This window comes from Belliella calami, assembly GCF_022549695.1.
GTDB lineage: Bacteria > Bacteroidota > Bacteroidia > Cytophagales > Cyclobacteriaceae > Belliella > Belliella calami.
The window spans coordinates 1-57,671 of the sequence record NZ_JAKZGS010000020.1 but is presented as its reverse complement, the minus strand read 5'-3'; the positions used below and the strand labels follow the sequence as shown (position 1 = coordinate 57,671).

Below are 57,671 nucleotides of genomic sequence, written 5' to 3'. Positions count from 1 at the left end.
ATCCAAAAGAAATAAAGTCCTTCTATATGAGGCTCAATGAAGATGGAAAAACTGTAGCAGCGATGGACATCCTTTTCCCTGGAATAGGTGAGATCGTAGGAGGATCACAGCGAGAAGAGAGATTGGAAAACCTTACTGCAAGAATGGAAGAAATGAATATCCCTCAAGAAGAAATGTGGTGGTATCTAGACACAAGAAGATTCGGTGCTACACCACATGCTGGATTCGGGTTGGGTTTTGAAAGACTTGTGCAATTTGTAACTGGTATGGGAAATATCAGAGATGTGATTGCCTTCCCAAGAACACCTGGTAATGCAGAGTTTTAAAAAGTAAAAACATTTCAGTTTTCTTTAATTGGAAATGGCATGAAAAAAGAAAAAAATCGGTTGACTTTCAGACGTCAACCGATTTTTTTTTTTTTTAAATTTAATAATTGCATTCAATCATTTTTCAAATAGATAAACACCCCAGGAATACTAAACATCCACAACTTTTATCCTTCTAATCAAAGGAATACAAAGCAAGCTAAACACAATTGCTATATACCCTACTACATTAAAGTTGATCAATTCTCCGTTTGCTGTTTCTGCCAAAATCAATCCTGCAACAAAAGAAGCCATACCTGCTGCAATTTGCTGAACTGCAGAATTGAAACTAAGGAAGCTACCTCTATTTTCCGGTAAAGCAGTGCCTGTGATCAATGCTGATGCAGGTACCATCCTACCGTTAGATGTCACAAAAAACATAGTTGAAATCAATAAGACATAAGGGATTGGTGTAGCTCCCAAATGAGTAATGACAGCTATAGGAATCACATTTAATGTCATGAATATGGTGAAAATCTTGACCTTTCCATACTTATCTGTCAACTTACCTACCCAAGGTGATGTAAAGATCGTAAATGCACCCCCTGCCATGTAGATATAAGTGAGCTCCATATCGGTGAAGCCTACGTTTGCTACCATATAAGGACTCAGAAAAGGTATGATCATAAATTGCCCTAGCATCATCATGATGGTCAATGAAATGGCTCGCATTTGGTTTCCATTACTTGTTACTCTTCTGATTACTTGTATTGGGGTAGGTTTATTACTTTTTGTCACAATGTGATCTGTCAGTGACGGTATAAATTTATAAATCATCCAAAAAATCCCTCCTGATAAAACAGCTAAGAATATAAATGGTGCATGCCAATTAGAAATACTGGCAATGAACAAACCAAAAGGAACTCCAAAAACAGAAGCTACCGAAAAAGCCGCCATCACCAAGCCCATAGCCCTCCCCCTCCTGCTGTCAGGTATGACATCTCCGATAATTGATAATATCAAAGCAGAGGTCAACCCTCCAAATAATCCTGAAATTATTCTTGCTGTCAATAAAACGATATAGTTTGGAGATAATGCACAGGCAATAGTTCCCAAAAAGAAACCTAAAAAAACCCACATCATGATCGTTCTTCTATCATATTTATCCAGTACGAAAGCTCCCAAAAAACTACTCGCGCCAGCTGCAAAAGTATAGGAAGAGACCAATAGCCCAAATTCTCTTGGTGAGATTTCAAAAATCCTCATCAATTGGGGACCAAGTGGCATCAAAATCATGAAATCCACAATATGTGTAAAATTGATCGCAGCTAGCGTCCAAAGTAAAAGTTTTTCCTTATTCATTCCTGTAAGATATTTAAGTCAAACCCTCTTGGTTAGAAATAAGTTCTTTGAATGTCTTGGAAAAACCTAAAGGCGCTAGACAATAAAGTGATAAAAAAAGAAGGATACAGAAAAGAAACATTTATTCAATTCCCAATTCGATGAATGTATTAGGGATCTTTTCGATTATATCAGATGCTATCATCCCCCTTCTTTTGCTTTGAGAGGCCAACTCTCCTGCCAAACCATGATGAAAAACACCACATATAGCCGCGTTTTCAGGAGAATAACCTTGACCCAGAAACGAAGTAATCATACCAGTCAGCACATCCCCCGAACCGGCAGTTGCCATATATTGGTTGCCTGTGGAGTTAAACAGCTTTCTGCCATCTGGCAATGCTATCAAAGTATGCGCTCCTTTCAATATCACAACAACATTATATTCTATTGCAAAAGAAGTGGCTTTTTCTATTCTTTCTGCGTGATTTGAAACTTTACCAACCAACCTTTCAAACTCCTTGAGATGGGGTGTAAGTATGGAGTTCTTAGGTACTTTTTTTAACAAAAAAGGATTAGCTGCCAACAGATTTATAGCATCGGCATCAATAACCATTGGTTTATTGAAACGAACCATGATTGAAAGGAAATAATCTGGGTCAATAGCTGTCCCCCAACCTGGCCCTATCCCTATGGCATCCATATTACCTAGATCTGTGTTTGACTTGACTTGAAAAAGCATGATTTCATTGTAAGGGATTTGGACACTGGAATTCTCCTCAAACTCTGGAGCACATGAAACCAAACCCGAACCACTTCTGAGTGCTGCATATGAGGATAGAAACAAGGCTCCAATCTTACCAGGAGCTCCTCCTATAAAAAGAACTCTACCAAAATCACCCTTGTGGCTAAATCTGTGAAAATATCTATGCCTGCTAAAAATATCCTCCTTTCGGATATAGAAAGTATTGCTACTGAACTTTTGCAGAAATTGATCCTCAATTCCAATATCAACAACATGAAGTTTTCCTGTGAACTGAATATGCTCGGGAAACAATAAGCTAAGTTTAGGAAATTGAAATGTAACTGTATGTTCCGCATGAAATACTTGTCCGGTCGTAACTGAATCAGATGGCAAACCTGATGGTAAGTCAATCGCAATACGAGTAGCAATAGCATTATTCAATTCGCCTATCAAATCACTAATAGCCCCTTCTAAAACTCTGCTTAGACCAACTCCAAATATAGCGTCGATTACAATGCTCCCATGATCAATTTGCCTATTCCAGTTTTCGAAATTAGTTGCAATAAAATTCTTTGGCAGCTTTTTAAAATTTGCTTGAAAATCCTTAGAACATCCTTTTCCATTCATCAGGTATAAAACATTAATTGGATAACCCATTTTACTTAACAATCTAGCGATAGCAAGACCGTCTCCACCGTTATTCCCAGGACCACAAAATATATAGATCTTAATAGTTCTATCTTTGAAAATACCATAAAACCATTCTACGAATGCAGAAGCGGCTTCCTCCATTAGGTCTATTGACAGAATACCTTTGGACAAGATGAATTCTTGATCGAGCTCTTTAATACTTTCACCGTTGATTATTGGCAGCATGTCATACATTGACTGGTTTTTCAAAATCACTTTTGGGTATTTTTAATAAAAATAGGAAACCTAACCCAACAAAGAAAAACAACCCCAATGCTAAGGAGCTATTTCTCATATTTCCTGTAAGTTGCTCGATAAACCCATACGAGAATGTCCCAAATACGATTGCTATTTTCTCTGTCACATCAAAAAAACTAAAGTAAGAAGCATGATCTGTTGTTTCTTTAGGAATCAATTTGGAATAAGTAGATCTTGAAAGAGACTGAATCCCTCCCATTACCATTCCTACTACAAATGCTAAAGCGAAGAATTGATATTCTGTATTGACGAAGTAAGCGCCAATACAAATAAATACCCAGATAAAAACCATAATTACAAGAGAACGCTTGTTGCCGTAGATTTTAGAAATATAGGCAAATAAATAACTGCCCCCTATAGCTACAATTTGAATGATAAGAATTGTAATTATCAACTTATCACCAGGCAACCCCAATTCTTTATCCCCAAAAGTTGCAGCCAAATACATGACTGTTTGAACTCCCATACTGTAAAAGAGAAAGGCAGTAAGAAATCTTGTCATTACTTTGGAAGATTTCACTTTGAGATAAACTTCACTTATTTCTTTATACCCTCTTAGGAGCAATTCTTTATCAACTTGCTTCTTATAGGGATTATTCGGCAAATGCTTGAAGGTGATTTGCGAAAAACCAGCCCACCATACACCTGTAATCAAAAAAGACCATCTTGCAGCTTGCCCGCCATCAGAAAGACCAAATAGTTCAGGAACTTCAATCATCACTAAATTCAAGATTAATAAAATAACACTTCCTATATAGCCTAAGGAGAAACCTTTTGCACTTAAAAAATCAAATTCATCCTCAGTGGCTATCTCAGGCAAAAAAGCATTATAAAACACAATACTACCTGCATATCCTATACTTGCCATCATGGCACAGATGATCCCATATTCCAAATTATCTCCATCAAAAAAGAACAAGCCAACACAAGAAATAGAACCAAGATAAGCAAAGAACTTCATGAAAAAGAGCTTTTTTCCCCCTGAGTCAGCAATACCAGAGAGAAGCGGCGAAATCAAGGCAATTACTAAATAAGAAAATGAAATAGAATATGAATAAAGAACAGTATTGACAATCTCAAATCCAAAAAAGTCAACCAAATCTCCCCTGTCTTCAGATTTGGTAACACTATTGAAATATACCGGAAAAATGGTAGATGTGATGACCAAACTGTAGACTGAATTGGCCCAGTCATACATCGCCCAAGCAGATTGAATTTTCTTTTTACTCATAAGTAAAGCTTAAATTTTATCAAAGCTATTAGAATATCTTGATTGAATTTAAAAATTTTTGATTTTTCAACAGCCAACTAACAACAGAAAACTAAACCACTTTTGTTAGAGAGACTTCTTATGGCTCGTGGCAAAGTATAGGGGTGTTTTTTAATAAATCAACTCTAAAATGGAAAAAGCCACTCCTTTCAGAGTGGCTTAATTTAAAATGTTCGAAAACAGGGAGTAAATTAATCCAATTTACCTACTGATGCATAAAGTACCCTTCTTGCATCGACCTCTCTTAATTCAAATTGAATATCAGAGATAGGTCCCATTTTCACTTCTCTGTCAGCTTTCAAAGAGATTGTTAACATCTCTCTTTCAGATTCTGATCTTTTATCTTTTTCTTGGTTTACCCAAAGAGCAATATCAGAAGTATTGATCAAAGCATCATTTGCTTGAATTCTTGGCTCAACACCATACATTGCTGTATTTTTAGGTTTACCAACATACAAATAAGATATCAGTGTCTTTTTTTCCAACTTTTGAAGCTGTGTAGCTTCAGGGATTTTTTGATCCACCAACATCGTATTTTCCCTCAAAACTGTAGTAGTCATGAAGAAAAACAAAAGCATGAAGATAATGTCAGGTAGAGCAGAAGTTGGAATATTCACTTCCACTTTAGTCTTTTTCTTAAATTTTGACATATTAATTACCTCCTGTTTTATCTGGTTCTGCAATTGAGATTGCCATTGGCAAATCTGCTTTACCTCTATCAATCAACTCTTTCTCTGCGGCGTTTTTACCTGATAGTGCTCTGTATTGCTCTGCAGTAATACCAACCCTCTCTGCATAAATCTCGAAATATGCTTTTTTCACTTGATCCAAAACCTGAAGGTAAACATCATAAGATGTACCACGGTTAGTCTTGATAGAAACTACCGCTCCACCAGTAAGTGGATGATCAGAGGATTTAGGATCTCTATTAGCTTGAGATTTCAGCGATTCAGGAAGACTGTTATACAGTGCTATTGCATCTGCATTTGGATCACCAAAGTTCAATATAAAGGCTTTGACGTCATCTGATAAGCTTTCAGTATTGTCTAAATACTCACCTTCCACCAACAATTGGTCATTTGCATTGACCAAGATGTTGAAAATATTTCTCTCGTTAAGAGGTATTTCCGGTGGTGGCACATTCGGGTCTTGCTTTGGAGGCAAGATATTGAGAATACCTTTATCCGAAGCAATAGTAGTAGTTACAAGCCAGAAGATTAAGAGCAAGAAGGCTATATCAGCCATCGACCCTGCATTTACCTCCTGCGCCATTCTGCCTCTTTTGCTAGCCATTACCTGATTGCTTTATTAAGTTCAGTGAATACAATACCTAGCAGTGCTAAAATTGCCAAGACGTAAGTTGTCACTAGCATTCCCCCAACGAATTTTGCTAATGTAGGAGTCATATAAAATGGGTCACCTAAATACTTTGGGGCTACTTCACTGTCAGAAGTACTAAATGCTATTAGGAAAATCACACCTAATGCAACTACACCAGCTGCAGTTTTTGCAAGACTTTTTGGATTATCGAGGGATTTGATCAATGGCATTAGGACAGCCACAATCACACCAACGATAATCAATAAGTAAGATACGTATAAGAAAATATCTATAGAATCCATATTGAATTATTGCTAAAGTTATAAATAATTAATAGTTGAAACTATAATCAACCAGTAATTACTTAGTCAATTTATGCTTCACTAGGATATCTACCAATGTGATAGAAGCATCCTCCATGTCGTTTACCAAAGAATCGATCTTTGCAACACAGTAGTTATAGAACAATTGAAGGATAATCGCAACGATCAAACCAGCAACTGTAGTCAAGAGCGCCACTTTGATACCACCTGCTACCAATGAAGGAGAAATATCACCTGCTGCTTGGATAGCATCGAATGCCTCAATCATACCGATTACAGTACCCATGAAACCAAGCATTGGAGCTAGAGAGATGAAAAGCGAGATCCAAACTAGACCTTTTTCCAATCTACCCATTTCTACGGAACCATAAGCGATGATTGATTTCTCAACCATTTCGATACCTTCTGAGTATCTCATCAATCCTTGTGTAAAGATAGAGGCTACTGGACCTTTGGTGCTCTTAGTTACATCTTTTGCAGCTTCGATTCCACCTTGTTCCAAAGCTTCCTCAACTTTCGCAAGTAACTTCTTAGTGTTTGTTGTCGAAAGGTTCAATGTTACGATTCTTTCCAAAGAAACTGCAAGACCTAAGATCAAACAAATAAGTACTGGAGACATAAAAGTAGTACCACCTTCAATGAATTTATCCTTGATTACTTGGTGGAAACTTTTGTCTTCTTCGATGATTTCATCATCAACAATCGCAGGAGCAGTATCTGCTTCAACTGCTTCAACAATTTCTGTTGTGTCATTTTCTGCAGAATCTTGATCTGCGTCTTGAGCTTTCGAGATAACCGGAGATAAAAGGATTCCGGATAGCATGAATAAAGCGATTAACTTTTTCATAATGTAGATTTTAATAGACTTTAAATAAAGGTTAAACGGTTTCTAAATTAATATTGAATTTTAAAGTTATCATTTTTTCAATTCAAATTGCAAAGGATTGCTTCATATTTTTTTGAGAAAATAATATCAGTAGGCATTTTCAGAATCGTTTTGCAAGCTAAAATATCCAATATGAAGTAATTAGGGAATTTATGTAAATGGGTTAAAACTAAATTAAATGGGAAATTATTGGTATTGATGTTATGATCTATACTTATAACTAGTACTCAAGCATACTCATTATATATACGTCAAATGTTTTACAATAACTTTTTTGCCCTTGATTTAATTTTTCTAGACTCCTAATTTTTCAAATATTCTTCGAGTATTCAGTTTATTTCAAATGTAAGTTTGAACAAAACGAATAACTAAAGTTATAAAAATAAAATTTTATTTTATCATCTTTGCTGATTTTTTTTCTACAACTCCAAAATTCCAAGCGCATATTTAAACATTACTTCTTGAAAATATAGGGTATATTTCGCTTGGGCAAAATCCGATTGAGCAGTCACCAGCTGTTGATTGGCTTGAGCCAAATCCACAAAATTACTTATTCCAAGCCTAAATCTTTCCGAAATTGCTGTTTGGGCTTCCTCTGCTGCATTCAATTGGACTTGAGTTGACTCTTGTCGTTGAATCGCTGCTTTGTAATTTTCATACGCCAACTTGACTTCTTGTGAAATTCTTCTCTCCAACGCCACCTTATCTAGTTGCTGATTGTGGAATTCCATTCTAGACCTAGCTACCATCGCTCTATTTGTGAAATTGTTGAAAACAGGAATCGTGAGGCTCAATCCAAAAGACCTTTGTGGAAATATGGTAAAGAACTGATTGCTAAATGTCCTAGGATCCAAAGTAGTATAGAAAGTATTGTAATTGAAAAAGGCGTCGAGCCTCGGAAGGTAACTCGCTTTGGCAGCTGCCAACATATTTCTATTTGCCAACTCCAGTGATTTTATTTGCCTGAAGTCATTCCTTTGATCTACTGCTAATGTTCTTAACTCGTCCAAAGGGTTTTTCAACAATGCGCTTTCCTGCAATTCTAGCTCTATAGGTTCCACTTTTGGGATTGTGTTATTAGGAAGCTGTAGCGTTTCTGCCAATTCCCACAAATCAGTCTCCCACTTTATCTTTGCTTCCAAAGCTACTGTCTCCAACCTTGCTACTTCGGATTTCTGGTTGTAAAAATCCGCCAATGTCCTCAAACCAACTTCCACATAACCTTCTATCTGCTCCAATTGCTTTGTTTGGTTTGCCAAGTTTTCATTAGCAATTTTATACAATTGTTCATCAAGCAAAACTTGAAGATATTGTCCTCCTATAATAAATATCAGATCTTGCTTTGCATGGGCTATACCAAACTCTCCAGCTTTTTCAAAATTCTTTGCACCTTTGGTAGTATTGACTCTTTGGAAACTGTTGAACACAGTCATGTTTGAATTTACCCTTCCTGAGATGATGTCATTGACTTCATTGGTCACGATCAATTCTCCCTCAGCTTGCTGAAACTGTTGACCAATCTGTCTGTACGTATCATTCGATAGATTCAAGTTTGGTAAGTGACTCAGCTGTGCGTTTAACCGCTCCATGCGAAGGACGTCTTGTTGGTTTTGAAGTTTTTTGAATTCGAGATTTTGCTGAATCCCAAACGCAACAGCTTCTTCAAAAGTGACTGGAATTGTATCCTGAGCTTGTACCACCTGCTGGCAAAAAACTGCCATCAGTAAAATTGTCACGTGCTTTCTCATTTTATAACTGAATATTTTGAAATATTTTCCCATCCGACATTTCTATCAATCGATTGCCGTAGTTTGCATTTTCCCTGGCGTGTGTAGCTTGGATAATGGTAGTTCCTGATTCATTTAATTCCTTAAACACTTCCATTATTTCTTTAGCTTGGACAGAATGGAGATTTCCAGTTGGCTCATCGGCAAGCAAGATTCTTGGCCTGCCTGCTATTGCCCTAGCAATTCCCACCAACTGCTGCTGACCTCCTGAAAGTTGTTCAGGAAAAAGGTCTTTTTTGGCTACCATGTTGAACCTATCCAAAAGCTCGGCGATGATGCTTTTTCGTTCCGATGAATTTGTATTTCTATATAGCAATGGCGTTTCGATGTTTTCATAAACAGTGAGCTCATCTATCAAGTGATATGCTTGAAAAATATATCCAAATTCAGATTTGTGAAGTTTTGATCTATTTTTCTCTTTCATATCATGGACAGCTTTTTCTTCAAAGAAGTATTCTCCTTCATAATCCTGATCCAGAAGCCCTATTATATTGAGCAATGTTGACTTTCCTACTCCCGATGGCCCCATCAGTGTGATAAAATCCCCTTCATGGATTTCCATATCTACTCCTTTGAGTATAAAACTTCTTTGGTACTTAGAAGAAATGCTTTTTTCTATGTTTTTCAGTGTAATCATTCTTATTTTCTTTATTAAATCAAACTAGTGGGCTATTCACTTTTCAGAACTTTGGCGGGATTAGACTGGGCTACACCTAATGAGTGAAAGCCAACCACCAACAATGCCATAATCATGACACCAAGGCCTACAACTGCAAAGAGAAAGTATGGCATCGATATTCTGTAGGCATAATCTTCAAGCCAAAGTTTACTAATGTAATATGCTGGATATATGGCCAAGACAAAAGAAATCGAAACTAGCCAAACGTATTGCCTTGAAATCAATCCGACGATTTGTAAAACACCTGCACCAAGAACTTTTCTTATGTTCATTTCTTTTGTCCTCTGTGCAATGGTAAATGATGAAAGTCCAAAAAGCCCCAAAATTGATATTAAAATGGCAATGGCTGCAGCAAAAAATAAGACGCCGTTGATTTTTCGGTCATTCTCGTAAAAAGACTCCACAACTTCATCCAGGAAACTGAAATTTGCTGTCTCAAATGGATAAGTTTCGGCATATATATCCTCCAATCTTTGCTTCATGTAAGCCAAATTTTGACCATTTGAGACTTTCGCAGTCAGCATATGAAAGTAATCAGGTCTATAAATCAATACTATAGGCATGATTTCTTCTTTGAGACTCCTTGCGTTGAAATTGTCCACTACACCTACAATCGTCCTGAGTTCATTTCCCAAACGTAGTGTAGAACCTATCATATCCTCCACTTCCGAGAAACCAAGGGTTTTGACAAAATTCAGATTGACAACAATTTCATCTTCTTGATTATTGGTGTTTCTTCCCGCCAACAATGAAATCTGATGCGTGCCAACGAAAGCGGAGTCAACATTCATCACATGCACATTCAGAGCGTTTTCTATTGTATCCTTCAAATAAAAGGCGTCTGAAGTCCAAATACTATTGGAAGTCACCAAAACGCCGCTCATGCTGACTCCCTTCACGAAACTCTCTTGTCTTATTCTATCTGATAATTGCTCACGGACAACCCTATCTCCCATAAATGGCAAATCTGTAAATAAGACCGCATTTTTTTCAAATCCTAATGGCGTACTGCTGATGTATTTGAGTTGTGTCGATATAACGGCTACCATAATTATAAATGCTATCGAAACCGCAAACTGAAAGATTGTGAGGTTTTTTCTTAGAAATACACCTATAGAAAATCCATTGACATAGTTAACCTCTCCTTTTAGCGCCCTTTGTGGGTGGTAACTTGATTGTATCAAAGCTGGATAAATACCAGACAAAATTGTCAATAGGAGTGCTATTGAAAAAATGAACACACAATTTTTCACTTCCAAAATGCTAAAAGTAAATTCGGACAGAAAGTAGTCTTTAAAAAAATGATGTATTTGATCTGCTATCAATAATGAAAAAAGAGATGCAACAAAGACGATCAAAAACGTTTCACTTAGAAATTGTAACATCAATTGAGCTCTATCACTACCCAGGGATTTCCTTATCCCAACTTCTTTGGCCCTACTGATGGCGTGAGCTGTTTCCAAATTGATAAAATTCAAACAGGCCAAGGCCAGAATGATCAATCCTACAAATGTCAATCCCCGAAGTAGCGGTTTGGATATGGTGCTGTCATCATAGTTTTCGCTAAAATGCATCTCGGCAATTGGTTCTCCTATGAAAGTAGTGTTGTTACCTTCTTCCCCAAGGTATTTTTTTGAGATTCCCAAAAGAGCTTCATCCAATTCATTTTTAAGGACGCCTTCATTTACTTTGACAAAGAGCTGACTGGAGCTATTTAGATTATTCCAACTATGGAGCCCATACCAATCTTCAGACTCCATTTTTTGGATTGTTTTGAAAGAAATGAAATCTGTGAAAATGAAGTCTGAGTTTTCTTTAAAGTCAGCCACTACACCACGGATTTGTGCATATATGGAATCAGAGTCTACCCAAAGAACTTCCTTTCCAATCACATCACCAGCAGACAATCCAGGGAAATAATGCAGTAAGCTAGACTCAGAAATTACTGCAACATTCGGCTCTGAAAGTGCTGATGTAGGGTTTCCTGCAAGCCATTTTCTTGGGAAAATTTCAAAAAAACCGTCATCAGCAAAGGCAACTCCTCTCTTTCTTCCGATGACTTTATTTTGTTCTGGTATCGAAACCATCGTTTCGTAAAGATGGTATAGCCTCGCTTTTGATTCAATCAATGAAAGCTCCTCGTCAAGCACCTCTCCCAAGGGGCCGTTGGTACCTGATGACTGAAAGAATTCTCCTGGCTGCCACTCAGAGTAGGTGTTTAACCTATAGATTCTGTCTTCGTCTGGATGAAATCTATCAAAGCTATATGCAGATAAAAGCTGATTGAAAATCAAAAGGCAAATAGCGATGCCCAATGATAAGCCAAAGACATGGACAAATGTACGCAACTTGTTCCTTTTGATATTTCTGAACGCAATCAGTAGATAATTGTATAGCATATTATTCAGATTTTAAGGAAACGGAAGGATTGGCCCAAGCGGCCTGAATGGACTTATAACCAACTGTAAGGAATGCTATCCCCGCTACGAGTAAGAGAGAAAAAAGATAAAACTGCCACGAAAGTTGAATTTTAGAAGCATAGTCTTCCAGCCATTTTTCCATAAGGTATCCTGCGAGCGGAGCTGCCAAGGCAAATGCTATCAGCAGCAAAACCACATACTCTTTGGAAAACATTGTCAAGACTTGGGCTGAACTCGCACCAAGGACTTTTCGAACCCCAATCTCTTTGGTTTTCATGGCTGCCATATAAGATACCAGTCCATACAATCCTATACATCCTACAACCACAGCAATACATGAAAATATAATGAAGAGTGTGCTCATCCTTTGTTCAGACTCATAGAAATTTGCAATTTTTTCATCCAAAAAACTATACTCGAATGGGTATTCCGGATAAAGGTTGACAAAGATTTCTCCTGCTTTTTCCATTACCAAATTGGCATTCGCTTCACTAACTTTGACACCCACCGTCCTGAAATGATGGTGGTTTTGGAAAATAAATGTCGGTTCTATCTCAGACTTGAGCGATTGGGAATAGAAATCCTTAACAACACCAGCTACTGGAGCTTCAATCCCTCCAATATTGACATAGACTCCTAGCAGGTCTTCTGGATTCTCAAATCCTGCCTTCTTTGCAAAAGATTCTGTAGCAAGATACCGGGTGATTGTATCTTCTTTGATAAGGTTTTCTCCATAAAGCAATTCTAGCCCGTAAGTATCGAGGTAATATTCATCAGCAGGTTTGATATGGACTGTATATTCTTCATTACTTTCCACCATAATTGCATTGGTAGAAGAACTGGATCCGGAGGCTGGCTCAGTAAATGAAACTGAAACCATATCCACATTGGGAAGATTTCGCAATCTTTCTGCTAACCTTCGAGATTTATCCAAATCGCGCTCGGGTAATGTGAATGTTGCTACCGCATCCTTTTGGAAACCAATATCTGCAGAACGTAAGTGATTCATCTGCATTACCAATACCAATGTGCCAATAATAAAAAACTGGGTTATCATAAACTGGAAAACCACTAATCCTTTTCTCAACACATAAGTTTTTGATTGCTTGGATTGATTTTGTTCCCTAATCGCTCCTATCGGATTCAGTTTACTGATAATCAATGATGGATAGGCACCAGATATCAAGCTGATGATCAACCAAATTGAAAAAACAGTCAAAAGACCTATAGGAGAAAAGATAATAGAAAAATCTGCTTCCGTGCCAAGAAAATCATTCATATATGGCATTGCCAAGCTGCTGATGACAAAGGCTATGAAAACGGCAAAAAGACAAATAATACCCGTTTCGCTCAAAAACTGTCCTGCAATATTACTTCTATTTCCACCAAAAACTTTGCGGAGTCCGACTTCTTTGGATCGTTTGCCAGATAATGCTGTACTGAGATTTATAAAATTGATACTTGCTGTGAGCAAAAGAAAAATAGCCACACCTATCATGATTTTATTGGTATGGGAAGAGACCTGATAGCGAAAATTACTATATCTTTCATCAAAATGGATCTCAGTCAGAGGTTGCAAAAGATGCGTGCGATTCTCTCTATTATTATCCCCCAAATATTTTTCGACAAATGCAGCTAAACCTGAGTTGATCGATTCTTTCACACGATCTTCTTTGATTACCAAATAAAACTGATCATCGCTATGAATGCTATTCCAACCTCCCGACTCCCGACTTTTCTTTAGGTTTTCATAAGAAAGAAAAACCTCGAAGGGAAAATCGGTATTTTTAGGAAAATCTTCCATCACAGCTGTGACAGCATACAAATCTCCTTTTTGAAACTGGAAAGTTTTGCCAATGACGTCAGTGCTTCCAAAAAGTTTTTCCGCATACTTCTTTGAAATCACTGCCTGATTTGGTTTTTCAAGAATATTCACAGACTGTCCACCTTCAACTTCCCTATCAAAAACTTCAAAAAAAGCATCTGTAGTATAAGCGAGCCCAGATTCCATAAAGTACTTTGCCTGACCTGCTTCTTGTACTGTAATCAAGCCATTGTGACCACCCGAAATAAGTACAGAAGATTCTATGCCTGAAAAATCATTTTGAAATGCTTCTGGCAAAACAGCTGGAACTCCTGGTGTGTGGTACTCTCTTGAACCTTCGAAGGTATTCGTAACTAGTCTATATATATTGTCAGCATTCTTATGATACTTATCAAAACTATTGATATGCCAAACCAAGGCAAAAACCAACATACAAGAACTGATTCCAAGACTCAATCCGAAAATATTGATAGAAGCATAGAGTTTCCTTTTGGTTAGATTCCTCCATGCGATTATTATATTATTGTAAATCATGATGTATAAATAAAGGTTTGAGCATACAATTTAAATTCCTTTTGACAGTATTGGTTTTTCAATACCAATGCCAAAGAAAACCTCCTCAAAACAGCCAAAACAAAGGATTTGAATATCTTTTAGGATTTGAATGCGAACATCTTTGTCCGTGTGCGGGCGAAAACAGAAACCAAAGGAAATGGGAGGTTTAGAATTGAAATAACTTGACACTTTATCTATTGATTGAAGAAGTTCAACCCCTTCGGGGTTGATGACCCAACCCATCCTCTTTATTCCCCGCATTTCATACGGGGCTATTGAAGGTTTAACCCCATTCGGGGTTGATTTCATCTTTGCTTTTTCCTAATTCTTCCTTCTTATTTCCTCCTTCCCCATTACTCGCTCTTCAAGCTTCTTACTGGGTTGATCTGTGCTGCTTTCAATGCCTGGAGGCTCACTGTCAGGAATGCTATAACTAATATACCGACAGCTGCCAAAGGAATAAACCACCATTCAAAGTCAACTCGATATGCATATGCCTCCAACCAATCTTGCATCAACCAATATGCTATGCCCGAACCAAACAAAATCGAAATGGAAACTATCATGATAAATTCCCTATTGATAACATTCAAAATGGATAAGGTTGAAGCTCCGAGAACCTTTCTAATACCAATTTCTTTGGTCTTTTGCTCTGCTACGTGAGCCGATAGGCCAAATAGACCCAGACATGAAATCAATATGGTCAGAATACTGAAATACTTTGCTAGCTCTTTTGTCCTCAAATCCTCTTGGTACATTTGGGAATAATTCTCATCCATAAAACTGAACTGGAAGGGGAAATCAGGCTCAAAACTCTCAGAAAGATACTTGATTTCTGAAATTACCGATTTGACATCATCACTTGCTATTTTGAAATAGGCAATAAAACTATTATCTGGATCCAAACGAAGGATTACGGGTTCCATCCCCAAGTGCAGACTTTGAAAGTGAAAATCCTCCACTACACCCAAAATCTGAACATCTGTCCCCCACTTAATACTTACAGGATCTGGATCATCTTGAGCAATCATTTCATAAGCGCGTCTATTAAGAATCACCTTATTGATCGAATCAGAAACCCTATCAGGAGAAAAGTCTTCGCCTTTTATCATTTTCATCCCCATGGCTTCAACAAAACCATAATCAATACTCATTATCTCAAAAAGCGCACTGAAATCCGGATCCTTTCCCTCCCATGATATACCACCTGTGTTTGAGTTTCGACCCATTAAGGAATGGTTTGACCTGGTGACTGCCAATACTCCCGGAATCTCTTCAACTTGTCTTTTATAAACCTCAAAGTTCTCATACATGCTTCCTTCCAAAAAAACACTGACCAACTGATCCTTTTCATAGCCCAAGTTCTTGTTCATAGCAAAATTGATTTGCTTGTAAACCACTATCGTGGCAATGATCAACATGGTAGCGAGTATAAATTGAAACAATACCAGTCCTTTCCTCGCAATTACTACACCTTTTCCAGATTTGGTGAAATTTCTAAAAACCATAACAACTTTGGTCGCAGATAGGTAAAAAGCTGGATAACTCCCCGCTACCAAACCTGTAAACAACAAAATCATGATAAATTGCACCCATGAAACCCAATCACCATAAGGAACACTTAGCGTTTTCCCAGTAAGGTTATTGAATATAGGCAGGCTCAATTCTACAAAAATAAGGGAGACAAAACCTGCAATAAAGGTAACCAACATGGACTCCGTCAAAAACTGAAGCACCAACTCATTTTTTTCGGCTCCGACTACTTTTCTTACCCCAACTTCTTTTGCCCTTTTTTGTGATTTGGCTGTAGAAAGATTCATGAAATTGATACAGGCTATCAATAATACAAACAAGCCGATCAAAGCAAACAACTTTACATATTCAATCCTGCCTCCCTGCTGTATTCCATCTTTGAACTTCCCATGTAGGTATAGGTCTCTTTGGGGATAGGCAAACAGCTTTATGTTGCTTCCCTCATTTTTCTTGACGATGAGGTCTTCTATGCTTGCTGAAAAAGCTTCCCAATCTACATTTTTGTTTAACCGAACTATTGTACTAGGACCATTATTACCCCAATGGCTAAGCCATTCATTATATGGCTTATCCAACATGACCTGAAAAGGAATGATAAACTCAAATGAAGCACTACTTTCATAGGATTTTATGTCTATCACTGCTACAACAATGTATGAAGATTCTTCGCCTGTTTCTTTGATCACAAGGGACTCGCCTACCACATTTACCTGACCAAAAAGTTTGATAGCCGATTCCTTTGTCAGGACTATATGGTTTTTTTCAGTCATTGCCTTGTCTCTATCCCCATGTAAAAATTCATATTGCATGATGTGGAGATAATCTGGTTCTGCATAAAAACCATTAAGATTGAAACGGTTTTCATTAGCTATAAATAGCAAGTCTTCATTCCAAGAATAACAAGCTGCACGCTCAACTTCCGGAAATTCTGCTTTCAATGCAGGAGCCAAAATACCTGGAGTGGAACTTGTCGTAAAAAATTCCGAGCCATATCGCTGATGCTCCATGATCCTATAAACCTGATCAATTTCAGGGAAAGAGGCATTCATATTCAATTCACTCTTCACCCATAGCGAAATGGTGATCGTAGCCCAAAGCCCAAGAGCAAGTCCAAACAAATTGATAAAAAAAGTCAATTTGTGTTTGGTAAGGCCACGAAGTGCAATTTTTAGATAGTTGCTATACATACTGTTATTATTGAAATTCTTTTTCTTTTTCTGAATTCACTTTATACTATTTTCTAGATTTCGCTTGAATGTTGAATAGGCTCAATTGTATCCTGCTTGTCTTATCCCCTAATCAGTCTTCAGTGTCTTTGCTGGATTTAAGCGGAATACTTTTACTGTCCGATAAACTATGGTCATAAGGGCGATGACAGCTACCAAGAAAATAGACAAAACATAGATAAAAAAGGAGACATTAGTCTTGTAAGCAAATCCTTCCAACCACATACTTGAAAACCATAGCCCAAAGCCAACGGACATAACCGCAGATACAGCTAAGAGGACAAAGAAATCTGAAGAGAGTACTTTCAACACATCTAGAGAATCTGCCCCCAATACTTTTCTGACACTAATTTCCTTAGTTCTTTTCATGGCTACGTAGGAAACCAATCCAAACAACCCCATACATGCAATGAAAATCGCTATGCCTGAAAAAAGCTGAAAAATACGAGATATATTTTGTTCACTTTGGTACAACTTGCCATATTCATCATCCAAAAACCGATAATTAAATGGTCTGTCTGGGTAAGTCCCCTTCCAAACTTTTTCCATTTTAGCCAGGCTTTCTTTCGGATCTCCGGCAGGAAGTTTGGCAAGAATCCAATTGGCCTCAGAAGGCTCGATAAATATGGCTAATGGTCCCACATGATGGTGTAGTGAATTAAAGTAGAAATTCTGCACCACACCTTTCACATTTGATATTGTACCGTTGTAGTTCACTTTTCGACCTATGCTTTCTTCTATTGTCCAACCTAGTTCTTTGATAGCAGCCTCATTGAAAATCACATTCATCTCGTCCTCACTTTCACTTGCCATACTCAGATGGATATCTTGATCTGAAAAATCGGTTCCTGCAAGCAGGTTTAGATTCAAAGTCTTCAGGATGTCATGATCTGCGGCAAAGCCTGTGATCATAAAATCCTTGTCATTGTCTCCACCTGGAGAAACAGAATATCCTGCTTGAATAAAGATAGGAAGGGAATTACTCAAGCTGATAGATGGAACAGATCCCGTTCTTTCCATTTCACTTTTGAGAGCTGGGATTTGATTTCTCATATTGTAATGAAAATTTAAAGCGATTACTTGTTCCCTGTCATACCCCAAGTTTACAGTCTGCATATAATCCAACTGATTCTTGACAATAAAAGTAGCCAACAAGAGACTTATGGATACAAAAAACTGGAATACGACTAGGCTTCTTCTAAGCCAAGCACCTCCAATAGCACCACTTATTTTTTTTCCCAAAGCCTGAAGAGGTTCCATTCCTGATAGAATCAATGCTGGATAAAAACCAGAAAACAGCCCTATCAACATCATTAACCCCAAAAGCATTAGAAACCCCAAAGGACTAAAAAGTAGATCAATTTGAATGGGTATACCAGAAAAATCTTCCAAATTCCCTTTCAAAATATATAGAATTACAAGACTGAAAACTAAGCCCACAAATGATAAAATCATGGATTCAGAAAGAAATTGTCCAAACAGCTGTGGCCTGTCAGCACCCAACACTTTTCTAAGTCCTACCTCTTTATTTCTTTCGGTGGCTTCAGCCGTGGCTAAATTAACATAATTGATAATCCCTATCAAGATCAGCAGGAAGCCAACTGTCCCAAATATGTATAAGTTTTTGATATCTATAGCCGGCTTGATGTGTTTCAGCTGACTGAATCCCAAGTGGATGGAAGTCAAGGGCTGAAAAATGACACTTACCTCAAACCCATAAGTTCTCATTTCTTCTCCAAAATACTTTTCCACCATCTGATCCAACTTCCCCGCAAATACCTTTTGGTCTGTTTCAGGTTTTAGTTTGGCATAAGAATAATAATTGGCGGGACTCCATTGTGGGTCTTTCCCATGTCTTGTGGTGATAAATGAAGCCAAAAAATCAAAATCAATATGACTATTGCTAGGGAAATTTTCCACAATTCCTGTAACCTGAAAATCTTTCCCATCTATTTTGATAATCTCTCCCACAGCCTCAAAAGGTTTTTGGAAATACCTTTGCGCCGTAGATTCTGTCAATACGATCTGATTTGGTTCAGACAATAATTTACCATCTGCTCCTGCTAAAAGTTTCAAATCAAATATTTCAAAGAAATTTTCATCTACATAAGCAAATTTATTTTCCTCCTGATTGCCCTCACCTGAGTCTACCAATACAGAGGCAAAAATACTGTAATCCATTATCAAGGTACCCACCTCTACCTCCTCCATTTCCTCCATCAATGTAGGGACAAGGGCCGAAGGGGTCATACTTGTAACCTGTTCTTCTCCAGCCATGGAAAATCGCTGTGAAAATCTGATCACCCGGTCAGCATCTCCATACATCCTATCGTAAGTGGCTTCATGATAAATAAAAAGTGCTATGGCCAGAAAACTAACTATGGCCACAGTAAGACCTAAAACATTGATTCCAGTATAAAGCCTCCGCTTTTTCAAGTTCCTAAAGGAGACGATAAAGTAGTTTTTCCACATGGCAAATTGATTTTTTAATTATGATGAAGAATGAAATGTAGTTGATTCTAAGTAGGTCTCCTTTTCCTTGAAATTACCAGTAATTGGCTAGCCACTTACTTGTAGTTCTTTTAAACCTCCGAGGTTTTTGTAAACCTCAAAGGTTGTCCTAAACCTATATATGAAACTGTTCTCTGATATTTTCCGTCACTACTTTTCCATCAAATAAATTGATGATTCTGTGTGCATAATTGGCGTCATGGGGGGAGTGGGTTACCATCACGATCGTAGTGCCTTCATTATTGAGTTCTTCCAAAAGCCGCATTACTTCTTCACCATTGGCAGAATCAAGATTTCCTGTTGGTTCATCTGCCAGTATCACTTCCGGTTTTGCAACAATTGCCCTTGCGATAGCTACACGCTGCTGCTGACCTCCTGACAATTGCTGTGGAAAATGATCCTTACGATGCATGATATTCATTCTTGTGAGCACTTCTTCTACCTTTTTCTTTCTTTCATCAGAAGGGATTTTCAAGTACAAAAGTGGAAGTTCGACGTTTTCATAGCAGGTCAATTCATCGATAAGGTTGAAGCTTTGGAATACAAAGCCGATATTTCCTTTTCGCAATTGAGACCTTTTTCTTTCTGAAAACCCAGCGACTTCTTTTTCCAAAAAATAATACTCACCGCTATCGGGATTGTCAAGCAGCCCAATGATATTCAACAAGGTGGATTTACCACAGCCCGACGGCCCCATGATTGCTACAAATTCACCCTTTTTTATTTTGATATTGATGTCTTCCAAAGCTGTGGTTTCCACTTCTTCGGTAGCGTAAAGTTTCTTTAGGTTGTTGGTTTTGATGATGTCTTCCATGTGTCTGTATAATTAGATTTTAGATTTCGTTGATGTTATATCTTGGATTTATAGATTGATTTAATCTGATTTTTTTTCTTTCAAGTTGTAGCGTACTGAATTTACTTGACACTTTTTTTGATATTTCTTTATTCTCTTCAGCTATTCAATTGCCCCGTCAGGGCAAAAGTGAATCAGACATTTACCATTGCATTGGGTTTCAACCCAATGTTAGTGTCAGTTGCACTTTCAGTGCAAATTTTTAATTTAATTCTTTTTGTCATTAGGTCATTACCCGATACTTTTATCAAATGCCTCCCGTACCGATAACTATCGGCACGGGACAGGCTTTAAAGGGCATATTCTCATTTTTTTATCACTGTCGTCTCACATCTTGTGTCTCAAATCTCATATCTTATTTCTCATGTCTCATCCGCAGCGGCGGACAAGTCTTCTTACACCTCAGTTCTTACTTCAAATTCAAAACTTCATTGTTCCCAAAGTTTTCATACCCACTGATGATGACTTTGTCACCAGCATTCAGACCTTCTATGACCTCATAATACTCAGGGTTTTTTCTACCCAGTCTGATGTTTCGTTTTTCAGCTTTCCCACTTAGTTGATCGACTACAAATACCCAATTCCCTCCTGTATCCTTATAGAAACTGCCTGTTGGTAGAAGCACCGCATCTTCGCTTTCTCCCAATTCCAACCTAATCCTAACTGTCTGCCCACGACGAATGCCTGTTGGTACTTGATCCGAAAAGATCATATCAACTTCAAATCTTCCGGCTGTCACTGTTGGATAAACTTTGGAAATCTCAACTGTGTAAGGGCTATTTGCCAAATTAAAGGTCCCTTTCAAGCCAGTAAAAATCCTTGATAAGTAAAGTTCATCGATTTGAACCCTTACTTTGAACTTGTCCATGATATCAATCTGTCCAAATCGCTGACCCGGATTGATCGCCTGCCCAATTTCTATCTGTTCGGTCGAAAGTTGACCAGCAATAGGGGCTCTTACAGCGAGATTGTCCAAAATATGGCCTACACCAAAGAGAGATTGGTTCATGCGTGATTCGGAATCTTGAAGTTGCCTTTTTTGGCTTACCCTAGAAATGGAATCATTGCGATACGCTTCATATGTCAATTTCCTTCTTTTTACATTGTATTCATATTGCTCACGAACCTCTTCAAACTCCCGATCAGAAACCAATTTCTTTTCATGCAATTCTTTGAATCTTTGGTATTGAGGCTTGAGCAAGCTGATTTGATAATCAATTTCCGCCAATTGGCCTTGTTGACTAAGATCATTTTGATCTAGCTGAAGTCTAACTTGGCGGAGGTTGTTGATCTGAAAGTACAAACCAGATTCCCTTTCCATTACTTCAAGTTGAAGTTTTGAATTGGAAAGTAAAAGTATCGTATCTCCTACATCTACTATCGCTCCTGATTCTTTGATGATCTGTTGGATATTTCCTCCTTCCAATGCATCGAGAAAGAAAACTTCCCCAGGCTCAATTGATCCACTTACAGGAATATAGTCAGTAAACTCGCCAGTTTTGACCGTGGCTATAGTAATCCTTTCCATGTTTACATTCATTGTGGATCTATTGTCCGCCAAGACAAGTTGATACAATATAAAACCTCCTATCACCAATCCTCCCAATAAGGAAATGATCAATTTTGGAGTCCAAGTTTTTTTCTCAATTTTTCTGTCCATTTCAGAATATTTCAATTTCTATGTGCCAACCACTTTTCCAATAACATGCCACTAAAAAACCCTGCTGTGAGCTTCATTTTGGACATTCATCATATTTCCATTTGGTGAAATACGAACAATTTCGTCCGTCAGCGAACAAAATCATTGTAGTTTAACAAATCAGAATTTGTAATTTAGTTTAATTGAAAAATTTAAAAAATAGGTTTATCCATTGATAGCGCTAGATTTTGGAATATTATTTACAGATTTATGAAATCGGTATAAGTTTTGGCTTATTGCTTTGCAAAATTTGAGTAACCTCAAATATGCATTTGGAAAAATGAAAGGCTTTATTTGAAATTCTACAGTATAAAAAACCATGAAAGAACAAAAATCCGGGAAAATCCTCATCATTGATGATAATGAAGATCTTTTGAAAGCTGCAAAGATCTATCTCAAAAGGCATTTTGGCCAAGTGGATGTTGAGACAAACCCTGGACTGATTCCAATCTTGATGGTAAACGAACAATATGACATCATCATGCTGGACATGAATTTCACCAAGGATGTGAGCAGTGGACAGGAAGGATTTTATTGGCTTGATAGGATTTTGGAAATTGATTCTTCTGCTGTAGTGGTATTGATCACGGCCTATGGGGATATCAATACTGCTGTCAAGGCGATCAAAGAAGGAGCTACGGATTTTGTCCTGAAACCTTGGGAGAATGAAAAACTTCTGGGGACGCTGAATTCAGCGCTCAAACTCCGAGAATCAAAGCTGGAAGTCACTCAATTAAAATCCCAGCAACAGCAACTTTTGCAAGACATTGACAGCAAGTTCAAAGACATCATTGGGCAGAGTGCGAGCATGATCAAGGTTTTTGAAACGATAGAGAGAGTTGCCAAAACCGATGCGAATGTATTGATCCTAGGAGAAAATGGCACTGGAAAAGAATTGATCTCAAGAGCAATCCACAGAAACTCCAAAAGACACAGGGCTCCATTTGTAGGCGTAGATTTAGGTGCGATAACCACAACTTTGTTTGAAAGTGAGCTTTTTGGTCACAAAAAAGGAGCATTTACAGATGCCAAAGATGATAGAACTGGCAGATTTGAGCAGGCAAATTCAGGCACTTTATTTTTGGATGAAATAGGAAATCTCCCGTTGGCATTACAATCAAAGTTACTTGCTGCTTTGCAGAACAGAGAAATCACTAGAGTTGGAGCTAATAAACCTGTATCAGTTGACATCAGGCTGATATCAGCTACCAATATGCCAATCCATCAGATGATCCATGAGAATTCATTTCGCCAAGATCTACTCTATCGAATAAATACCATAGAAATCACACTCCCACCATTGCGTGAAAGGTTGGAAGACATTCCCATCTTGGCAAATCATTTTATAGAAACCTACTCCAAAAAATATCAAAAAGACATTCGAAAATTAGGTGATGGCCTTATCAAAAGGATGCAAAAATATCATTGGCCTGGCAATATCCGTGAGCTGCAGCATAGCATAGAGCGGGCAGTTATCATGACTTCCCATAGCATTTTGCAACAAGAGGATCTCTTTGTACACAAGCAACTTTCTCCAGAGAAACAAGAAGATCTTGTCTCTTTGGAGCATTTGAATATAGAAGATGTAGAAAAAATATTGATTCGAAAAGCATTGCAAAAGCATAACGGGCATATCACAAGGGCTGCTGAGGAACTTGGGCTTACTAGGTCATCATTGTATAGAAGACTAGAAAGGTATGGGCTTTAAATCTTTCAATATAGGCATCATCCTAAGAGTTACCTTGATCATCATCGTAGCCCTCATTGGCAATTGGATTTACCTGAAATATGACTCCTTGGTTCATGGACTGTTCTTCTTGCTTTTAGTAACTATCCTGACTTGGAATCTTATCAGTTATTGCAATAAAACCAATCGAAAAATAAGCCGGTTCTTGGAATCTATTCGGTACTCAGACTTTTCCTCCACCTTCACAAAAGATGATTCTCTGGGAAAATCTTTTAGAGAGCTGAACCTTTCATTCAATGAAGTTATCTCTGCATTCAAAAAAACTCGGGCAGAAAAAGAAGAGCAAATGCTTTTTCTCCGAATCATGATTCAGCAGATAAATACAGGAATCATTTCTTTTGATACAAATGGGAAAATCGGAATCATCAATGGCGCTGCCAAACAGCTCCTTCAGATCCCACAGTTTAAGGATATCAATGATTTGGGGAAATTATCCAATGACCTCTTGCAGGTTATCAAAAAACTAAACCCAGGTGATACTTTTTCCTTCAAGGTCAATACAGACCTCCACTTGAATTTCCAATCGACCGTATTTATAGTAGATGGGGAAAAATGGACCCTGATCTCTTTCCAAAATATCAACACAGAATTGCAAAAAAAGGAATTGGAAGCCTGGCAAAACCTCACCTCTGTATTGAGACATGAAATCATGAACTCCATCACACCTATAGCAAGCTTGGCGAGTTCGTTAGGCACTATACTACGTGAGGACTCGATGCCTATGGCTGATGAACAATTTGCAATCAACTACGAAAGTTTTACCGATCTAAAAGAAGGCTTACATACAATTTCAAATCGTAGCAAAGGACTTGTTGATTTTGTCAATGCTTACAGGGATTTCACAAATATCCCTCCTCCAGATTTAAAAGTAGTGTCAGTAAAAACACTTTTCGAAAACATCAGAATCCTTTTCAAAGAGGAATTTACTCAAGAGAACCTTTACATCCAATACAAGGTAAGTCCTGAAGAATTGGAAATCTTGGCTGACCAAGATCTAATCCAAATGATATTGATCAACCTTATCAAAAATGCACGAGAAGCTATGTCGGAATCCAACGAAAAGGAAATACACCTGAAAGCTGGTTTGGACAGCAACTATAGAACTTACATTCAAGTTACTGATTTTGGAGAGGGCATAGTCCCAGAGGCATTGAGCAGGATATTTGTCCCATTCTACACTACCAAAAAAACAGGATCTGGAATAGGGCTGGCAATTTCAAGACAGATCATGAACCTCCACAAAGGAAGTCTGGAAGTCTCTTCAAAAGTAGGAGAGAAAACAACATTTACTTTACTTTTCAGCTAAGTAAGCACCTTCACAAAAAGCCAAACTATTTCAAATTGTGTCAAATTTTCATTGGATAAACAGTAAATTTAAAGAATTTTTTATCACCATATTTTTTATTCACAACTATAATTCATTATTGAAAATTAAAGTTATTTTTGAAGTTGTTTTACAACAAATCATGATTATTAGCTATAACTCTAGAAAGTGAATTTTCACAAAAAATCATGCGGGGAATCGTTGACTTTCATATGCAAATACTGACTGCCGACGGGGAAGCCCTTGATTTCTATCCCAAACTAGGTTTTGAAAGAGGATGAAAGACAGAGCCAATGTGGATTTATTACGGAACCGAGCATTGATTTTATTGACAGAAACCATGAGAAAAATATTACTCTTTATATTCTTACTCTTTTATTTTCCTGGATACGCACAAAAAATCAACGTAGGTATTCGAACAGGAGTTAGCTTTAGCAATTTCCATGATCATTATTCCCCAGGCATAAAACAAACCCCCATAATTGAAATGAATCAGTCCCCACCCGATTCACCTGGACAAGGAGGGACATCATCTTTTAGACATTATTATGAAACCGATTTAGTCAAAGATCTAAGGCTCGGATTGTTTTCCTATCTTTTTTTGGAATATGAAATCACCCAAAGGCTTTCGGCGGAAATTGGATTTGGCTATACTCAACGAGGGATTGATATAGAATATGGCTTTACTGCTTCTGATGTAGATTCAGATAACAATACTGTGAATTTATCTTACACCTTCAATCGAGAGCTTCGATTGGATTATATTTCGATACCGCTTACCCTGCAATACAAACTAGACAATAGGGATCGCTTCTATCTCATTGGAGGCGTATACACTTCCATGGCCGTTGATCTTTTTATCAAAGAATCAATGGTAACCATCGACAGGCAATTCTTCGATCCTTCCGGTAATAATATAAGGATTCAGAGAAGTTGGCACAGAATGTCTATTTCACATATCAACAAATTTGACGGAGGATTTATTGCAGGCTTTGGAATGAACCTTCCTATCTCCCAAAAGTTGAGCGTAGGTTTCGATATCAGAACAGCAATTGGAGCCATGAATGTCCCAAGGAAATATGAAGAGCACGGATTCCAAAGTTTCAGTGAGTCTGCAAAAAACATTGGATTAGAAACAGGATTGAGAATACGATATAACATTTACGATGGTTTCCGAAATGGATCAGCCCATTGCCCTTATTGGTGATTTTAGTTTTTGCTGAAATTCCTTAAACAAAGGTATAACTGGGTATTTTTTTCCCGCCACAACAGTTTTAGGCTCTCCTCTGATAGCATATTTATAAATATTGTACGAATTAATTTCAGTTTATAAACAATTCTCTAAATAATATTACAAAAACTTGTTATTGGACGCATTTTTGTGGCTTTATCTGTAAATGAAATTTTTATTTAACTAAACAGATATAATTATGGCACAGTGTTTTGCATTAATGGGATGGAGTTTACCGGTAATAGAAAGTATGCAAAAGCTCAACAAACCTTATGTTGTCGTTTCTTTTCCAGATTTTGAAGGATATGCCAAAGAGCATGATATCCCTTTTGTAAGCTATCAATTTGACGAATGGAGTGACACATCAAATTCTCTTGATTTATATGAAAAATTAAAACCTTTCAATGCCGATGTGGCAGTTCCTCTTTTTGAAGAAACAGTGGAATGGGCTGGAGCGCTCAATTCCATTTATAGAGGTGATCCTCGTGTCCTAAATCGAGCATTTTTATTCCGAAATAAGGCAATGATGAAAAGAAAAGCCTTGATAGGTGGATTGCGCGTTGGTCTATTCGAAGAGGTTTATAATAAGGAAGGCGTCAAAAATTTTATGAAAAGATTGAACCAAGCAAACCTTCAAATAGATGGAGAGCAAGATAGTTGGGTTCATATCAAACCTTTTGCCTCGGCAGGAACTGTGGGGCACAGGCTCTTGAGATCAATGCAAGATATTGAAGACAAATGTCAAGAAAGTGATTTCCCGTGTTTGGCAGAAAGTCATTTACCTGGTACAGAGTTTTCGTGTGAGGCATTTATCCATGGTGGAAAAATCCGATTCCTCAATATTACAGAATATGTCAAACTGGGTTATTCTAACTTCATTCCAGAAGGACATCACTTGCATTCCAAACGTGATAAAATCATGAAAGAAATGCAAAAATTGGTTGATCTCTTTGGAATAGAATATGGAATGATTCACCCAGAGTGGTTCCTGACTGAAAACGATGAATTGAGCTTCGGAGAAGTCGCTTGCAGAATCCCAGGCGGTCATATATTGGAGTTGTGTGGAAAAGCTTACGATTTCGATGCTTTAGGAGCTTTTGTTCTCTGCCACGATCCAAATTTATCAGAAGAAGAATTGAAAGAAATCCTTCCTCCTTTGGATGCAAGACCGAATCAATTTTACGGAAATGTGATGATCTATCCTCACAAAAACGTGATCAATAAGCTTGAGATTCCTGAGGAACTGAAAGAAGAATCATACTTCCTAGACCACAACCTAATCCCTCCTTACACCAACCAAAAGATCAATAGCCGAGAAGGTTTTGGGAATCATTTTGGCACGGTAAATTTCAAGGGTGAAGATCCAGACAGAATGACAGAACTTCTCCTACATTATGAAAATGTCGATTTTTATCATTAATTAAAATGATTTGATCAAACCAAAAGTACAACCTCCCATTTTGGAAAGGTTGTACTTTTACATTTTACCAGTACAAAAAAACGAAAAACACACATTAAATAATTCAGCTTTTTTATGCATAATCAAGTGCTTACAGACAACACATATCAGAAATTCGAAGAACTTTTCCAGGAGTTCAGTCAGGCGACAGCACTTACCAGACCTGAAAAAGCCCAAAAATTAATGGGGCAGATTGATTTGCAAATTGACAGTTCAGAAGGACTCGATTTTATATTCCAAAACATTGGAGGCTTATCTGAAGCAGGTATTTTTGATGGCTCACCATGGGCTGATCCTTCCAAACTAGTAGCTAGCTTAGTAAATGGAACGCTTAAAAGTTCGCACCCAAATTCGACCATAGAGATCTTAAGTGAATTACGTCTATTGGCAATTGCCAATGGAAAAATGAAAATAAAAGGATTCAGTGCCAAAGATGCCGAAAACTTCATTCAAGAGGTGATTGTAGCAAATTTAGAATTTGTCTTCAATGAACCCCTAGAAGAAACTCGGTTGGTAATGAGTGAACATGAATTGAAGAAAGTCCACACACTTTTCAAATTCATTTCCAAAGAAACCAAGCTTGATAATGTCAAAGAAAAACTCGTCGAGGAGCTGAGTTTGATATGCGAACAAAGGCCAGTAGTAACAGAAAAACAGCGAAAAATCATCGCTTTGGTGAAAGAGAAAATCGAATTAGACCCGACAATTGATCTGGATTCAAAGCTTTTGAAGTTCCAAAGGTGTATTTATAGACCAACCGTCAAAACGATAGACAAGAATTTCAAAGAATATAAGACTTCGCTTAAGGATTTTTCCAAAGAGCAATTGGAAGCTGAGTCTATTGAGATGAGTAAATCGATGTTGAGTTTTGGTTTGGTAAGCCAATACCATCCAGTGTTAGTGAAATTTCTTATTGAAAAAGGGCACAAAGATTTGATTCCAGACTGTTTGGGGCTTAGTGAAGCTGGCACGGCTAGGTGGAAAGAATACGAGGAGTTCATTTCCAAATTGATTCTAAAAACTATCCATCCGTACAATGCACAGTGTATTTATGGACTTGCCAAAATGCTAGAATCCGGAATTTTCTCAAGAGAAGCTGTTCGATCTGGATTGGCAAACATGCTTACTATCAACATCCATCCTGAAGTAGAGGAAAGGATATTGAAATCGACCAAAACACCGCATGAAAAGATCAGTGCTTTGCAATATTTGATGGGGGCATTGTTTCGTGTTTTGGGTCAACCACTCGGGGTAGGTCAAGGCAACAATCCAACCTGCCAAAGCGCACGTGGGATCAGCATGTGGAGCCAGCATGCTCCCGCCAAACTGATCAACATGGTACAGACAGCAGCAACATATAATGACCTCACATTTAGATTTGAGGCACAGGAAATCAAAGCCTCAGCAGTAGGAATGGGCTTAGTACAAAACCTTGATCACAACCTAGATGCAGTATCAGTGACTTTGGTTCCGATGCTGGACAAAATCTACAATGAAATGATGCTAAGAGCATCAGGTAGAGCAGAGGACCCTCACAAATGGGTCAATCCTGCCCTTTATGGGCAATGGATCCAGATCGGTTTTGCATCGGCTTATGATTATTTGTACAATGCCATCGTAGATTTTGATGGGTTCATCAGGGTATTTTACGCCATGTGCCACCCCAAATACAATGGTGGACACAGGTTGATTTATCCCAATCCAGTGGGGATTTTCATAACAAGCTCAAAGGGCGACATGTTGGGATTTCATGCTATCTCGTTGCTTCGGGTGGACAAGGATCCAAAGGGTGTATATAGAGCTTACTTCCTCAATCCCAACAATGAAGGAAGGCAAGACTGGGGGCAAAACGTCAAACCATCTGTCTATGGAAATGGTGAGATCTATGGCGAATCATCTTTGCCGCTGAATGAATTTGCAGCTCGAATTTATGCCTTTCATTACAACAACTTGGAGGCAATAGACAAAATGGAGAACGTCCCGGATGAAGAAATCCAGAATATTAGAAAATTGGCTGAGGAGAGTTGGGGACGTTCATATACTTGGTTAGAAACAAAAAAATCATGGTAAGACATTCTTCTAGGATTGAACTAAAACAATCTGCATACAAAAACAACATTAACTTTATCAGAAAAAAAATAGGTGAAAATGTAATCGTATCATCAGTAGTCAAAGCAAATGCTTATGGTCATGGCATCAGGACTTTTGTACCAATGGCAGAAAAATGTGGGATAGATCATTTTTCTGTCGCTTCAAGCTTTGAGGCAGAAGAAGTCTTAAGTGTCTGTTCGCCAAAAAGCCGGATAATGATCATGGGCATTATTTACGAAGAAGATATTCCTTGGGCAATAGAACATAACATTGAGTTTTTTGTCTATAACTACGAACGTCTACCTCAGGCTCTCGAAGCCGCAAAAAAAACTGGAAAAAGAGCAAAGGTTCATATCGAAGTAGAAACAGGGGCAAATAGAACAGGCTTGCCTCAGAAGGATTTCATCAAAGTGCTTAATTTTCTCAAGAAAAACACTGAGCATATTACCTTTGAAGGACTTTGCACACATTTCGGTGGGGCGGAATCCATTTCAAATCAATTTAAAATTGATATGCAACTCAAGCGCTACAAGGCGTTCCTGAAGCAATGTCGCGAAAAGAAGGTAGAACCAAACATCAGGCATATTGCCTGCTCTGCAGCAGCTTTGGCTATGAAAGACACCGTGTATGACATGGTTCGGATCGGTGTTGCGCAATATGGATTTTGGCCTAGTCCCGATATCTATTATGCACATTTGCATGAAACCAACAAAAAGGCAGATGCTTCACTTAAACGAATCTTCTCTTGGAAAACGGACATTATGGATATCAGGGATGTGGAACAGGGCGAGTTTATTGGTTATGGAACATCATTTCAAGCAACGCACAAAATGACCATTGCAGTCATGCCTTTAGGCTATTCAAATGGCTATCCTAGAGCATTGTCTAATCGAGGCCAAGTATTGATTCATGGAAAAAAGGCACCGATCGTTGGATTGATCAATATGAATTTGTTTATGGTTGACATCACACACATCAAGGAAGCCAAACTTGGTGATGAGGTGGTACTCATAGGAAGGCAAAATAATAATGTAATCAATGTATCAAGCTTCACCAATAGCACTCAGCTCCTGAACAATGAAATGCTGAGCAGACTACCAGCGGCTATACCAAGGACGGTGGTAAAATGATGATAAGGAAAAGTAAAGTTTTGAAGAACTTTTTGAAAAGAATGGTTCTATTAGTGACTTGATCATGCGTCAATAATATTTTCATAGAAAAACTTAAGCATTATTTCAATAACATTTCACCATTGTCGGAGCAGACTTGGACTGATATTTTGCCACTTTTTGAAAAATAACAAACAAAATAAAACCAAAAAGCCCTAACCTTTTCATTCCTTAAATAGAAATGAAACAAGGTAGGGCTTTTAAAATATTGGGGATTCAAACTAACTCTTCTTAAATCGGTATTTCAATTTACAATCTATTCCCACTCTATCGTTGCAGGTGGCTTAGATGAGATATCGTAAACTACTCTATTCACCCCTTTGACTCTATTGATGATTTCATTGGACATTTTTCCCAAGAATTCATAAGGCAAATGAATCCAATCTGCAGTCATACCATCTACTGAACCTACGGCTCTAAGCGCTACCACTTTTTCATAGGTTCTTTCATCTCCCATTACTCCGACAGATTGGATTGGTAGAAGGATTGCTCCTGCTTGCCATACCTGATCGTAGAGTCCATGGTCTTTGAGGCCTTGGATGAATATATAATCCACTTCTTGTAGTGTCTTTACTTTTTCGGCTGTAATATCTCCCAAAATCCTGATCGCAAGTCCTGGCCCAGGGAAAGGATGCCTACCTACGATCGTTTCTGGAATTTCCAAAGCTCTCCCCACTTCTCTCACTTCATCTTTGAAAAGTGTATTCAATGGCTCCACTACAGATAATTTCATGAAATCAGGAAGTCCACCCACGTTGTGGTGAGACTTGATGGTCGCGGAAGGACCTTTGACAGAAATGGATTCAATCACATCAGGGTAAATTGTCCCTTGACCAAGCCATTTCACTCCGTCAATCTTGTTTGCCTCAAGATCGAATACTTCGATAAAAGCATTCCCTATTGCTTTTCTCTTTGCCTCAGGGTCAGATATCAATGATAGAGCTTCATAAAAACGCTGCTTTGCGTCAACACCTATTACGTTTAGCCCCATGTCTTTGTAAGAATGAAGCACTTCTTCGAATTCATTTTTTCTCAAAAGTCCATTATCAACAAATACACAGTAAAGGTTGGCACCAATAGCCCTATGGATCAAAGTAGCTGCTACAGAAGAATCTACCCCTCCTGAAAGCCCCATGACTACCTTATCATCTCCTAACTTATTTCTAAGCTCTTCTACAGTCGCATCGATAAATACATCTGATGTCCAATCTTGGGAACATCCACAAATCTGAACCACAAAATTTCTAAGGAGATTTTTTCCTTCTGATGAATGGGTCACTTCCGGATGGAACTGAATCCCGTAAGTCTCTTCATTTTGGATCTTGAATGCTGCAACTCTTACTGAAGAGGTACTTGCTATCACATCAAAACCTTCTGGCAATTCCTTGATCGTATCACCATGAGACATCCATACGGTAGATCCATGACTCATTTCTTTGAGCAAATCATAATGGGTATCCAAATGACTCAAATTTGCACGTCCATATTCTCTAATCTCAGAGGGAAGTACTTCGCCGCCATACTTGTGAGCGAGAAGTTGTGAACCATAGCAAACCCCCAAAAGTGGAAGCTTACCTCTTAGGCTATCCAAGTCAAGGTCTGGGGAGCCTTCGTCTCTAACTGAGCAAGGGCTTCCAGACAAAATAACACCTTTGATGTCACTTGTTATTTCTGGAATCTTGTTGTAAGGGTGAATTTCACAATATACATTGAGTTCTCTAACTCTTCGGGCGATGAGCTGTGTGTACTGAGAACCAAAATCTAGGATCAAAATCTGTTCTGCCATGCGCAAAGGTAATCAGCACCTGACAATTGATGAAATTAAACGCGAAAATTTTCGGAAGAATATTTGGCTTTGTATTTCGACTACCTAAAACCACAACTGGAAAAATTGACTAAAAAGACCCAACACTATAATTAATCTTCACTAGCGTCCAACCTATCTCCTTCAAATAATGTCTCAAGTTCTACTGAATGAATCCTAAGCTCTTCTTGCAAATATTTTCCAAAAACAGCTGTACTCCCGTGAGTTAAATAAACTTTCTCTGCTTCTGTAGCTTGAATGGCAGTAATCAACCCTTCCCAATCAGCATGATCCGACAATACAAACCCTGCGTCTGCCGCACTTCTTCTTCTTGCCCCACGAATATTCATCCACCCCGAACAAATTCCTGTTCGGTAAGGTGAGAACTTTTTCATCCATGGTGTACCCATCGCAGAAGGAGGTGCAATAATCAAAGAACCTTTAAACCTATTTTTGGGAGTATCTTGAGTGACTTTTTCGATATCTACTACTTTGACTCCATTGGCAATCAATGCTTGATTAGTATTCCATACAGCTCCATGTGCAAAAACTTCACCTATAGACAGGTCAAGATTATTGATTATTCGTTGCGCTTTTCCAAGTGAATAGGCAAACAAAACAGTATTTCGGCCCTGATCAGCATTTGATTTCCACCAAGTATTTATTTTTTGAAAAATAAGGTCTTGTGACTCCCATTTATATATCGGCAAGCCAAAAGTGCATTCTGACACAAATTCATGGCATTTCACAGGTTCAAAAGCAGCAGACAATCCATCGTCCTCCACTTTGTAATCTCCACTTACTACGACTATTTTTCCTTTGTAAGCCAATTTTATCTGGGATGAACCTGGAATATGACCGGCAGGATGCAGTGAAATATCCACACCATTGATCGAAATAGGATCATTGTATCCAACTGTATGAATGTTAATATCTTGACCTAACCTTAGCTTCATCACTTCTTCGGAGTGGTGGTGCGCAAGGTAATGCTTCATCCCCCATCGCGAATGATCGGCATGTGCATGTGTAATTACCGCCTTGTCAACAGGCTTCCAAGGATCAATAAAAATATCAGCTTGAGGACAATAAAGTCCAGAGGGAGTCAATTCCAATAAAGACATACGGTTTTAACTTCAAAAATCAATCAAAACCTCCAAATCCTTCCCGGGCTTTGGATAGCTCAATTTAGCCAATCTCTTTCCAACATAATATTCATCCAACCCAGAGACAGTAACTGTTCCCAATTTCTCCAAATCCAAAGACCCATCGGTTCTAAGTCCTTCGGTTTCCACATGAACTTCCTCAATAGATGCTATGACTAGCACAGTTCCATTTACCTGTAAGGTTTGCGTCTCCACCAACTTACAAGCCAACTGAACTGGACTGTCCTCCACAAAAGGTGCAAAAAAATCATTCTTATAAGCTTCTTTTAATCCTGTCGCTACAAACTCCGATTCCTTATAGCTCGCTGCTGTCTGATGAGCTTGTTGGTAAAAAGATTCATGTACATGATTGAGCGTGAAAAATTGAGTTTCGATAATATTCTCAAGCGTATGCCTTTCTACTGTATGTGGGCGAAATAAAACCCCAACCAAAGGAGGACTCGCTCCGATATGGAAAACTTGGGAAAATGGAGAAAGGTTGGTAATCCCTGCTGTATTTTTTGTACCTATTAGATTTAAACTTTTGTAACCTGACAAAGAATTTACAAAATCTCTTCTAAAGGCACTCTCGGAATTAAGTAACTCCTCTTTGGTAAAATGTTTCATCATTCGGCAATCGCTTCTTCTATTGAATTGCAATACTTTATATCCAATTTTTCAATAACATTATTTGGATTATTTTTTAGGATTTGCTCTTTGGCGATCATCACCATTTTTTCAAACCATTTCTCTGGCGGCAATATTTTCCTGTGTTGATTAACTCCAAATTCAAGCATTTCATTTTTCCAATGTAAAAAATACCATTCCATACTTGGCTGGTGAAAAGCCCTCAAAGATCTCTTATCGAAAATAAATTTCTCGTATCCACCTTGTTTGATAATTTCAGATATTTTCAAGAAAATATTTTTGAAATTATCTATGGGAACGTAGTCTGAAAGTAGTTGACATACAACAACTTTTTTTTCGCGGCTTGCGAAAACTTTGGCATCTCTTTCTTCAAAATCCAAGTCAAAATTACTAAGTTCTGTGATATTGATAGTAGCGTTCATTTTATTAAAGGTTAATTTGGTGGGTTAGTGAAATGACCTTTTTTTCAATGTCGGTGCATTCGTCACCTCTACTTTGAAGGTATCTAAGTTTTCTTCCAAACGTATAGCATATTCCAAAGTTGTCTTCATCAGCTCTTGTTGTGCGGAGATTTGTTCCTTCAACCTCTCCAATTCAACATTCATTTCAGACAACTTATGCTCATATTCCTTCTGAAGCCTTTCCTTCTCGAGTCTGGCCTTTTTCAATTCTTCCTTGAAAATCAAAAATGATTCCGGTGGAGTCTTCATAATCGTTGTACTTATTACTCTGGGAACATACCCTACTTTACTACTTTATCTTTGTATGTTTTGTTTAAAAAAAAACAAATTTATATACCTTTCACAGAAGAAATCCCTCCATCCAAGTGTAAAATCTGACCCGTCATCCAAGATGCATCTTCCGAAAGCAAATATAGTGTAGCTGAAGCAATATCACTAGGCTGACCATATCTGCCTAGTGGATGTCTTTTCTTTGAGGCTTCTTTTTTGTCATCATTTCCCAAAAGTTGTTTTGCCAAAGGGGTGTCTGTCAGAGATGGAGCCACAGCATTTACCCTGATCCTATTTGGAGCCCATTCTGCTGCCAAGGACTTGATCAACCCCTCTACAGCACCTTTAGCACTTGCAATAGACGCATGAAATCCCAATCCTATACCTACGGCAACTGTGCTGTAAAGAACTACAGATGCTGAATCTGATTTCTTCAACCCTTTCAAACAAGATTGAAGAACTTTGACTGCACCAAGTACATTGATTTCATAATCATTTCTAAAATCCTCCAAAGAAAATCTGTGAAAGGGCTTCAAATTGATAGACCCAGGACAATATACCAATCCATCAATTACATCTGGAAGTCCTAAAATATCTGTAAATTCTTTGGTGACATCAAGTTCATTTTCCCCTTCTGCACTTCGAGAATAGCTAAAAACATTTGCCCCGATTTTCTCTAGTTTTTCTACTAAGCTTTTCCCTATTCCTGAATTGCCTCCGATGACTACAATATTCTTGTTTTCCATAATTTGTTGTTTTATAATTAAGCAATTATGGTAAAAAATGTTTAAAATTTTAGATTATAAAAAAAAGCCAAAAATTTTCGTTTTGGCTTTTTTTCGCTGGTTTAGTTTGTACTATTTTATAAAGAAATGTATTTCATAAATTCATTTCTTGAACTTTCTTCTTTTTCGAATTTTCCACTGTAGAATGAAGTCACAGTTGAACTATTTACATCCTTTATTCCTCTTGAAGATACACACATGTGGTGAGCATCTATTACTACAGCAACATCATCGGTTCCCAGTATCTCTTTCAATTCATTTCCGATTTGCATCGTAAGTCTTTCTTGAACTTGGGGTCTTTTGGCGAAATATTGTACAATCCTATTGATCTTGGATAAGCCTATCACTGTCCCATTTGATATGTAAGCGACATGAGCTTTCCCATATATTGGAACAAAATGATGCTCACAGTTCGAAAAGAATGTAATATCCTTTTCAACAAGCATTTCATTGTACTTATATTTATTCTCAAAAAGCTTCGCTTCTGGTTTATTTTTGGGATCAAGACCACTGAATATCTCCTGAATGTACATTTTGGCTACTCTACGGGGAGTACCTTTTAAGCTGTCATCAGTAAGATCTAAACCTAGCACATGCATGATCTCCCTGAAGTGCTTTTCGATGAGCTCAATTTTCAGCTCATCATCCATTTCAAATGCATCTTCTCTCAGTGGCGTGTCAAATGAAGTCCCTACATGTTCATCTCCAATTTCGTCAATATCCCGACTGATATTAATTCCCATCGTATTCAACAAAGTTTCTTTCTGTTTCATATAGTCGAATAATTAATTCGTGTTTTTTATCAATTTTAGTTCTTAGAATATTCCAAATAACCACAGCAATGTTTTCCGCAGTTGGGTTAAGGTTTTGAAATTCATCTGTATCTAAATTTAAATTTTTATGATCAAATTTATTTAAAACGTGCTCCTTGATAAGGTCAGATAGTATTTTCATATCATAAACATAACCCGTCTCTGGATCTACAGGACCAAACAACTTTACAATCAATTCATAATTATGCCCATGATAGTTTATATTATTACACTTGCCAAAAATTTCTTGATTTTTCTCTTCGGACCAATTCGAATTGTGCAATCTGTGCGCACAATTGAAGTGCTCTTTTCTATATACTGCTATTTTCATTACGTTATAAACCTGCTGATTTGATTTTTTGTTTAATTAAAACAATTATTCTTTAAACAAAAATACTAATACTCTGAATTCCAGATAAATAATTATGCATATCCGCATTCACACTTGTATCCACATTTAATCAGGTTCACCACTTGAATTCGTCATGCTGTCGACAGTCTTCTGATATTTCCTGATTAGCATATGCATTGATGTGTTGTGCCATTGCTGATAATCACTTAGACAATTATCCTTTTCAAATCAAAGCTTTTTTGTTTTTATTAAATTTTTCGTAAATATCCTTCTCAACATTTATCAAGTCGAAAACAGTTCCATTGATACTAATTCGATGATTGAAATGTTTGATTTGCCATCTTGCTTGTACTGCACGCCCTCTATCAAGCTAAAGTCTCTAAAGGAAAGAGAATTTCATTATTCCACAATTCTCAGAAATCGATTTCTGTTAGTGTTTATCAAGCTTTGCAATTCGATATATTCTAATAGAAAAAAGCTTGATTAGGTTTTTCTAACCTGAGATAGCGCTTTTAGGATCTCTGAGTCTCTGTCATAAATATCCCTTCTATAATATTCCTGCCCTTTGGAATCAGCCCAATAAGTCAAGTAAAAAATTACAACGGGAATTTTCCTATCTAATGTGACAACTCGTTCCTTCTTTTGTTTCATTGCCTCATCGATCTTTGCTTCGGTCCATTGAGAATCAAAAGACAAGAGTAGCTTTGCCAATTCGGCAGGGTTCTGAATCCTGATGCACCCATGACTCAAAGCTCTGTCTTCCCTTGAAAACAAACTGCGGCTAGGAGTGTCATGGATATAAACACTGTATTGGTTAGGAAACATGAATTTTACAAGACCCAAAGAATTTTGCGCTCCTGGTTCTTGTCTAATCATGTAAGGGAATTTCCTTGGATTGGTTTTTTGCCAATCTATAGTTCCTGGATCTATCAAAACCCCTGAGTTGTTTATTACAACCATGTTTTTACTGGCCAGGTAATTGGGATTTTTCTTGATAGCAGGGATAATTTCATTTCTCGTAATAGAATTTGGAACCGTCCAAGTGGGACTGAATACGAGATAGGACATCTCTGCATCAAACTGCGGAGTAGCATGATAGCTTTTGCCCACTATCACTTTTGAACTGAGCAAAGTGTCTCTTTTGGAAATAAAGTCCAGTTGAAAATTAGCTGTATTCACCAAAATAAGCTCCTGCTCCTTAATATCTGCCGAAAGCCATCTCAATCTTTCCATGTTCACTTTTGCAGTGGCTATCAAATCGCTGGGGCTTTGGTTTAATGCATAAACAGTCCCTTGTCCAATGACTCCATCTGTTTCCAAACCATGCCTTGCTTGCAACTTTTTGATCCCCAACTCCATGATACTATCGTAGGTTTTGTCATCTTTGACAAAATCTTTACTTATAAATTCCCAAAACATCAACCTAGACCTAATTTCATTTATCTGATTATCAGAATCTCCAACCTTGATTGATTTATCAATTTTAAGCTTTTTCCAGCTCCCGATGTATTTCGAATTATATCTCTTTTCGTGACCATACATATATCTAAGTCCATCCCTCATCCTTTTGTAAATAGTAAATGTGGGATAAAGTTCTTCAAAGCTTTTCCTGATACTTCCTTTGGCTAAAGCCGTCACCAATCTCTCTCCAGCTTGAAGCTCAGTAGCTGAGCGCTGTATGTTCCAAACCGATTTTAGATTAGCGGGATTAACTTTACCAAGGTATAAATGTGAAGAAATAATCAAATATGCATCACTCAACAAAACATCAAGTGCGGCAAAATCATTAGGTAAAAATACACCTTTTGACTTTCTAGAATTTTCATATCTCCCAAAAAGCTCATTGATAGCCGACAAGTGATAATCGGCAGGATTGAGTCCATCAAATTGGATTTGCTGTATTTCGTAGCGCATTTCATAGGCTATTTCAGGCAAAACTTTCCCATCTGACCATGCCGGCTCAAAAACCCTATCACTGTAAAAACTTTTGATCGTCACAGCGCTGAACAATTCCTGCCCTATCACCTTTTGATCCGAATCAGGACTGTCTTTTTCAATAAGGCTTCTGATCAAGTTAGAAATTTCTCCCTGATTATTCTGTGCAGTAAGATTGCCATATTGAAATCCAAGAAGGATTATGAATAGAAATTTAAGTAGCGTTTTCTTCATAGTAACAAAATCCAAAATAAAAAGGGACTTACCTAAATTGGAGTCCCTTTTGCATTAAATACGCATCTATTTCACTGAGAAGTCTTGGTATTTTCTTCCTAGCTCCCATGATTCTTTCAACATCCCTAAGAATGATTCCATTTTATCCAATGGTATCAAATTAGGACCATCACTCAACGCTTTTGAGGGGTCAGGGTGCGTTTCTATAAAGAAACCATCAACACCAGTGGCTGCTGCTGCCCTTGCCAAAAAAGGCGCAAATTCTCTTTGGCCACCACTTGTACCTCCTTGTCCCCCTGGCTGCTGAACACTATGTGTAATATCAAAAACAACAGGTGCAAATTGCCGCATAATCGGGAGTCCTCTCATATCCACCACCAAATTATGATAACCTAATGAAAATCCTCTTTCAGTCAGACAAACATTATCATTTCCTGTTGATCTCACTTTGGTCACTGCATATTGCATATCTTCTGGAGCCATAAACTGCCCCCTTTTGATTTTTACTGCTTTTCCTGTTTTTCCTGCAGCTAAAAGCAAATCTGTTTGTCGGCAAAGAAATGCAGGTATTTGAAGTACGTCGACTACTGTCGCCACTTCTGCCGCTTGGTAACTTTCATGAATGTCTGTCACCAATGGGACATTCAACTGCTTCCCAACCCTCTGCAATACTTCAAGAGACTGATCCATTCCGATACTTCTGAACGAACCCGAAGATGTCCTGTTTGCTTTATCAAAAGATGCTTTGAAAACATACGAAAACCCAAATTTCTCAGCGAGCTCTTTTACTGTAGATCCTATTTCTATACAAATATCAAAACTTTCTACAGCACATGGTCCTGCAAAAAGGACTGGTTTGTTTTCTCCTAAAATCACATTGTCTGTGATTTTCATTGGTTGTGTAAATCTATTCATTACTTTGGTTGGCTAATTTTTCAATTATTTCTTCAAATATCCCTTTGGATATCAATACAATATCCCCTACTTCCCTAAACACACCTTTTCCTCCATCCAAAGATGATACTAAGTGAACTTTGTTTTTGATATACGGAAGTGCATCTGCTGGACAAACAGATAGTCCAACCTGAGTAAGAATTGGTAAGTCTATCAAATCATCACCTATGTATGCGACACTTGAAAGATCAATTTCCAAAGTCTCCAAAACTTCTTTAAGTTTCCTTCCTTTGTCCTTGATTCCATGGTAGTGAAAATCAAAATTCAACTCCTCACAACGGTCTTCCACAACTTTTGACCTCCTACCTGTAATGGCTCCAACCAGAATTCCGTTTTTTCTGAGATGACTAACGATCAAACCATCCTTGACATTAAATTTCTTTGACTCAAGACGGTTGTCATCATAGATGATTCCCCCATCTGTAAGCACCCCATCGACATCAGTGATTATAAGCCGGATTTCTTTGGCTTTCATTTTGATTTCCTCGGTCAATCCCGAGAGGTAATTTTGCATAGTTTATTTCTTTTTCTTCCAATGGATGGAATATAAATCCAACCTCCTCTGATCTAGATTTCTTACACTGCCAGCTTTCCTTTGTTTTGTAAGCAGATCTAAATCTACATCTGCTACAATGGTTGTCTCTGCATTTTCCGAAGCCTGTGCTACCGTGGCATCATGTGGAAAGGAAAAATCGGAAGGTGAATAAATCGCTGCTTGGGAATATTGAATATCCATGTTTTCTACCCTTGGCAAATTACCAACAGAACCAGTGATGGCAACATAGCACTCATTCTCCACTGCTCTCGCCTTGGCACATGTGTTTACTCTCAAGAATGCATTTTTGGTATCAGTCCAATAAGGTACGAATAAAATATCCATCTCTTGCTCTGCCAATATTCTACCCAACTCAGGGAATTCTACATCATAACAGATCAAAATTCCTATTTTCCCAGCATCAGTATCAAACACTTTTATACCATTCCCTCCTTGCAAACCCCAATAAGATTGCTCATCTGGTGTAATATGAAGCTTGTATTGCTTATCTACTGTCCCGTCTCTTCTACATAGGTAGCTCACGTTCCTAAGCTTCTTGCCATCATATTCAGGCATACTACCTGCGATGATATTTACATTGTAAGACAATGCCAAATCTCGCATTCTGGTGACAATCTCATCTGTATAGTCAGCCAAGTTTCTAATCGCTTCGGAGGCATCCATATCGTTGAATTCTGCCAACAATGGCGCATTAAAAAACTCTGGAAGCAAGCAAAAATCTGATTTGTAACCAGATACTGTGTCTACAAAAAACTCAACTTGTTGCATCAAATCATCAACATCATTGAATCGACGCATTTTCCACTGTACCAAGCCTAGCCTTACAATCGATTTTTTGTTACCAATAAGCTTTTCATCTTTTTCGTAATAGATATTGATCCATTCCAATAAAGTAGCATAAGCTCTCGAATCTGTATCTTCGGGAAGGTATTTTGTAATCACTTTTCTAACGTGAAATTCATTGGCAAGCTGAAATGACAATACTGGATCAAAAATCTCCTTACTTTTCACCAAGTCTATGTATTTCCTTGGAGTCATTTGATCATAATATTTCGAATAACCAGGGATTCTGCCCCCTGCTATAATCGATCTAAGGTTTAGGTTCTCACACAATTCTTTCCTTGCATCATACAACCTACGACCAAGACGCATTCCTCTGTATTCCTTATCAACAAATACGTCAGTTCCATACAATGTATCACCATCCGAATCATGTGTATCAAACTTCCCAAAACCAGTGATTTGGTCATAAGTGTGGTTATCTCCAAACTTTGCATAGTCCACTATTAGACTCAAAGCAGCAGCCACAACTTTACCATTGTCTTCAATGCAAATTTGACCCTCTGGAAAGACTTTTAATTGATTTTTCAACTCTTGGCGAGTCCATGCCCCACCTGGTTCTTTATATATACTGACCATAATTTCTCTAATATCATCATAGTCAGAAAGTTTAATATTCCTTAATTTTAAGCGGTGTTCTAATTCTTCTTTTTGCTTAGTCATGTTACAAAATTAATCAATTTTCAATCAAATATTCTAAATTATCATTCAAATCAAAGCTGTACAAAAGTTTCTTCTGAATTTACAACAATCTCTTTGCCAAATTGAATATGTAAAATAAACATTCTAAATTTAGCAGGGTTATCATTTTCTAAATATTTTTATCCAATGGAAGAAAAAATAAACAATTTCAAAAACAACACTGTTTCAGATTTTTTTGAGTTTATGAATGAAGTACTAACATTCAAACTGTTTTCCATAGGTTCATCAAGCCTTACAGTTGGACTACTCATCTCTTTAGTTTTTTCAATAGTGCTCTTGCTGTTCATTTCTGAAATTATCAGACGTTTTCTGATCAAAAATGTATTGGTAAAATATAAAATTGAATCAGGCACTAGACAGTCTGTAGCTACAATCGTCAAGTATCTGATTATCATCGCAGGTCTTTTTTCCATACTTCAGACTAGCGGTATAGATCTGAGCGCGTTTGGAATCCTAGCTGGTGCCTTAGGTGTAGGTATTGGTTTTGGTTTACAAAACATTACAAACAACTTCATAAGTGGTTTGATCATTTTATTTGAGCAACCAATAAAAGTTGGAGACCGGATTGAAGTCGGGGATATCGCAGGAGATGTGATTGTTATCTCTGCCCGATCAACTACAATTGTTACTAATGACAATATATCAGTCATCATTCCGAACAGCCAGTTTATAGATAGTCAGGTGATAAACTGGTCACATAATGATAGGAATATCAGGTTTAACTTTCCTGTTGGAGTTTCATACAAAGAAAATCCCCAAAAGATCAAAGAAATACTAATCAAAGTAGCAAAAGATAATATAGGTGTTTTGAAAAGTCCAGAACCCGATGTACTTTTTGATGAATTTGGAGACAATAGCCTAAACTTTACTTTGAGGGTTTGGTCATCTGATTATATCAACAAACCGAAAGTATTGAAAAGTCAGCTTTATTTCGAAATTTTCAAAAAATTCAGTGAAGAGGGTATAGAAATACCTTTCCCTCAAAGAGATATTCATATAATCTCTGGAGGAGAAAAATTGATAAATTAAACTTTATCACTTTCTTTACAGATAATTTGCATCACCCAAACAAAGATTTCACTGACAATGCAATGTCTGCTTAAGCAAATATCGATTTTTGCTATACTTTATATCTTCTCTTGCAATGCTTTCTCACAAGGTTTGTACAGATACCGCTTTGAAGAGCCATGGTCTATATCTGCGTCAATAGGCCCTACCCAGTATTTCGGTGAACTGTATTCTCTTTGGAGATATTATGAAGGAATACAACCTGATTGGAATGCCAATATTGCCCTAAGAAGAACCATGGGGACAAGAACAAGACTTCGAGCTGACTTTTCCTATTATCAAATCTCAGGACAAGATCCTCCTGCTGACCCTAGATCTAATAGATCCGCAAGAAATCTCCATTTCAGGGCACGAAATTTAGAAGCTTCATTGATCGGTGAATACCATTGGAAACCAGTAAAATTATATAATATCACCCGAAATTTCTTCAATCTCTATGCATTTGCCGGAGTTGGTGTATCTACCAATGATCCGAAGGCTCAACTTGGAACCGCTTGGATTGATTTAAGGCCTTTACAGCTCGAAAACAATCCTTACAACAAATATATTATGGTTTTCCCAACTGGCATTGGGGCAAAATATAAGTTGAATGTTTACACTGATCTTACCTTCGAACTCAACTACAGATGGACTTTGAGCGATTACTTGGATGACATAAGTGCTTACAACGTAAGTGAGTTCTATCAAGACTTGATTGCTGATTACGGCACTTTTGGAGACGGTCCAAACCCAAACAGGTTGAAGCTAGCAATACGTAACCCGAACTTTTTGGATGACAATGGCGAACCTGACGTACAGAAAATTTTGAACAATGGAGGAAGAATCAGGCGTGGATCTGGCTTAGAGGAGCGATTTGATGGCTATTTGAGTTTGAATTTGGGAATAGAAATATACCTGTCTCCAGATCTTTGGGATAATTTCATCTTTAGAAATAGAATCAACGAGAAGAGATTTAGGTTTTGGTAACCTTTGTCTAATCAATAAAATACTCGACGAAGTATTGGTATTACTACCGGCATTTACCACATATTTTTCTATTTTTGCAAGCAATTCATTATTTAAGTAAAGCATTCTTTCAAAATGGCTGATTATAATCCGCAGGTAATAGAAAAAAAATGGCAGGCTTACTGGGAACAAAACCAGATCTTCAATGCCAAAGTTGACAAAAGCAAACCTAAGTTTTACTCCTTGGACATGTTTCCGTATCCATCCGGTGCAGGACTTCATGTAGGACATCCACTAGGATATATTGCTTCTGACATCATCACGCGTTACAAAAGACTTCAGGGATTCAATGTCCTTCACCCAATGGGTTATGATTCATTTGGGCTTCCTGCTGAGCAATATGCCATCCAAACTGGCCAACATCCAGCAATTACCACTGAGGAAAATATCAAAAGATATACAGAACAGCTTAAGAATATTGGCTTTGCTTTCGACTGGGAAAAAGAAGTAAGAACATCTGATCCTACATACTATCGCTGGACACAGTGGATATTCATGCAGCTATTCAATAGCTACTATGACAAGTCTGAAGACAAAGCCAAGAGGATAGACAACTTGATCGAGCACTTTGAGAAATCAGGAAATACTGGGATCAATGCAGTCTGTGATGAAGATACACCAGAGTTTACTTCTGAGGATTGGGAGAATTTTTCTCCAAAACAAAAACAAGAAATCCTCTTAAAATATAGATTGACATTTTTAGCTGAAACAACCGTAAACTGGTGCGCAGCATTAGGAACAGTACTTTCCAATGACGAAGTAAAAGACGGTTTTTCGGAAAGAGGTGGCCATCCTGTAGAAAGAAAAAAAATGATACAGTGGTCGATGAGGATCACGGCTTATGCAGACAGATTCCTTAAAGGTTTGGACACTGTAGAGTGGACAGAACCAATCAAAGAGATGCAGCGGAATTGGATCGGGAAATCCAAGGGTGCCGAAATGGTTTTTGAAGTGAAAGGTCATGATAAGCAAATCAAGGTTTTCACAACTCGAATCGACACGATTTATGGAGTCACCTATTTGGCTTTGGCACCTGAACATGATTTTGTACAAGACTTAATCACAGAAGACCAAAGAAAATCTGCAGAAGCTTATGTGGAAGTAGCCAGAAACCGTTCGGAAAGAGATAGAATGACAGATGTCAAAACTATTTCAGGAGCATTCACAGGTTCCTACGCCATCAATCCTTTCAATGGAGAAGAAATCCAAATTTGGATTGCTGACTATGTTTTGGCAGGATATGGAACAGGTGCAGTGATGGCTGTACCGGCACATGATGAGAGGGATTTTAATTTCGCGAAACATTTTGGCTTGGAAATCAGACAGGTGATAGAAGGAAATATGGAAGAAGGTTCTTTCCCAGGAAAGGGCGGTATCATCATGAATTCAGATTTCCTTTCAGGCTTGGAAATGCAGGCTGCGATGGATAAAGCAATTGAATTTGTGGAAGCTAGAAAAATAGGGAAAGGAAAAATCCAGTTTAGGATGCGAGATGCGATTTTCACCAGACAACGCTATTGGGGAGAGCCGCTTCCAGTATATTTCAAAGATAGTCTTCCATATTTGATTGAGGAAAAAGACTTGCCATTGGTTTTGCCTGAGGTTGACAAATATTTACCTACAGAAGACGGAGAGCCACCTTTGGCAAGGGCAAAAGATTGGAACTACAAGACATCTGAAGGAGAGTTTCCTTTGGAAAGAAGCACAATGCCAGGATGGGCTGGCTCTAGCTGGTACTTCCTACGCTATATGGATCCCAAAAATGAAGATAAATTTGTAGATCAAGAAATCGCCAAATATTGGGGTGCAGTCGATCTTTACATAGGTGGTGCTGAACATGCTACTGGGCACCTTTTGTACTCTAGATTTTGGACAAAATTCTTGTTTGACCTTGGTGTAATTGACATTGAAGAACCATTCCAAAAAATGATCAACCAAGGAATGATTCAAGGTAGATCCAATTTTGTGTATAGAGTAAAGGGTACGAATAAATTTGTCAGCTTAGGCTTGAAAGACCAATATGAAACTTCTGCAATGCATGTAGATGTAAACATAGTCCACAATGATCAATTGAACTTGGACAAATTCAAATCTTGGAGGCCTGATTTGGTAGATGCTGAATTCATACTTGAAGATGGCAAATACCACTGTGGTTCTGAAGTGGAAAAAATGTCTAAATCTAAATACAATGTTGTCAATCCAGATGACATCATAGAAAGATATGGTGCTGATACATTGAGATTGTACGAAATGTTCTTGGGACCATTAGAGCAATTTAAGCCTTGGAATACGAATGGAATCGATGGTGTTTCGAAATTTTTGAAGAAACTTTGGAAACTGTATCATAACAATGCCGGTGAAGTATCAGTATCCAATGATGCTCCAAGCAAGGAGGAATTGAAAACACTTCACAAAACAATCAAAAAAACAGAAGAAGATCTAGAGAATTATTCTTTCAACACTTCAGTGGCTTCATTCATGATTTGTGTCAATGAATTGACAGCAATGAAATGCAACAAAAGAGCAGTTTTAGAACCACTTGCTGTGTTGGTATCTCCTTACGCCCCGCATATTGCCGAGGAACTATGGGCTTTGTTAGGAAATATGGACTCTATCATCAAAGCTAGTTTCCCAGAATTCAAAGAAGAATATTTAGTGGAAAACAGCCATGAGTATCCAGTTTCCATCAATGGAAAAATGAGGACCAAACTTTCTCTTTCATTGAGTTTGACAAAGGAGGAAATAGAAAAAGCAGCTTTGGAGGACGAAACAGTTCAGAAATGGCTAGAAGGGAATGCTCCGAAAAAGATGATCGTAGTACCAGGGAAGATTGTGAATATCGTAATCTAAAAATTTCAAGAAAAAAAGGTTGGATCTATTTCAAAAGGTATCCAACCTTTTTTTTAGTTCTAGGTTAAAATTGATTTTTTAACCCTGAAAATATTCTTATGAATTTGCTTAAACATCATCTAATGTCTTAACTAGTTTTCTAGGGTCTTGTCTGTTATCCCAAAAAGAGGTTATTAAAATATCTTTTTCTCTTACTTGATAAAAAACACTAAAATTTCCGAATGTCGATACACGAGTATCCTTAAAATCTGACACTTTATAAATTAATGGATTATCTGCAATCTGTTTTGTTAATCCGGAAACCAATTTTACTAGTTTTTTTGAATAGGTGTTAGATTTGTTTCTTTTTACCCAATATTCTAAAACTCCCACAAACTGGATATCTGCAGTTTTTGTCCAAACTACATTTCGTTTAGCCATTCCAAATTTCTTTTATCCATTAATTCTTGAGAAATTAATTTACCATTTTGTATATCCTGTTCACTCATTTCCAAAATTTCTTTCTGCTCTTTTGTTAATTCAACTATATCTGATTGAGATGAACTTGAAGCAATAAGTTTATCCAATGCTTCTAAAAATTCCCTATTATTAATTGACAATATTTTATCAATCAAACCACTCCTTATTTTTTCTAATGAGGTCATTTTTCTTTAATTTTAGATTTAAATATCGGTAAATCCAGCCATTTTCCCTAATCTCCCTCAACGAAAATATTTTGAACAAGATTTTCTTCTCATTCGCTGCACTTCTAGCTTCCGGGGTATTTACTTACTCTTATATTAGAGAGTGGATCGGTATAAAATTCTTGGGAGAAAAAATCAATCTACAAACCGGAAATCCAGAGGCTCCTTATTTCCATGCATCGGAAAATTTATACCTTACAAATACACTTATTTTTGGGTTACTGTTTTTGACAATTTTCATATTGGCTGTTTACGCTTCTTGGAAGAAGAAAGAAGGCTTGGTTTTTTTATCTTTTGTACTAAGCATGTTATGTATCTTCCTCACCATGGTCAATGGGGCAATCAAATAAGGAAATGAAATGATTCTCAGGGCATTTATGAAAATAAATGTAACTTTGCATTCTGAAAAAATCATTATGGAATCGAGCATGACTCTAGCAAAACTTAGAAATATTTTATGAGTATATGCAATGTTGCACGTATGGTAAAAAGTAGCTTTGTAAGTTGTGGATACTCGTCATCAGACAACTGTTCACAGTCAGCAGAACCAAATTGTTCATCCAACAATCTATTGCTTGGCTTCGTGCAAGAAAGCGGATACACATAAAATATTTATCACATTGCGAGATTCCATCGCTTGTCCCGACCATTCGGGATGACCATAGAAAAACAATTATAAACACATGAAAATCACAAACAACTCAGTAGTAGGGCTTACCTATGAACTCAAAGTAAGCAAGGACGAGGAAGAAGTAGAATCAGCACCATTCAGTGTAGAAGTAAGAGATGGCGAAGACCCTTTCTTTTTCTTGTTCGGCAACAGCGGATTACCCGAGAAATTTGAAGAATTACTTGCTGGAAAAGCAAAAGGTGATAGCTTTAATTTTATCATCACAGCTGAAGATGCATATGGTCAAGCGGATGAAGAAATGATCATGGCGCTCCCAAAAGACCAATTCAACTCACAAAACGGTTTTGAGCCAAACATGTTGGAAGAAGGGAATTTTCTTCCGCTTATAGATGAAAATGGCTTCCCTATGCAAGCAAAAGTAATCAAAGATCTTGGAGAAGAAATTCTGTTGGATTTCAACCATCCTTTAGTTGGATTTGACTTACATTTTGACGGTGAGGTGTTTGAAGTAAGAGAGGCTACTGAAAAAGAACTGGAACATGGTCATGTTCATGGCGAACACGGACACGAGCATTAAGAATATATGAGTATCCGCAATGTTGCACGTAGGGTAAGAAGTCGATTTGTAAGTTGCGGATACTCGTCATCAAACAACAGTTCACAGTCAACAAATCGTTCATCCAATATCCTATTGCTTGGCTACGTGCAAGAAAGAGGATACACAAATAAAAATAAAGCCTCTGAAAAAAGATTTCAGAGGCTTTATTTTTTAAAATGAAATTTCCTTTTTTTCATCCCATCGTAAGCAAACTTTTTCTCCAAGCTCAAACATTCTTTTTTTGTCTTCAACGAGCCATTCAGCTCCATTTTCCAATCGTACATTTAGCTGATTGTAATGAACTAGATACTGTTTCTCTAGCACCTTTCCAGCTAGTCCTACACTTTTGAATAGCTGAATATCCGATGGTCTGATGTAAGTCCTTGGCTTTTCACTGACGATGTTCAAATGACTGAAAAGCTTGGCTGCATAGAGATTTTTTGGCTTTTCAAAAATAGACTCGGGCGAACCTTTTTGTAGTAACTTCCCCTTGTGCATCAGCACCAAAGAATCTGTCATTTGCAAAGCATCATCCAAATCGTGCGTTACAAAAATAACTGTTACCTCTAACTGTTTGAAAATTGTCTTTAACTCAACAATCAACTCCCTTCTTTGGATCGTATCCAAGCTGGAAAATGGCTCATCAAGCAAGATTACTTGTGGTTCCAAACTCAAAGCTCTTCCTATAGCTACCTTTTGTTGCTGACCTCCCGAAAGTTGCCGAGGGAGTTTTGTACTAAATGCATCTAAACCCAACAACTTCAAAAGCTCATCGATCCTTTTCTTTTTATATGCCTTGTCATATTGAATCAAAGGCCGTCCAATATTTTCTTCTACGGTAGAATTAGGATACAAATGATATTCCTGAAACACCAATTGGATTTCGTCATAGCCAGGTACTAATTTTTCTTTGGGTGTCAGAATTTTTTCTTCTCCCAAAAACACCTCACCTGAATTCTTACTTTCCAGTCCTGCGATAATCCTTAAAAGTGTACTTTTCCCCGAACCACTTTCTCCTATCAGTGAAATGATCTGACCTTTCGGTATTTCCAGAGAAAAATCAACGATCGCTGGCTTGTCATTTTGATAAGTTTTTTGGATTGATTCGATTTTTAGGTAACTCATCCTTCTTGAATATTTTCTTTTACTTTCTTCGATAAGCTATCAAAAACCAAATCATACGAATGATCTACTAGCTCCAAAATAAATTTATCAGACAATCCCGAATTGAAAATCACTGAATTCCAATGCTTTTTATTCATATGATATCCTGGCACAATTGAGTCATATTTTTCACGTAGTTCTACAGCGTACTCAGGCTCACATTTTAAGTTTACACTTTCAAAAAGTTCTATATCAATGATCGCAAAAATCTTCCCTCCTACTTTAAAACATAGCGTATTGGCGTCGAAAGGTGTATCTTCCGAAGCCCCAAGTTTCGAAAGACAATATTCTCTGAAGAAAGTGATATTCATTTTTCTATATTCTTTTTGCTAAGTTAAGCAATCAGAATAATCTCCTTGCAATCCAAATGATAATGAAAGCCAAAAACATCAAAATCGATATCTTGTTTATGCCATGCATCATTTTCATATTTAGATTGCTCTTCTTATTTGGATCAGGCTTTTGAAACACCCTTACAAAATAATTTCCCAACTCACCTAATTGAAAGAATTCTTTTAATCTGCTATTTGCCATATTTTTTTTATTTGGAGGACAAAGTGGTCACATCGATTTGAAAATCAATTTACACTTCTGGTTCTATCCACATTCCATCTTTTCTGATTATTTCAATCAGTTCATCTACTGCTTTCTCCGAAGGAACAGAACGTTTCACAACTTCCTTTCCCTTATAAAGGGTAATTTTCCCTTTACCTGACCCGACATATCCAAAGTCCGCATCAGCCATCTCTCCAGGTCCATTGACTATACAACCCATGATGCCGATTTTTACACCTTTGAGATGATCTGTTCTTTTGCGGATCATCGCTGTAGTTTCCTGTAGATCAAATAAAGTCCTGCCACATGAAGGGCAAGAAATATATTCTGTCTTGGACATCCGCGTTCTCGCAGCTTGTAAAACACCGAAGCTGATTGAATTATGTAACTTGATCTGATCCAGAATAGTTTCTCTTTTCAAGTCATTATAATTGGAAGCATCGATCATCACGCCTTCTCCAAGACCATCTATCAATAAACCTCCAACATCAGTTGCTGCATATAGCATAATCTGATCTTGACTTTTTTCTTTATAGATAACTTTTGGTACAATTGGAACCTGAATGTTATTTTCCAAGAAAACAACAAAGGCTCTTCTCAAGGCTGCATAATTGTGGGTATTTTCACTAGAAAGAATGACTACTACGTCTTTTCTACCCTCCAATACTTTCACAGCATCTTCTACTTCCAAATCTGAAATCATCAGGAAATTCAATCCAAAATGAAAGTTTTTTGAGGCCTTAAATTCATCCAAAGTAAATGCAGGAAACTTATTCTCTTTGTCTTCAGACTTTTCCCAAATTGAAAAATATTGAATTTCCTTCATGCCATTTGGAAGCATAAATGGAATAGGGTTAGATCCAGAAAAAACATAATCTGCACCTTGATCATTCATTTTCCACTTGTCTAATTCTGGTAAGTAGAAATGACCGACCTGCTTCATTTCCTTCGGCTGTATAGCTTCGATCGATGAAATATCTGTGATCACCCGGGGAACATTTCCTCCTCCGAAATTGAAAACTTCAATCGTCTCTCTCTTATTGTACTCAAATGGAGAAATAGGAAAATGTTTGATCTCTGGAATGTTAGCATGACCTGCCCTATTGAGATATCTATCAACCAAAGCTTGGGCTACTGGCGCCTCAAACTCTGGATCTTCAGTCAATGAAACCCTAACAGTATCTCCCAATCCATCTTCCAACAAAGTACCAATTCCAACAGCAGACTTAATCCTTCCATCTTCACCATCACCAGCTTCAGTCACACCAAGATGCAATGGGTATGGCTTGAAACCGCCTTCTTCAAGCTTTTGTACGAGCAATCTGTATGCTTGTACCATCACTTGGGTGTTGGAGGATTTCATAGAAATCACTATATCATGATATCCTTCATCCTCGCAAATCCTCAAAAATTCCAAGGCAGACTCAACCATTCCTAATGGGGTGTCACCGTATCGACTCATAATTCTGTCAGAGAGAGAACCATGATTGGTACCGATTCTCATTGCAGTACCGTGCTGTTTGCAGATTTTCACCAAAGGCAAAAATCGCTCTTTGATCCGATCCAATTCCTCTTGATAGCTTTCGTCAGTATATTCAATTACCTCAAATTTCTTTTTATCGGCGTAATTCCCTGGATTGATTCTAACTTTTTCTACAATAGTTGCCGCAATTTCTGCTGCATTAGGCGTAAAATGTATATCTGCTACCAAAGGTGTATTGTATCCCCTTTTCCTTAATTCATCTTTAATCAGCTGAAGGTTTTCAGCCTCTTTCATGCTTGGAGCTGTAATTCTAATCAGCTGGCAGCCACTCTCTATCATTCTGATGCATTGCTCGACTGAGCCCATGGTATCCATCGTATCTACAGTGGTCATAGACTGCACCACAATTGGATTGTCACCACCAATGGTTACATCCCCTACTTTGACTGGAATCGTCTTTCTCCTAGAGTAGTCAGTAAGGCTATTACAATATTTAATCTTTTCCAATAGTGCTTTGGTTTCCATAAATTTTACAAATCTCCTAATTGTGGCCTAATTACTATTTCTTCAACAACTGAGTTTGGGGAAAGATTGTATGCTCCCCATATTGATTCTGCAACGTCTTCTGATTTCATAAATCTTTCTTCGGGAATTTCCACGCCCGCCCAACTTGCCGTGAATGTGGCTCCAGGTAAAACAGAAGTCACTTTGATATTGAAATCTTTCAATTCTTGCCTTAGGCATTTTGTAAATCCTAGCATCGCCCACTTTGAAATCGCATAGCTACCGCCATTAGAATACGCTGTAAGGCCCGCTATAGATCCTATTGAGAAAATATGACCTGACTGTTTCTCAATAAACTCAGGCGTAAATGCTCTTGTCAAATAGTAAGCGGAATACAAATTAGTCTGAATCATCAGCTCCAAATTACCATCCGGCTCTGTATGAATCGCTCCAGGCAAAAAAACACCAGTATTGTTGATCAAAACATCTGGACAGCCAATATTTTCTTTTACTTTCTCTGAAAAACTCATTACTTCTTCCTTTTTAGAAAGATCTGCCTTCATCGTAAAAATAGATTGGCTTGGGAACTTACGCTGAAAATCAGCCTTCAATTCCACCAAATCACTTTCATTCCTCGAACAAGTGGATACTGAAAAACCTTCTAAGCCAAACTTTTCGATTATTGCTCGACCGATTCCTTTTGTCCCACCAGTGACTAAAATATGTTTTGACATTTAATTCGTGTTTTAATAGTTAGTATGACAACTATCTAATGGGAACAAAGTTACATTATTTTAAAAACTTTACGAACTTAATGTTTTTTTACTCGGTCAATTTTCATTTTTGTAGTAAATTTATTCTTATGGAGATTCAAACCACAGACAGATTAGAGCTTGCTGCACATTTTGTCAATAGTACAAACAGCCCTATATTTTTAACAGGAAAAGCAGGCACGGGTAAAACGACATTTTTGAGAAATCTTGCTGAAATCACGCACAAGACCTATGTGATTCTTGCCCCTACTGGGATTGCTGCTTTGCATGCCAAAGGAGTAACCATTCATTCGCAATTTCTATTACCTTTTGGATCATTTTTACCAACAAGGGAACCTGAAGGCAATTTCACGAATAGTGGGAATTATTATACTCAGTACAGCCTTGGAAGGAGGCATACTTTGAATAGTGCAAGAAAAAAAGTCCTTAAATCGGTAGAACTTTTAATCATTGATGAGGTCAGTATGCTTCGAGCTGATGTATTGGACGCTATTGATTATCGAATGAAAAGTGTCAAAAGAAATTTTGACGAACCATTTGGTGGTGTTCAAGTGCTGATGATAGGGGACTTATTCCAACTTCCTCCAATTGTCAAAGATGACGAATGGCAGGTTTTGGGGAAATTTTATAAAAGTATGCATTTTTTTGAAGCCAAAGCGCTTCAAAGTTCAGGCTTGGTCTATATCGAACTTAATAAGATATTTAGACAAAAAGATGACCAATTCATTCAAATTTTGAATCACCTTCGAGAAAACAAAACTACTCAAGAAGACATTTCTTTTCTAAATAGATTTTTCAAAACTGAAGAGGAAATAAAGAACCTGAAAGATAACATCATCATTACCACGCACAACTATAAAGCTGAAGCTCACAATCAAAAGGAATTAGGTTTACTAAAAGGTAAATCACATTTTTTCGAAGCAGAAGTAAAAAACGAGTTTCCAGAAAGCATCTACCCAATCCCCAAAAAACTTGAATTGAAAGAGGGTGCACAAGTGATGTTTATTAAAAATGATAGCAGTGGGTTCTCAGATTTTTTTAACGGGAAAATGGCGGTTGTCAAGAACATCGTTGATGATGAAATCAAAGTGATGATGACTGATACTAAATTAGAGTACATACTCAAAAAAGAGACATGGGAAAACAAAAGATATGGTATCAAGGAAGAAACAAAAGAGCTGCAGGAAGAGGTCATTGGAACCTTTGAGCAATATCCAATAAAACTAGCATGGGCAGTAACTGTCCATAAAAGCCAAGGGCTTACTTTCGATAAAGCGATAATCGATATCGGTCAAGCTTTTGCGCCAGGACAGGTTTATGTTGCATTGAGTAGGCTTAGGGGTTTGGAAGGATTGACTTTGAGAACAAGGATCCAATCGAACATAATCAGTTCAGACCATCAAGCAATTGTATTTACCAAACAAACAAGTACCAGTCAGCAGCCTTTGGAAATCCTTATTAAGGATCATCAATATCTATATATTCAAAAGTTACTTGTAAATACTTTCGATTTCTCTCCAATCATAGAAAATATGGAGGCGTTTTCGAAAGAGAGCGACAGTACAATGGAGTTTGAAGACCCTGAAATGCGTGCAGCCATTTCGAAAATATACGATTCTATTCTTGTAGAAGGTGAAAACACTTATAAATTCCAAAGACAATTAATCTATTTATTACAGCAAAAGGAGGAAAACCATTTATTGGAAAGGTTAGAAAAAGGTAGTGAATACTATTTCAGATTATTAAAAGATGTTTTGAAACAATTAATGTATCATGCTGCAGAAGTTGAAAGATACTCCAAAACAAAAACTTATCTAGATGGAATATCAGAGATAGAGATAATACTTTTAAAAAAATTAAGTGAGTTACAAAAGATCACATTTTTAGTCCCTGCGATATTAAACGGAGAAGAAATAGGGAAAATGTCTGATGTTACAAAAAATTTGGTTCACCTAAGAATTGGTCTAGCGCAAGAAGCTAAACAAGCTGCTAAAGACAACCCAAAATTCGGGACAAGTAAAACCGGTAAGAAAAAGAAGAGAAACGAAGGTCCAAATATGAAACTGGAAAAAGGTGAAACATTTGAGATTACTTACACCCTAAGTCTTGAAGGAAAAAGTGTAGAAGAGATTGCTGCTTATAGAGGACTTGCAGAATCAACGATCAAAGGACATCTAACAAAAGGTATCATGGCAGGAAAAGTAGATATATTCAATCATCTTTCTGAAGAACTTGTGAAGGAAATATCTGTTTTACTTGAATTAGAGGATGGAGAACTTGGAGTAATAAGAGAAAAAAATCCTGGAAAATACGATTTTGGTACATTAAGAATGGTCGCTGCCCATTTGGCCAGATATTGACTTTAACCTTCGAGGTTTTAGAAGAGTGGTTCTCTCCTTATAATATAACATCATTACAAAAAACAAAAAACCTTCGAGGTTTGAAAAAAACCTCAAAGGTTAGGACAGGAAACCTTTGAGGTTTCAAAAAACCTCGAAGATTTTAGAACAGTGGTTCTCTCCTTATAATATAACATCATTACAAAAAACAAAAAACCTTCGAGGTTTGAAAAAAACCTCAAAGGTTAGGACAGCAAACCTTTGAGGTTTCAAAAAACCTCGAAGGTTTTAGAACAGTGGTTCTCTCCTTATAATATAACATCATTACAAAAAACAAAAAACCTTCGAGGTTTGAAAAAAACCTCAAAGGTTAGGACAGCAAACCTTTGAGGTTTCAAAAAACCTCGAAGGTTTTATTAGAATAGAGCTTGCCTTGATATCTTAGCGTCATTATAAAAAACAGAAACCTTCGAGGTTTGAAAAAAACCTCAAAGGTTGGGGACAAGAAACCTTTGAGGTTTCAAAAACCTCGAAGGTTTTCCCCGATGTCTTTCCGCTAAACTTTTAAGTCTAAACATCCTTCATCACTACGGTCAATTCAAAAAAGCAATCCCATCACATAACTTTCCAACAATAAATAACCTTATGCGCTCCTGCAGCTCTGCGTGAGCCATCTGCTCTACAGAAAATCTTTGCCCCTCTGCATTCTTGTCTGGATGATTCTCTCTGGGGTGTAAACGCAAAAAAGCCAGTCTCGAATGCTATCGTGACTGGCTTTGAATAATGTGGCGGCGACCTACTCTCCCGTGCGCCGCGGCGTACCAGTACCATCGGCGCTGCAGGGCTTATCCGCCACGGCGGATCGGGATGGGAAGAGGTGGGTTGTTATGGGTGGGACAATGCCCCCAAACGCAAAAAAGCCAGTCTCGAATGCTATCGTGACTGGCTTTGAATAATGTGGCGGCGACCTACTCTCCCGGGTGTAACCCCAGTACCATCGGCGCTGCAGGGCTTAACTTCTCTGTTCGGGATGGGAAGAGGTGGGACCCCTGCGCTAGGCCGCCTAAATCTTTGGACTTTCTGATATAGCATATTCGACTCTCGTCCAATATCTAACATATTCCGTCCTATGTCTTAAATTCACAACAAGTTTACAGAAAATTGAATGGGTAGACCTTACGGTAAGTTTTCGGGCAATTAGTACAGCTCAGCTATGCCATCTCTGGCTTTACACCTGCTGCCTATCAACGTCATCGTCTCTGACGGCCCTGTTTGGAAG

At 37.7% G+C, this 57,671-nt stretch carries 47 protein-coding genes and 2 rRNA genes (1 of these 49 running past the window's edge); 13 read left to right on the top strand and 36 right to left on the bottom strand.

Features of this window, described 5'->3' with window-relative positions; genetic code table 11:
- Window positions 1–326, top strand: the final stretch of a protein-coding gene (gene asnS / locus MM236_RS17485; protein ID WP_241276285.1) for an asparagine--tRNA ligase. Its footprint begins 1,126 nt before the window's first position; only the last 326 of its 1,452 coding nucleotides appear in the window; the start codon falls outside the window, past its left edge; it ends in the stop codon at window positions 324–326.
- A gap of 150 nt (window positions 327–476) precedes the next feature.
- On the opposite strand, the gene MM236_RS17480 is transcribed toward asnS, so the two are convergent.
- The 15 genes from MM236_RS17480 to MM236_RS17410 form a co-directional block, all read right to left on the bottom strand.
- Window positions 477–1,667 (bottom strand): MFS transporter, encoded by a 1,191-nt coding sequence (locus tag MM236_RS17480; RefSeq protein WP_241276284.1) that lies wholly within the window; start codon window positions 1,665–1,667, stop codon window positions 477–479.
- 121 nt (window positions 1,668–1,788) lie between these two features.
- A complete protein-coding gene (locus MM236_RS17475) occupies window positions 1,789–3,288 on the bottom strand; it encodes an NAD(P)H-hydrate dehydratase (protein WP_369415218.1) in 1,500 nt (499 codons plus the stop codon).
- Window positions 3,266–4,567, bottom strand: coding sequence for an MFS transporter (locus tag MM236_RS17470; RefSeq protein WP_241276283.1), 1,302 nt, complete (start codon window positions 4,565–4,567; stop codon window positions 3,266–3,268). Before MM236_RS17470 ends, MM236_RS17475 begins: the two co-directional genes overlap by 23 nt.
- 230 nt (window positions 4,568–4,797) lie before the next feature.
- Entirely contained in the window at window positions 4,798–5,256 is a 459-nt protein-coding gene (locus MM236_RS17465; protein ID WP_241276282.1) for an ExbD/TolR family protein, read from the bottom strand.
- A gap of 1 nt (window position 5,257) precedes the next feature.
- Window positions 5,258–5,899, bottom strand: coding sequence for an ExbD/TolR family protein (locus tag MM236_RS17460; protein ID WP_241276281.1), 642 nt, complete (start codon window positions 5,897–5,899; stop codon window positions 5,258–5,260).
- Window positions 5,899–6,228, bottom strand: a complete 330-nt coding sequence (locus tag MM236_RS17455; RefSeq protein ID WP_241276280.1) for a hypothetical protein — start codon at window positions 6,226–6,228, stop codon at window positions 5,899–5,901. Before MM236_RS17455 ends, MM236_RS17460 begins: the two co-directional genes overlap by 1 nt.
- Window positions 6,229–6,286: 58 nt before the next feature.
- Window positions 6,287–7,096, bottom strand: a complete 810-nt coding sequence (locus MM236_RS17450; RefSeq protein ID WP_241276279.1) for a MotA/TolQ/ExbB proton channel family protein — start codon at window positions 7,094–7,096, stop codon at window positions 6,287–6,289.
- 458 nt (window positions 7,097–7,554) lie between these two features.
- Complete coding sequence (locus MM236_RS17445) at window positions 7,555–8,883, bottom strand: TolC family protein (RefSeq protein ID WP_241276278.1); 1,329 nt, start codon at window positions 8,881–8,883, stop codon at window positions 7,555–7,557.
- Window position 8,884: 1 nt separating this feature from the next.
- Window positions 8,885–9,559: an ABC transporter ATP-binding protein gene (locus tag MM236_RS17440; RefSeq protein ID WP_241276277.1), complete on the bottom strand. Its 675-nt coding sequence runs from the start codon at window positions 9,557–9,559 to the stop codon at window positions 8,885–8,887.
- A 32-nt stretch (window positions 9,560–9,591) separates the two neighbouring features.
- On the bottom strand, window positions 9,592–12,000 hold the full coding sequence (locus MM236_RS17435) for an ABC transporter permease (protein ID WP_241276276.1): 2,409 nt from the start codon (window positions 11,998–12,000) through the stop codon (window positions 9,592–9,594).
- Between the two features lies 1 nt (window position 12,001).
- Window positions 12,002–14,380 (bottom strand): FtsX-like permease family protein, encoded by a 2,379-nt coding sequence (locus tag MM236_RS17430; RefSeq protein WP_241276275.1) that lies wholly within the window; start codon window positions 14,378–14,380, stop codon window positions 12,002–12,004.
- A 374-nt stretch (window positions 14,381–14,754) separates the two neighbouring features.
- Complete coding sequence (locus MM236_RS17425; protein ID WP_241276274.1) at window positions 14,755–17,121, bottom strand: ABC transporter permease; 2,367 nt, start codon at window positions 17,119–17,121, stop codon at window positions 14,755–14,757.
- A 108-nt stretch (window positions 17,122–17,229) separates the two neighbouring features.
- The gene (locus MM236_RS17420; RefSeq protein WP_241276273.1) at window positions 17,230–19,632 is read right to left on the bottom strand and encodes an FtsX-like permease family protein; all 2,403 of its coding nucleotides are present in this window, start codon (window positions 19,630–19,632) and stop codon (window positions 17,230–17,232) included.
- Between the two features lie 154 nt (window positions 19,633–19,786).
- A complete protein-coding gene (locus tag MM236_RS17415; RefSeq protein WP_241276272.1) occupies window positions 19,787–20,485 on the bottom strand; it encodes an ABC transporter ATP-binding protein in 699 nt (232 codons plus the stop codon).
- A 448-nt stretch (window positions 20,486–20,933) separates the two neighbouring features.
- Window positions 20,934–22,184, bottom strand: coding sequence for an efflux RND transporter periplasmic adaptor subunit (locus tag MM236_RS17410; RefSeq protein WP_241276271.1), 1,251 nt, complete (start codon window positions 22,182–22,184; stop codon window positions 20,934–20,936).
- A gap of 358 nt (window positions 22,185–22,542) precedes the next feature.
- Between MM236_RS17410 and MM236_RS17405 the strand changes: the two genes are divergently transcribed.
- The 6 genes from MM236_RS17405 (at window position 22,543) to alr (ending at window position 31,205) form a co-directional block, all read left to right on the top strand.
- Entirely contained in the window at window positions 22,543–23,931 is a 1,389-nt protein-coding gene (locus MM236_RS17405; RefSeq protein WP_241276270.1) for a sigma-54-dependent transcriptional regulator, read from the top strand.
- Window positions 23,921–25,276 (top strand): sensor histidine kinase, encoded by a 1,356-nt coding sequence (locus tag MM236_RS17400; protein WP_241276269.1) that lies wholly within the window; start codon window positions 23,921–23,923, stop codon window positions 25,274–25,276. The genes MM236_RS17405 and MM236_RS17400 overlap by 11 nt, the downstream gene beginning before the upstream one ends.
- Window positions 25,277–25,634: 358 nt before the next feature.
- Window positions 25,635–26,501, top strand: coding sequence for a porin family protein (locus MM236_RS17395; RefSeq protein ID WP_241276268.1), 867 nt, complete (start codon window positions 25,635–25,637; stop codon window positions 26,499–26,501).
- A gap of 223 nt (window positions 26,502–26,724) precedes the next feature.
- Window positions 26,725–27,945 (top strand): ATP-grasp domain-containing protein, encoded by a 1,221-nt coding sequence (locus tag MM236_RS17390; protein WP_241276267.1) that lies wholly within the window; start codon window positions 26,725–26,727, stop codon window positions 27,943–27,945.
- Window positions 27,946–28,059: 114 nt separating this feature from the next.
- The gene (locus tag MM236_RS17385; RefSeq protein ID WP_241276266.1) at window positions 28,060–30,054 is read left to right on the top strand and encodes a hypothetical protein; all 1,995 of its coding nucleotides are present in this window, start codon (window positions 28,060–28,062) and stop codon (window positions 30,052–30,054) included.
- On the top strand, window positions 30,048–31,205 hold the full coding sequence (alr, locus tag MM236_RS17380; RefSeq protein WP_241276265.1) for an alanine racemase: 1,158 nt from the start codon (window positions 30,048–30,050) through the stop codon (window positions 31,203–31,205). The genes MM236_RS17385 and alr overlap by 7 nt, the downstream gene beginning before the upstream one ends.
- 295 nt (window positions 31,206–31,500) lie before the next feature.
- Here the strand turns inward: alr and guaA are convergent, their stop codons facing one another.
- The 12 genes from guaA to MM236_RS17320 form a co-directional block, all read right to left on the bottom strand.
- The gene (guaA, locus tag MM236_RS17375) at window positions 31,501–33,030 is read right to left on the bottom strand and encodes a glutamine-hydrolyzing GMP synthase (protein ID WP_241276264.1); all 1,530 of its coding nucleotides are present in this window, start codon (window positions 33,028–33,030) and stop codon (window positions 31,501–31,503) included.
- A gap of 131 nt (window positions 33,031–33,161) precedes the next feature.
- Window positions 33,162–34,169, bottom strand: a complete 1,008-nt coding sequence (locus tag MM236_RS17370) for a ligase-associated DNA damage response exonuclease (protein WP_241276263.1) — start codon at window positions 34,167–34,169, stop codon at window positions 33,162–33,164.
- Between the two features lie 12 nt (window positions 34,170–34,181).
- The gene (locus MM236_RS17365; RefSeq protein WP_241276262.1) at window positions 34,182–34,820 is read right to left on the bottom strand and encodes a flavin reductase family protein; all 639 of its coding nucleotides are present in this window, start codon (window positions 34,818–34,820) and stop codon (window positions 34,182–34,184) included.
- A complete protein-coding gene (locus tag MM236_RS17360; protein ID WP_241276261.1) occupies window positions 34,817–35,260 on the bottom strand; it encodes a hypothetical protein in 444 nt (147 codons plus the stop codon). The genes MM236_RS17365 and MM236_RS17360 overlap by 4 nt, the downstream gene beginning before the upstream one ends.
- Window positions 35,261–35,284: 24 nt before the next feature.
- Window positions 35,285–35,548 (bottom strand): hypothetical protein, encoded by a 264-nt coding sequence (locus tag MM236_RS17355; RefSeq protein WP_241276260.1) that lies wholly within the window; start codon window positions 35,546–35,548, stop codon window positions 35,285–35,287.
- 80 nt (window positions 35,549–35,628) lie between these two features.
- On the bottom strand, window positions 35,629–36,315 hold the full coding sequence (locus MM236_RS17350; RefSeq protein WP_241276259.1) for an SDR family NAD(P)-dependent oxidoreductase: 687 nt from the start codon (window positions 36,313–36,315) through the stop codon (window positions 35,629–35,631).
- A 116-nt stretch (window positions 36,316–36,431) separates the two neighbouring features.
- Window positions 36,432–37,127: a GTP cyclohydrolase I FolE gene (folE, locus tag MM236_RS17345; protein ID WP_241276258.1), complete on the bottom strand. Its 696-nt coding sequence runs from the start codon at window positions 37,125–37,127 to the stop codon at window positions 36,432–36,434.
- Complete coding sequence (locus MM236_RS17340; RefSeq protein WP_241276257.1) at window positions 37,087–37,497, bottom strand: 6-pyruvoyl trahydropterin synthase family protein; 411 nt, start codon at window positions 37,495–37,497, stop codon at window positions 37,087–37,089. Before MM236_RS17340 ends, folE begins: the two co-directional genes overlap by 41 nt.
- A gap of 504 nt (window positions 37,498–38,001) precedes the next feature.
- Complete coding sequence (locus MM236_RS17335) at window positions 38,002–39,687, bottom strand: L,D-transpeptidase family protein (RefSeq protein WP_241276256.1); 1,686 nt, start codon at window positions 39,685–39,687, stop codon at window positions 38,002–38,004.
- Window positions 39,688–39,753: 66 nt separating this feature from the next.
- On the bottom strand, window positions 39,754–40,602 hold the full coding sequence (kdsA, locus tag MM236_RS17330) for a 3-deoxy-8-phosphooctulonate synthase (protein WP_241276255.1): 849 nt from the start codon (window positions 40,600–40,602) through the stop codon (window positions 39,754–39,756).
- Window positions 40,595–41,155, bottom strand: a complete 561-nt coding sequence (locus MM236_RS17325; RefSeq protein ID WP_241276254.1) for a KdsC family phosphatase — start codon at window positions 41,153–41,155, stop codon at window positions 40,595–40,597. Before MM236_RS17325 ends, kdsA begins: the two co-directional genes overlap by 8 nt.
- 3 nt (window positions 41,156–41,158) lie before the next feature.
- Window positions 41,159–42,700, bottom strand: a complete 1,542-nt coding sequence (locus MM236_RS17320) for a bifunctional GNAT family N-acetyltransferase/carbon-nitrogen hydrolase family protein (RefSeq protein WP_241276253.1) — start codon at window positions 42,698–42,700, stop codon at window positions 41,159–41,161.
- Between the two features lie 165 nt (window positions 42,701–42,865).
- Between MM236_RS17320 and MM236_RS17315 the strand changes: the two genes are divergently transcribed.
- From MM236_RS17315 to leuS, 3 genes are all read left to right on the top strand, one after another.
- Window positions 42,866–43,768: a mechanosensitive ion channel family protein gene (locus tag MM236_RS17315; protein WP_241276252.1), complete on the top strand. Its 903-nt coding sequence runs from the start codon at window positions 42,866–42,868 to the stop codon at window positions 43,766–43,768.
- Window positions 43,769–43,825: 57 nt separating this feature from the next.
- Complete coding sequence (locus MM236_RS17310; RefSeq protein ID WP_241276251.1) at window positions 43,826–44,773, top strand: hypothetical protein; 948 nt, start codon at window positions 43,826–43,828, stop codon at window positions 44,771–44,773.
- 114 nt (window positions 44,774–44,887) lie between these two features.
- Complete coding sequence (gene leuS, locus MM236_RS17305) at window positions 44,888–47,662, top strand: leucine--tRNA ligase (protein ID WP_241276250.1); 2,775 nt, start codon at window positions 44,888–44,890, stop codon at window positions 47,660–47,662.
- Between the two features lie 108 nt (window positions 47,663–47,770).
- On the opposite strand, the gene MM236_RS17300 is transcribed toward leuS, so the two are convergent.
- Together MM236_RS17300 and MM236_RS17295 are read right to left on the bottom strand one after the other, a co-directional pair.
- Window positions 47,771–48,082, bottom strand: coding sequence for a type II toxin-antitoxin system RelE/ParE family toxin (locus tag MM236_RS17300; protein ID WP_241276249.1), 312 nt, complete (start codon window positions 48,080–48,082; stop codon window positions 47,771–47,773).
- Complete coding sequence (locus MM236_RS17295) at window positions 48,064–48,306, bottom strand: hypothetical protein (RefSeq protein WP_241276248.1); 243 nt, start codon at window positions 48,304–48,306, stop codon at window positions 48,064–48,066. The genes MM236_RS17300 and MM236_RS17295 overlap by 19 nt, the downstream gene beginning before the upstream one ends.
- Before the next feature lie 71 nt (window positions 48,307–48,377).
- Between MM236_RS17295 and MM236_RS17290 the strand changes: the two genes are divergently transcribed.
- A complete protein-coding gene (locus MM236_RS17290; RefSeq protein WP_241276247.1) occupies window positions 48,378–48,695 on the top strand; it encodes a hypothetical protein in 318 nt (105 codons plus the stop codon).
- A gap of 333 nt (window positions 48,696–49,028) precedes the next feature.
- The gene (locus tag MM236_RS17285; RefSeq protein WP_241276246.1) at window positions 49,029–49,553 is read left to right on the top strand and encodes an FKBP-type peptidyl-prolyl cis-trans isomerase; all 525 of its coding nucleotides are present in this window, start codon (window positions 49,029–49,031) and stop codon (window positions 49,551–49,553) included.
- A gap of 192 nt (window positions 49,554–49,745) precedes the next feature.
- Here the strand turns inward: MM236_RS17285 and MM236_RS17280 are convergent, their stop codons facing one another.
- The 5 genes from MM236_RS17280 to MM236_RS17260 are packed head-to-tail and all read right to left on the bottom strand — an operon-like array spanning window position 49,746 to window position 54,014.
- Window positions 49,746–50,699: an ABC transporter ATP-binding protein gene (locus MM236_RS17280; protein WP_241276245.1), complete on the bottom strand. Its 954-nt coding sequence runs from the start codon at window positions 50,697–50,699 to the stop codon at window positions 49,746–49,748.
- A complete protein-coding gene (locus MM236_RS17275) occupies window positions 50,696–51,049 on the bottom strand; it encodes an MmcQ/YjbR family DNA-binding protein (protein WP_241276244.1) in 354 nt (117 codons plus the stop codon). The genes MM236_RS17280 and MM236_RS17275 overlap by 4 nt, the downstream gene beginning before the upstream one ends.
- Window positions 51,050–51,080: 31 nt before the next feature.
- Window positions 51,081–51,272, bottom strand: a complete 192-nt coding sequence (locus tag MM236_RS17270; RefSeq protein ID WP_241276243.1) for a DUF6728 family protein — start codon at window positions 51,270–51,272, stop codon at window positions 51,081–51,083.
- A 49-nt stretch (window positions 51,273–51,321) separates the two neighbouring features.
- On the bottom strand, window positions 51,322–53,301 hold the full coding sequence (gene ispG / locus MM236_RS17265) for a (E)-4-hydroxy-3-methylbut-2-enyl-diphosphate synthase (RefSeq protein WP_241276242.1): 1,980 nt from the start codon (window positions 53,299–53,301) through the stop codon (window positions 51,322–51,324).
- A 5-nt stretch (window positions 53,302–53,306) separates the two neighbouring features.
- Entirely contained in the window at window positions 53,307–54,014 is a 708-nt protein-coding gene (locus tag MM236_RS17260) for an SDR family oxidoreductase (protein ID WP_241276241.1), read from the bottom strand.
- A gap of 128 nt (window positions 54,015–54,142) precedes the next feature.
- Here MM236_RS17260 and MM236_RS17255 point away from each other — a divergent pair, with 128 nt between their 5' ends.
- A complete protein-coding gene (locus MM236_RS17255; protein ID WP_241276240.1) occupies window positions 54,143–56,413 on the top strand; it encodes a helix-turn-helix domain-containing protein in 2,271 nt (756 codons plus the stop codon).
- A 934-nt stretch (window positions 56,414–57,347) separates the two neighbouring features.
- Here MM236_RS17255 and rrf read toward each other — a convergent pair.
- Both rrf and MM236_RS17245 read right to left on the bottom strand, forming a co-directional pair.
- A 5S ribosomal RNA gene (rrf, locus tag MM236_RS17250) occupies window positions 57,348–57,459 on the bottom strand.
- A 110-nt stretch (window positions 57,460–57,569) separates the two neighbouring features.
- A 23S ribosomal RNA gene (locus tag MM236_RS17245) occupies window positions 57,570–57,671 on the bottom strand; the annotation flags it as partial.

Bases quoted from the DNA above. Each gene is read 5' to 3' on its own strand.
- MM236_RS17480 (WP_241276284.1), bottom strand. From the start codon at position 1,667: ATGAATAAGGAAAAACTTTTACTTTGGACGCTAGCTGCGATCAATTTT.
- MM236_RS17470 (WP_241276283.1), bottom strand. From the start codon at position 4,567: ATGAGTAAAAAGAAAATTCAATCTGCTTGGGCGATGTATGACTGGGCC.
- MM236_RS17465 (WP_241276282.1), bottom strand. From the start codon at position 5,256: ATGTCAAAATTTAAGAAAAAGACTAAAGTGGAAGTGAATATTCCAACT.
- MM236_RS17460 (WP_241276281.1), bottom strand. From the start codon at position 5,899: ATGGCTAGCAAAAGAGGCAGAATGGCGCAGGAGGTAAATGCAGGGTCG.
- MM236_RS17455 (WP_241276280.1), bottom strand. From the start codon at position 6,228: ATGGATTCTATAGATATTTTCTTATACGTATCTTACTTATTGATTATC.
- MM236_RS17450 (WP_241276279.1), bottom strand. From the start codon at position 7,096: ATGAAAAAGTTAATCGCTTTATTCATGCTATCCGGAATCCTTTTATCT.
- MM236_RS17445 (WP_241276278.1), bottom strand. From the start codon at position 8,883: ATGAGAAAGCACGTGACAATTTTACTGATGGCAGTTTTTTGCCAGCAG.
- MM236_RS17440 (WP_241276277.1), bottom strand. From the start codon at position 9,559: ATGATTACACTGAAAAACATAGAAAAAAGCATTTCTTCTAAGTACCAA.
- MM236_RS17435 (WP_241276276.1), bottom strand. From the start codon at position 12,000: ATGCTATACAATTATCTACTGATTGCGTTCAGAAATATCAAAAGGAAC.
- MM236_RS17430 (WP_241276275.1), bottom strand. From the start codon at position 14,380: ATGATTTACAATAATATAATAATCGCATGGAGGAATCTAACCAAAAGG.
- MM236_RS17425 (WP_241276274.1), bottom strand. From the start codon at position 17,121: ATGTATAGCAACTATCTAAAAATTGCACTTCGTGGCCTTACCAAACAC.
- MM236_RS17420 (WP_241276273.1), bottom strand. From the start codon at position 19,632: ATGTGGAAAAACTACTTTATCGTCTCCTTTAGGAACTTGAAAAAGCGG.
- MM236_RS17415 (WP_241276272.1), bottom strand. From the start codon at position 20,485: ATGGAAGACATCATCAAAACCAACAACCTAAAGAAACTTTACGCTACC.
- MM236_RS17410 (WP_241276271.1), bottom strand. From the start codon at position 22,184: ATGGACAGAAAAATTGAGAAAAAAACTTGGACTCCAAAATTGATCATT.
- MM236_RS17405 (WP_241276270.1), top strand. From the start codon at position 22,543: ATGAAAGAACAAAAATCCGGGAAAATCCTCATCATTGATGATAATGAA.
- MM236_RS17400 (WP_241276269.1), top strand. From the start codon at position 23,921: ATGGGCTTTAAATCTTTCAATATAGGCATCATCCTAAGAGTTACCTTG.
- MM236_RS17395 (WP_241276268.1), top strand. From the start codon at position 25,635: ATGAGAAAAATATTACTCTTTATATTCTTACTCTTTTATTTTCCTGGA.
- MM236_RS17390 (WP_241276267.1), top strand. From the start codon at position 26,725: ATGGCACAGTGTTTTGCATTAATGGGATGGAGTTTACCGGTAATAGAA.
- MM236_RS17385 (WP_241276266.1), top strand. From the start codon at position 28,060: ATGCATAATCAAGTGCTTACAGACAACACATATCAGAAATTCGAAGAA.
- alr (WP_241276265.1), top strand. From the start codon at position 30,048: ATGGTAAGACATTCTTCTAGGATTGAACTAAAACAATCTGCATACAAA.
- guaA (WP_241276264.1), bottom strand. From the start codon at position 33,030: ATGGCAGAACAGATTTTGATCCTAGATTTTGGTTCTCAGTACACACAG.
- MM236_RS17370 (WP_241276263.1), bottom strand. From the start codon at position 34,169: ATGTCTTTATTGGAATTGACTCCCTCTGGACTTTATTGTCCTCAAGCT.
- MM236_RS17365 (WP_241276262.1), bottom strand. From the start codon at position 34,820: ATGATGAAACATTTTACCAAAGAGGAGTTACTTAATTCCGAGAGTGCC.
- MM236_RS17360 (WP_241276261.1), bottom strand. From the start codon at position 35,260: ATGAACGCTACTATCAATATCACAGAACTTAGTAATTTTGACTTGGAT.
- MM236_RS17355 (WP_241276260.1), bottom strand. From the start codon at position 35,548: ATGAAGACTCCACCGGAATCATTTTTGATTTTCAAGGAAGAATTGAAA.
- MM236_RS17350 (WP_241276259.1), bottom strand. From the start codon at position 36,315: ATGGAAAACAAGAATATTGTAGTCATCGGAGGCAATTCAGGAATAGGG.
- folE (WP_241276258.1), bottom strand. From the start codon at position 37,127: ATGAAACAGAAAGAAACTTTGTTGAATACGATGGGAATTAATATCAGT.
- MM236_RS17340 (WP_241276257.1), bottom strand. From the start codon at position 37,497: ATGAAAATAGCAGTATATAGAAAAGAGCACTTCAATTGTGCGCACAGA.
- MM236_RS17335 (WP_241276256.1), bottom strand. From the start codon at position 39,687: ATGAAGAAAACGCTACTTAAATTTCTATTCATAATCCTTCTTGGATTT.
- kdsA (WP_241276255.1), bottom strand. From the start codon at position 40,602: ATGAATAGATTTACACAACCAATGAAAATCACAGACAATGTGATTTTA.
- MM236_RS17325 (WP_241276254.1), bottom strand. From the start codon at position 41,155: ATGCAAAATTACCTCTCGGGATTGACCGAGGAAATCAAAATGAAAGCC.
- MM236_RS17320 (WP_241276253.1), bottom strand. From the start codon at position 42,700: ATGACTAAGCAAAAAGAAGAATTAGAACACCGCTTAAAATTAAGGAAT.
- MM236_RS17315 (WP_241276252.1), top strand. From the start codon at position 42,866: ATGGAAGAAAAAATAAACAATTTCAAAAACAACACTGTTTCAGATTTT.
- MM236_RS17310 (WP_241276251.1), top strand. From the start codon at position 43,826: ATGCAATGTCTGCTTAAGCAAATATCGATTTTTGCTATACTTTATATC.
- leuS (WP_241276250.1), top strand. From the start codon at position 44,888: ATGGCTGATTATAATCCGCAGGTAATAGAAAAAAAATGGCAGGCTTAC.
- MM236_RS17300 (WP_241276249.1), bottom strand. From the start codon at position 48,082: ATGGCTAAACGAAATGTAGTTTGGACAAAAACTGCAGATATCCAGTTT.
- MM236_RS17295 (WP_241276248.1), bottom strand. From the start codon at position 48,306: ATGACCTCATTAGAAAAAATAAGGAGTGGTTTGATTGATAAAATATTG.
- MM236_RS17285 (WP_241276246.1), top strand. From the start codon at position 49,029: ATGAAAATCACAAACAACTCAGTAGTAGGGCTTACCTATGAACTCAAA.
- MM236_RS17280 (WP_241276245.1), bottom strand. From the start codon at position 50,699: ATGAGTTACCTAAAAATCGAATCAATCCAAAAAACTTATCAAAATGAC.
- MM236_RS17275 (WP_241276244.1), bottom strand. From the start codon at position 51,049: ATGAATATCACTTTCTTCAGAGAATATTGTCTTTCGAAACTTGGGGCT.
- MM236_RS17270 (WP_241276243.1), bottom strand. From the start codon at position 51,272: ATGGCAAATAGCAGATTAAAAGAATTCTTTCAATTAGGTGAGTTGGGA.
- ispG (WP_241276242.1), bottom strand. From the start codon at position 53,301: ATGGAAACCAAAGCACTATTGGAAAAGATTAAATATTGTAATAGCCTT.
- MM236_RS17260 (WP_241276241.1), bottom strand. From the start codon at position 54,014: ATGTCAAAACATATTTTAGTCACTGGTGGGACAAAAGGAATCGGTCGA.
- MM236_RS17255 (WP_241276240.1), top strand. From the start codon at position 54,143: ATGGAGATTCAAACCACAGACAGATTAGAGCTTGCTGCACATTTTGTC.